General features: G+C 62.0%; 52 protein-coding genes and 3 pseudogenes. 31 read left to right on the top strand and 24 right to left on the bottom strand.

Annotation, left to right across the window (positions count from 1 at the left end; genetic code table 11):
• The 3 genes from ACM43_RS01420 to ACM43_RS01410 all read right to left on the bottom strand — a co-directional run.
• A partial coding sequence (locus tag ACM43_RS01420) for an SNF2-related protein (RefSeq protein ID WP_271537609.1) occupies window positions 1-846 on the bottom strand: 846 nt, incomplete at its 3' end.
• Window positions 847-1,095: 249 nt separating this feature from the next.
• Window positions 1,096-2,853 (bottom strand): DUF262 domain-containing protein, encoded by a 1,758-nt coding sequence (locus ACM43_RS01415; protein WP_244429388.1) that lies wholly within the window; start codon window positions 2,851-2,853, stop codon window positions 1,096-1,098.
• Window positions 2,854-2,865: 12 nt separating this feature from the next.
• The gene (locus tag ACM43_RS01410) at window positions 2,866-3,126 is read right to left on the bottom strand and encodes a hypothetical protein (RefSeq protein ID WP_420896278.1); all 261 of its coding nucleotides are present in this window, start codon (window positions 3,124-3,126) and stop codon (window positions 2,866-2,868) included.
• On the opposite strand from ACM43_RS01410, the gene ACM43_RS38715 reads away from it, so the two are divergent.
• Window positions 3,007-3,411: a phospholipase effector Tle1 domain-containing protein gene (locus ACM43_RS38715; RefSeq protein ID WP_420896279.1), complete on the top strand. Its 405-nt coding sequence runs from the start codon at window positions 3,007-3,009 to the stop codon at window positions 3,409-3,411. The two genes, ACM43_RS01410 and ACM43_RS38715, sit on opposite strands and share 120 nt — an antisense overlap.
• A 352-nt stretch (window positions 3,412-3,763) precedes the next feature.
• On the opposite strand, the gene ACM43_RS01405 is transcribed toward ACM43_RS38715, so the two are convergent.
• The 14 genes from ACM43_RS01405 to ACM43_RS01340 all read right to left on the bottom strand — a co-directional run bounded on the left by ACM43_RS01405 (window position 3,764) and on the right by ACM43_RS01340 (window position 17,145).
• Window positions 3,764-4,927, bottom strand: a complete 1,164-nt coding sequence (locus tag ACM43_RS01405) for an LPD7 domain-containing protein (RefSeq protein WP_036029489.1) — start codon at window positions 4,925-4,927, stop codon at window positions 3,764-3,766.
• Entirely contained in the window at window positions 4,911-6,857 is a 1,947-nt protein-coding gene (locus tag ACM43_RS01400) for a type IV secretory system conjugative DNA transfer family protein (RefSeq protein WP_036029491.1), read from the bottom strand. The genes ACM43_RS01405 and ACM43_RS01400 overlap by 17 nt, the downstream gene beginning before the upstream one ends.
• Window positions 6,823-7,854, bottom strand: a complete 1,032-nt coding sequence (gene virB11, locus ACM43_RS01395; protein ID WP_050996134.1) for a P-type DNA transfer ATPase VirB11 — start codon at window positions 7,852-7,854, stop codon at window positions 6,823-6,825. Before virB11 ends, ACM43_RS01400 begins: the two co-directional genes overlap by 35 nt.
• Window positions 7,851-8,996: a type IV secretion system protein VirB10 gene (virB10, locus tag ACM43_RS01390; RefSeq protein WP_271537597.1), complete on the bottom strand. Its 1,146-nt coding sequence runs from the start codon at window positions 8,994-8,996 to the stop codon at window positions 7,851-7,853. Before virB10 ends, virB11 begins: the two co-directional genes overlap by 4 nt.
• An 11-nt stretch (window positions 8,997-9,007) precedes the next feature.
• A complete protein-coding gene (gene virB9, locus ACM43_RS01385; RefSeq protein WP_036029530.1) occupies window positions 9,008-9,859 on the bottom strand; it encodes a P-type conjugative transfer protein VirB9 in 852 nt (283 codons plus the stop codon).
• Window positions 9,856-10,527 carry a virB8 family protein gene (locus ACM43_RS01380; RefSeq protein ID WP_036029533.1) on the bottom strand — a complete coding sequence of 224 codons (672 nt, stop codon included), beginning with the start codon at window positions 10,525-10,527 and terminating at the stop codon, window positions 9,856-9,858. Before ACM43_RS01380 ends, virB9 begins: the two co-directional genes overlap by 4 nt.
• A gap of 344 nt (window positions 10,528-10,871) precedes the next feature.
• A complete protein-coding gene (locus ACM43_RS01375) occupies window positions 10,872-11,858 on the bottom strand; it encodes a type IV secretion system protein (protein ID WP_036029535.1) in 987 nt (328 codons plus the stop codon).
• Between the two features lie 12 nt (window positions 11,859-11,870).
• Window positions 11,871-12,116, bottom strand: a complete 246-nt coding sequence (locus ACM43_RS01370) for an EexN family lipoprotein (RefSeq protein ID WP_036029538.1) — start codon at window positions 12,114-12,116, stop codon at window positions 11,871-11,873.
• Window positions 12,113-12,835, bottom strand: a complete 723-nt coding sequence (virB5, locus tag ACM43_RS01365) for a P-type DNA transfer protein VirB5 (RefSeq protein WP_036029542.1) — start codon at window positions 12,833-12,835, stop codon at window positions 12,113-12,115. The genes ACM43_RS01370 and virB5 overlap by 4 nt, the downstream gene beginning before the upstream one ends.
• Window positions 12,832-15,198, bottom strand: coding sequence for a VirB4 family type IV secretion/conjugal transfer ATPase (locus ACM43_RS01360; RefSeq protein WP_036029545.1), 2,367 nt, complete (start codon window positions 15,196-15,198; stop codon window positions 12,832-12,834). The genes virB5 and ACM43_RS01360 overlap by 4 nt, the downstream gene beginning before the upstream one ends.
• Window positions 15,188-15,529 carry a type IV secretion system protein VirB3 gene (locus tag ACM43_RS01355; protein ID WP_036029548.1) on the bottom strand — a complete coding sequence of 114 codons (342 nt, stop codon included), beginning with the start codon at window positions 15,527-15,529 and terminating at the stop codon, window positions 15,188-15,190. The genes ACM43_RS01360 and ACM43_RS01355 overlap by 11 nt, the downstream gene beginning before the upstream one ends.
• Window positions 15,529-15,825 (bottom strand): TrbC/VirB2 family protein, encoded by a 297-nt coding sequence (locus ACM43_RS01350; RefSeq protein WP_036029551.1) that lies wholly within the window; start codon window positions 15,823-15,825, stop codon window positions 15,529-15,531. The genes ACM43_RS01355 and ACM43_RS01350 overlap by 1 nt, the downstream gene beginning before the upstream one ends.
• 78 nt (window positions 15,826-15,903) lie before the next feature.
• Window positions 15,904-16,473, bottom strand: coding sequence for a type IV secretion protein (locus ACM43_RS01345; protein ID WP_036029554.1), 570 nt, complete (start codon window positions 16,471-16,473; stop codon window positions 15,904-15,906).
• A gap of 36 nt (window positions 16,474-16,509) precedes the next feature.
• Complete coding sequence (locus tag ACM43_RS01340; RefSeq protein ID WP_036029557.1) at window positions 16,510-17,145, bottom strand: acyl-homoserine-lactone synthase; 636 nt, start codon at window positions 17,143-17,145, stop codon at window positions 16,510-16,512.
• 205 nt (window positions 17,146-17,350) lie between these two features.
• Between ACM43_RS01340 and ACM43_RS01335 the strand changes: the two genes are divergently transcribed.
• Window positions 17,351-18,079 carry a helix-turn-helix transcriptional regulator gene (locus ACM43_RS01335; RefSeq protein ID WP_036029560.1) on the top strand — a complete coding sequence of 243 codons (729 nt, stop codon included), beginning with the start codon at window positions 17,351-17,353 and terminating at the stop codon, window positions 18,077-18,079.
• Window positions 18,080-18,156: 77 nt separating this feature from the next.
• Here the strand turns inward: ACM43_RS01335 and ACM43_RS01330 are convergent, their stop codons facing one another.
• Window positions 18,157-18,414, bottom strand: a complete 258-nt coding sequence (locus ACM43_RS01330; RefSeq protein ID WP_036029563.1) for a WGR domain-containing protein — start codon at window positions 18,412-18,414, stop codon at window positions 18,157-18,159.
• A gap of 691 nt (window positions 18,415-19,105) precedes the next feature.
• On the opposite strand from ACM43_RS01330, the gene ACM43_RS01325 reads away from it, so the two are divergent.
• From ACM43_RS01325 to ACM43_RS01245, 17 genes and pseudogenes are all read left to right on the top strand, one after another.
• Window positions 19,106-19,285, top strand: coding sequence for a hypothetical protein (locus tag ACM43_RS01325; protein ID WP_036029565.1), 180 nt, complete (start codon window positions 19,106-19,108; stop codon window positions 19,283-19,285).
• 110 nt (window positions 19,286-19,395) lie between these two features.
• The gene (locus ACM43_RS01320; protein ID WP_202948150.1) at window positions 19,396-19,977 is read left to right on the top strand and encodes a hypothetical protein; all 582 of its coding nucleotides are present in this window, start codon (window positions 19,396-19,398) and stop codon (window positions 19,975-19,977) included.
• Complete coding sequence (locus ACM43_RS01315; RefSeq protein ID WP_271537577.1) at window positions 19,895-20,620, top strand: tyrosine-type recombinase/integrase; 726 nt, start codon at window positions 19,895-19,897, stop codon at window positions 20,618-20,620. The genes ACM43_RS01320 and ACM43_RS01315 overlap by 83 nt, the downstream gene beginning before the upstream one ends.
• Before the next feature lie 183 nt (window positions 20,621-20,803).
• Window positions 20,804-21,583: a tyrosine-type recombinase/integrase gene (locus ACM43_RS01310; RefSeq protein ID WP_081493029.1), complete on the top strand. Its 780-nt coding sequence runs from the start codon at window positions 20,804-20,806 to the stop codon at window positions 21,581-21,583.
• Window positions 21,576-22,580 (top strand): tyrosine-type recombinase/integrase, encoded by a 1,005-nt coding sequence (locus tag ACM43_RS01305; RefSeq protein ID WP_271537575.1) that lies wholly within the window; start codon window positions 21,576-21,578, stop codon window positions 22,578-22,580. The genes ACM43_RS01310 and ACM43_RS01305 overlap by 8 nt, the downstream gene beginning before the upstream one ends.
• A 350-nt stretch (window positions 22,581-22,930) precedes the next feature.
• On the top strand, window positions 22,931-23,815 hold the full coding sequence (locus tag ACM43_RS01300) for a DUF3991 and toprim domain-containing protein (protein ID WP_036029575.1): 885 nt from the start codon (window positions 22,931-22,933) through the stop codon (window positions 23,813-23,815).
• A gap of 325 nt (window positions 23,816-24,140) precedes the next feature.
• On the top strand, window positions 24,141-24,746 hold the full coding sequence (locus ACM43_RS01295; protein ID WP_036029578.1) for a DUF1419 domain-containing protein: 606 nt from the start codon (window positions 24,141-24,143) through the stop codon (window positions 24,744-24,746).
• Window positions 24,747-24,909: 163 nt separating this feature from the next.
• Window positions 24,910-30,007 (top strand): annotated as a pseudogene (locus ACM43_RS01290) (DEAD/DEAH box helicase family protein).
• 247 nt (window positions 30,008-30,254) lie between these two features.
• Window positions 30,255-31,940: a ParB/RepB/Spo0J family partition protein gene (locus tag ACM43_RS01285; protein ID WP_036029579.1), complete on the top strand. Its 1,686-nt coding sequence runs from the start codon at window positions 30,255-30,257 to the stop codon at window positions 31,938-31,940.
• Window positions 31,941-32,031: 91 nt separating this feature from the next.
• A complete protein-coding gene (locus tag ACM43_RS01280) occupies window positions 32,032-32,508 on the top strand; it encodes a hypothetical protein (protein ID WP_036029582.1) in 477 nt (158 codons plus the stop codon).
• Window positions 32,505-33,395 (top strand): DUF7007 domain-containing protein, encoded by an 891-nt coding sequence (locus tag ACM43_RS01275; RefSeq protein ID WP_036029585.1) that lies wholly within the window; start codon window positions 32,505-32,507, stop codon window positions 33,393-33,395. Before ACM43_RS01280 ends, ACM43_RS01275 begins: the two co-directional genes overlap by 4 nt.
• Complete coding sequence (locus ACM43_RS01270; RefSeq protein WP_036029587.1) at window positions 33,392-33,805, top strand: hypothetical protein; 414 nt, start codon at window positions 33,392-33,394, stop codon at window positions 33,803-33,805. Before ACM43_RS01275 ends, ACM43_RS01270 begins: the two co-directional genes overlap by 4 nt.
• A 396-nt stretch (window positions 33,806-34,201) precedes the next feature.
• Window positions 34,202-34,789, top strand: coding sequence for a hypothetical protein (locus tag ACM43_RS01265; protein ID WP_036029591.1), 588 nt, complete (start codon window positions 34,202-34,204; stop codon window positions 34,787-34,789).
• 294 nt (window positions 34,790-35,083) lie between these two features.
• Window positions 35,084-36,010 carry an ArdC family protein gene (locus tag ACM43_RS01260; RefSeq protein WP_036029594.1) on the top strand — a complete coding sequence of 309 codons (927 nt, stop codon included), beginning with the start codon at window positions 35,084-35,086 and terminating at the stop codon, window positions 36,008-36,010.
• A 660-nt stretch (window positions 36,011-36,670) separates the two neighbouring features.
• Entirely contained in the window at window positions 36,671-36,982 is a 312-nt protein-coding gene (locus tag ACM43_RS01255) for a DUF736 domain-containing protein (RefSeq protein ID WP_036029629.1), read from the top strand.
• 135 nt (window positions 36,983-37,117) lie between these two features.
• A complete protein-coding gene (locus ACM43_RS01250) occupies window positions 37,118-37,426 on the top strand; it encodes a type II toxin-antitoxin system RelB/DinJ family antitoxin (protein WP_036029597.1) in 309 nt (102 codons plus the stop codon).
• Window positions 37,423-37,719 carry a type II toxin-antitoxin system RelE/ParE family toxin gene (locus tag ACM43_RS01245; protein WP_018273807.1) on the top strand — a complete coding sequence of 99 codons (297 nt, stop codon included), beginning with the start codon at window positions 37,423-37,425 and terminating at the stop codon, window positions 37,717-37,719. The genes ACM43_RS01250 and ACM43_RS01245 overlap by 4 nt, the downstream gene beginning before the upstream one ends.
• 297 nt (window positions 37,720-38,016) lie before the next feature.
• Here the strand turns inward: ACM43_RS01245 and ACM43_RS01240 are convergent, their stop codons facing one another.
• The 3 genes from ACM43_RS01240 to ACM43_RS01230 form a co-directional block, all read right to left on the bottom strand.
• Window positions 38,017-39,216 (bottom strand): RHE_PE00001 family protein, encoded by a 1,200-nt coding sequence (locus ACM43_RS01240; RefSeq protein ID WP_193375213.1) that lies wholly within the window; start codon window positions 39,214-39,216, stop codon window positions 38,017-38,019.
• A gap of 250 nt (window positions 39,217-39,466) precedes the next feature.
• On the bottom strand, window positions 39,467-39,889 hold the full coding sequence (locus ACM43_RS01235) for a type II toxin-antitoxin system VapC family toxin (RefSeq protein WP_036029602.1): 423 nt from the start codon (window positions 39,887-39,889) through the stop codon (window positions 39,467-39,469).
• Window positions 39,889-40,134, bottom strand: coding sequence for a type II toxin-antitoxin system VapB family antitoxin (locus tag ACM43_RS01230; RefSeq protein WP_036029606.1), 246 nt, complete (start codon window positions 40,132-40,134; stop codon window positions 39,889-39,891). Before ACM43_RS01230 ends, ACM43_RS01235 begins: the two co-directional genes overlap by 1 nt.
• A gap of 1,769 nt (window positions 40,135-41,903) precedes the next feature.
• Here ACM43_RS01230 and repA point away from each other — a divergent pair.
• The 6 genes and pseudogenes from repA to ACM43_RS38550 all read left to right on the top strand — a co-directional run bounded on the left by repA (window position 41,904) and on the right by ACM43_RS38550 (window position 49,702).
• Window positions 41,904-43,118: a plasmid partitioning protein RepA gene (gene repA, locus ACM43_RS01225; RefSeq protein WP_036029611.1), complete on the top strand. Its 1,215-nt coding sequence runs from the start codon at window positions 41,904-41,906 to the stop codon at window positions 43,116-43,118.
• Complete coding sequence (gene repB / locus ACM43_RS01220; protein ID WP_036029612.1) at window positions 43,115-44,134, top strand: plasmid partitioning protein RepB; 1,020 nt, start codon at window positions 43,115-43,117, stop codon at window positions 44,132-44,134. The genes repA and repB overlap by 4 nt, the downstream gene beginning before the upstream one ends.
• 197 nt (window positions 44,135-44,331) lie before the next feature.
• Window positions 44,332-45,564, top strand: coding sequence for a plasmid replication protein RepC (repC, locus tag ACM43_RS01215; protein WP_036029614.1), 1,233 nt, complete (start codon window positions 44,332-44,334; stop codon window positions 45,562-45,564).
• A 678-nt stretch (window positions 45,565-46,242) separates the two neighbouring features.
• Window positions 46,243-47,225: pseudogene (locus tag ACM43_RS01210) on the top strand (AAA family ATPase).
• A gap of 15 nt (window positions 47,226-47,240) precedes the next feature.
• A complete protein-coding gene (locus ACM43_RS38555; protein ID WP_333919123.1) occupies window positions 47,241-48,293 on the top strand; it encodes a S8 family serine peptidase in 1,053 nt (350 codons plus the stop codon).
• A complete protein-coding gene (locus ACM43_RS38550; protein ID WP_333919121.1) occupies window positions 48,290-49,702 on the top strand; it encodes a S8 family peptidase in 1,413 nt (470 codons plus the stop codon). The genes ACM43_RS38555 and ACM43_RS38550 overlap by 4 nt, the downstream gene beginning before the upstream one ends.
• 190 nt (window positions 49,703-49,892) lie before the next feature.
• Here ACM43_RS38550 and ACM43_RS01200 read toward each other — a convergent pair whose 3' ends face one another.
• Window positions 49,893-50,093 (bottom strand): hypothetical protein, encoded by a 201-nt coding sequence (locus ACM43_RS01200; protein ID WP_074448463.1) that lies wholly within the window; start codon window positions 50,091-50,093, stop codon window positions 49,893-49,895.
• Window positions 50,094-51,137: 1,044 nt separating this feature from the next.
• Between ACM43_RS01200 and ACM43_RS01195 the strand changes: the two genes are divergently transcribed.
• Together ACM43_RS01195 and ACM43_RS01190 are read left to right on the top strand one after the other, a co-directional pair.
• Entirely contained in the window at window positions 51,138-51,449 is a 312-nt protein-coding gene (locus ACM43_RS01195; RefSeq protein ID WP_018273795.1) for a DUF736 domain-containing protein, read from the top strand.
• 61 nt (window positions 51,450-51,510) lie between these two features.
• Entirely contained in the window at window positions 51,511-51,654 is a 144-nt protein-coding gene (locus tag ACM43_RS01190) for a hypothetical protein (RefSeq protein ID WP_167361699.1), read from the top strand.
• An 18-nt stretch (window positions 51,655-51,672) separates the two neighbouring features.
• Here the strand turns inward: ACM43_RS01190 and ACM43_RS01185 are convergent, their stop codons facing one another.
• Both ACM43_RS01185 and ACM43_RS01180 read right to left on the bottom strand, forming a co-directional pair.
• Window positions 51,673-51,978 (bottom strand): HU family DNA-binding protein, encoded by a 306-nt coding sequence (locus ACM43_RS01185; protein WP_036029616.1) that lies wholly within the window; start codon window positions 51,976-51,978, stop codon window positions 51,673-51,675.
• A 105-nt stretch (window positions 51,979-52,083) separates the two neighbouring features.
• Window positions 52,084-52,286 (bottom strand): annotated as a pseudogene (locus tag ACM43_RS01180) (WGR domain-containing protein).
• A 798-nt stretch (window positions 52,287-53,084) separates the two neighbouring features.
• Here ACM43_RS01180 and ACM43_RS01175 point away from each other — a divergent pair.
• The 4 genes from ACM43_RS01175 to ACM43_RS01160 all read left to right on the top strand — a co-directional run bounded on the left by ACM43_RS01175 (window position 53,085) and on the right by ACM43_RS01160 (window position 56,829).
• On the top strand, window positions 53,085-53,846 hold the full coding sequence (locus ACM43_RS01175) for a ParA family protein (RefSeq protein WP_036029618.1): 762 nt from the start codon (window positions 53,085-53,087) through the stop codon (window positions 53,844-53,846).
• Window positions 53,836-54,816: a ParB/RepB/Spo0J family partition protein gene (locus ACM43_RS01170; RefSeq protein WP_036029620.1), complete on the top strand. Its 981-nt coding sequence runs from the start codon at window positions 53,836-53,838 to the stop codon at window positions 54,814-54,816. Before ACM43_RS01175 ends, ACM43_RS01170 begins: the two co-directional genes overlap by 11 nt.
• Window positions 54,817-55,240: 424 nt before the next feature.
• Window positions 55,241-55,759, top strand: a complete 519-nt coding sequence (locus ACM43_RS38710; protein ID WP_036029623.1) for a MobC family plasmid mobilization relaxosome protein — start codon at window positions 55,241-55,243, stop codon at window positions 55,757-55,759.
• Window positions 55,756-56,829, top strand: coding sequence for a relaxase/mobilization nuclease domain-containing protein (locus ACM43_RS01160; protein WP_036029626.1), 1,074 nt, complete (start codon window positions 55,756-55,758; stop codon window positions 56,827-56,829). The genes ACM43_RS38710 and ACM43_RS01160 overlap by 4 nt, the downstream gene beginning before the upstream one ends.
• Window positions 56,830-57,247: the final 418 nt, after the last annotated feature.

Genomic DNA, 57,247 nt, shown 5'->3' with positions numbered 1-57,247 from the left:
GGCATCGCCCCGCCGCACGCGCGACATGTAGCCATAAACAATTTTTCGAAACTCCTCACGCGCGTCGGGTTTCAGGACCCGCGCGCTCTCGCGTTTGTCGTCGATGAAACGGCGGGCGAACATACCTTCATTACCGAAGGGGGTTTCGTGACCGCGCGCAACGGTAAGCAGATCGACCAATGAATAGAGGTCCCAGAGCCGATTTTGGATCGGCGTCGCCGTCAGCATCAGCACATAGCGAAAGCGGCGCTGCTGAAGAGCTCGATGAAAGACTTTTGCGACCTGCGGTGTGGGATCGACACCATAGAGATTGCGAAGCTTGTGGGCTTCGTCCAGCACTAACATGTCAAATCGGTCGTCGGGAATCTTGTCCAAATGCGAGCGAGCCGAATGATATGTCGTGATGACGGCCCCCACGTCGTTAGGTTCAGCGGAAACAAGTTTGCTTCCGGTGACAACCTCACCCGGGATATCGAACTTCGTCCCAAGCTCGTCTTTCCACTGAGGACCGAGCAATTTGGGAGCGACAATCAGGATCTTGGCAACGCGGTTTCTGGCGATAAGCTCGCTCGCCACAAGTCCCGCCGACACCGTTTTGCCGAGACCGACATCGTCCGCGAGCAGGGTAACCGGGAGGCGCCGACAAAAGGTAATGAGGTTTTGGACCTGGTGATGGAAGGGATCGAGGCGTTCCTTCCAGCGAAATTCCGATTTGAAATCGTCTCGGCTTTCAATCACGATCGGGTCGGTCAGACCCCATTCGAGCGCAGCCCGATAGACGGAATAGTCTTCTGGCGACTTCGCGCGCCGCAAAATCTTGGTCTGTAGCCCCTGCGCCGACGCCATGGCCCCCGTCCCCTTTTGCAACCAGAGTGACGCCAGGCTGGGACCACCGCAAGCCCTTCTTTCGCCAAACCTCCCAAAGACTTAAGTCTGCACGCCATACGGCCTCGTCCGTCGGCACAGGCGCGAGCCAGCGGCAAGCGGTGCTCGCGGCTTACAGCGCGCTGTATGACTAAGGAGCACGCTTAGCGCCCTGGGTGGCCGCTCGGATGGCGCCTAGCAATCAAGTTCTGATCCGCTCCTAAACCAGATTCAAGCCGCTTTGCGGTTTTGCAAGCGCCAATGGGTCTCAAGCTTGTCGCAGAGTTGCTTTTGGCGAGCCTCAACGATGGTAGGCGTCCAATCGTTGTGTTCCAGAACTTGCGTTGTGAGCACGAACGGCGACACACCGTCTTTTGAGAAGTAGGCCTTCTTTTTGCGGTCGAAATCCCAGTTGCTGGCAGAGGCGTTCTTCTTTCTGGTCAGGAGAGCCAGATTCCCGAGCGAGTGGACAACTTCAACGCGTTTTTGCGCATCAGGAAACCACTCAGCCCACTTGCTGTCGGCTTTGAGATTCTGTGGCAGCACGTGCTCAACAGTGATCGTGTCGTAATCGTAGCTTGCGCCTCCACCGGACATAAGCGCATCCAAGCGAAGTAGCACGGCAGAGCGGGCGCGAGCGGCCAGAGTGTCGTATAGAGGCCCGCTCAAGACCTTGTACGTGGCTGCTTGTTCAGCCTGCGAAAGCTGTAACGCGGATTTTGCGTTCGCAAGATCGTCGCCATTCTCGACTTCTTTAGTAAGGCGGGAAAACTTTTCTATACGGTCATTGATGCTGCTCTTGCGGATCAACATCGAGTACGCGAGCCGCTCCAGGTCCCGGAAGAAGGTCTCCATCTTCTTCGGCTGACTGCGATGGCGCACCGCGAAAGCCAAAGCAGGCGGTAGCCAATCGTTGAATTCGAGGCGATTAAGCCATTTCAAGTGTTCATTGACGATTTCCGCCCTTTCCGAGCTGACGTAGGCGGAGTCCGTCAATTCCGCGAAAACCTCGCCGATGGGAACGATGACGTCGTCGATCAGTTGCTTTGGCTTGTAAGCCTGAGCAACGTGCTCTTTGAATTCCTTGAGAACCGTCCCCTTTGGCTTCGCTTTGCGATAGATCATGCGGATGAGACTCAAAAGCTCGCTGAACTGATCGCGACCTAACGATTCTTCCAAATCTTCCCACTTCTTGGTGTACGCGTCCCGCTGGCTGTCCTCGATCGCGCCGACAATCTCGGCCTTTAATATGTCGCCCGGCGCAAGCGGCAAGCCACGGCTGTTGAGAATGGAGAAAATGCGATACGCGGAATCAAGGTCAGGGGTCGAGACCACGACAAGAAAGCATCGTGTCACCATAAATTGCGCAAGAGTCAGGCGCTCAGCGACCGTCATCTCTTTCAGCCGCTCGTCGAAGTAAAGAGCATTCCTGCGCAGGTTTTGGCGACTGTCCGAACTTTGTTCTCCTAAAGCGATGAGCTTGGCAAAGCCGCCCTCCCGCTGAACGTAGGTTTGGAAAAATTCGAGGTCCCGGGATCGCAGAGCCAGCCGAAACCGGTCTTGCGTGCCCAGGATCTGACTGCCTTTTTCATAGATGAGCTGCGTGATGTCGCGGCCTTCTTCTGCCGATAGGTTGGCCCGGATTGCTGAAAGTAAGAGCGTGATCGTGGTCAGTCTCTGCTGGCCGTCCACGACCTGGCAATCGGGAATAGTTTCGGGCTTGATCAGAACGATGCTTCCGAGAAAATAGGGAGAATACTCTTCGCCGGGCTCTTTGGCCCTAGCTGCATCCCAAAGGTCGTCCAGGAGGTCGCGCGCCTGCTCAACCGTCCATGCGTAGGGCCGCTGGAAGCCGGGGATTTCAAAAACGTAGTCACCGCCGAAGATTTTCGAAACTGGCTGTTCGTGCGCTGAAAGTGGTGAAGCCATTAACTCTTCTCCCAAATGATGGGAACATGGCACCCAATACCAGGGGTTGTCGAGGCTCATTTCCACAAGTCCTCAGACTTGCACTTCCGTGGTGGCGCCTATCCGAGGGCTATCGCTCTTGAAGAAATCAGTCAGTTGGCATTGCAGTGGGACAGCAAGCCGCGCGAGATCGGCGGCGGATATGCTGTTGATGCCTTTCTCGTACTTTTGGATTTGCTGGAACGTCACCGCCAGGTAGCTGCCAAGCATGCGATCTCGATCGACGAGAACCGCGCCGACTTCAAGCGCGTCGGCTGGTCGCCTACGGCAGAGAAGCAAGGCAACGCGAGGCACGGCAACCTCTATTTCGAACAGGTCTGGTTCCCGGGTGTGCTGAACTGGCTGCTCGCCGGAGCCTCGCTCATCCCGGGCGGCCTGAAACACGACGGCAGTGTCCTACGGCTGTCACCCGATCCCGCCGGCCTCCAACACAATGAGCAGGCGTTTCCTCAAGGCCGGAGTTCGCGAGCTTCCTTGATCCGAAGACTGAGGAGTCGAGATCACCCATGCACAAATCGGCCTATCGGCGCTTCGAGGCAGGATCGGTTCTCCTCTATGACCGCATCGCCGACGACATAGAACAGAAGTGGGAAAATGCTCGCTATGTCGGGCGGCTCTGACCCAGATAGAAGAAAGTAGATCACAATGCCGAGAGTGGACCCGCCGATCGGCCGCCAAAATCACCGTTTGAAAAACCGTTTTAGTTCGGTCTTCTCAAACGGTTTCTCTTGCTAAGGTCTTGATTTGTATGGTGGGCGCACCAGGGCTCGAACCTGGGACCCGCTGATTAAGAGTCAGCTGCTCGAATCCGAAGAAGCGCATTGTTTGTCGGTTTTGAGTAGCGATGCAAGCTCGCGTCGGAAGCTAAGACGGCCACGCGACGAGAACATCACCTGACACTAGGGCAGATCCCACAACGGGAAGCGTAGCATCAGCGCTCTTGATCCTTCGTTCTTACTTGCCTTTCACGACGCGCCTGGTCGTTGTCGGTTCCAGCTTGGGCGCGCTCCTGAACGGAAGCTAGAATATTCGCCCGCGGGAACGAATGCCCCTTCTCAAGATGTTCGGCGATCCGCTCCTTGGCGAAAGCCATGATGCTCCGACGAGCATTCTCATCGCGCGGCAGCGCGCGTTCGACGAGCTTGTTGATGAGGACAATCTGGGATTGGGCCGCGAGCAGGTCGGAATCATGGGCGGCTGCCGTCCGCTCTGGACGGCGTGCCTCCACCGTTACACTCCACGTGTTGCGCCACATCTGGCGCCGTTCAATGCCAGCGGCTCCTGTGGCGGCGTCTATGGAATTTATCGCCCTCATGACTGGTTCAACGCCATCCCTTCGCAGAGAGATGCGGTCGCCAGGCCTGGCGCCACTGTCTGCGACGTCAGTTACAACTCCGACGCCCCACACCTGATGTCGGCGGCCATCGTCCAGTTCGATGGCTACATAGGTTGATGGCTCCGCGTCGGGACGGTTGCGGTAGGGGCCAATACCGACGTCCATCAGACGTCCGGAAACGCCGTTGTCGTAATCGAGCCTATCCGCCTGGGTTGACCTGTCGGAGGTCGAGCGAGCCCCTACATCCTTGGTCTGGGCGCGGGCTCGATCCCATGCGGCTCGTCGGTCAGCGAGCGCCTGGCTATCAAGCTCGTTTGGCTCATAACCCTTCACATCCATCCCGCGCGCGCCAGCCTCGAGCCAGGCCTGGCGTCGGAACTCGACGGAACCACGGACGTGAAGGGCCTCCCACTGGCGATGTTGTGCCACGCTGACCATGTCCCGGATCACCTCAGCGGCAGCTATGCGGGTGACGAGGCGATCGTCAGTGGCCTTGAACGCGAGGTACTCTTTCCGCTCATCGGCATAGAGCCGTGCTTCGCGGCTAGATCCATCCTTTTCGGAATCACTGGTCACCAGGTAATATTTGCGGCGGATGCGATCCGGGAGAGCATTGTCGAGCGGTTCCGTGGAGGAGGACTTGTCAGTGGCTGGCTCGCTCCCGGAGTCGTCGCCCCTCTTGTCTCGGTTGGAAGCGTCCGCGGCGCGACGTTGCCGTTCGAGGCTGAACTCGTTGCTGTCATCACGTGTGTGGTTCATGCTGCTGCTCGTTCCGCTTGCGGCCGGGCCGTCGCGCCGGCGGGATAGCCTGGGCGTCGATATAATTCAGAACCCAGGCCTTCATGTCGTCTTCGGAAAGGCCTTCGAGGTCGACATTCACGTCACCGAAATCGAAACTGGCACCGGCCGGCATCGTGGAGGGATCGGCGACCTCATCGTCGGTCATGGGCCGCGACCGGAAGACTGCGCGCAATTCCGCTATTTCAGAGCGCAGCTCCTTGATTTCGGCATCGAGCAGTGCGTTTGAGCGTCCCTTGGGTAGTTCTGGGGCTGGTGCCGGCAGCAATCGCTCCAGAAAAGACTTGTCCTCGTAATAGATGATCTTGTCGGCGATGATGGGTGGAATGCCCGTGCCGAGAATGAAGGCCTTGGATTTCGGAAGAAGCTTGAGCTCTTGCGGTAGCATCAGAGCGCGACGATGCTCGGAGACGGTCTCGCTGATCGCGCGCATCGCCAGCCCTTTCGGCCCACTGCGACTGCGCGCGTTCACGGTCTCGTAGCCGATGCGCTCCGAGAGCTCATTTGCCACGTCGTGCTCCTTCGGAGCAAACACGACCTCGACAGCGTGATTGGTCATGAAATTGCGGGCTGCATCGATCCCGTAGATCGCGCGTAGCTGCGCCGGGCTCTGGATCACCGTGAGAAGGCGGATGCCGTAGCCGGCGATGAAGGCGACCGATTTCGCCAGCACGTTGACATTGCCCAGCGCTGGAAATTCGTCCAGCAAGAGCAGCACCTTGCGAGCGAGTTTTGGGTTTTGTTCGGGTAGTTCGCGAGTGTTGAGGTCGACCACCTGCTGGAAGAAGAGATTCAGGAGCGGCGCCATGCGGTCGAGATTGTCAGGCGTCACACCAAGATAGATTGACATGGGAGTTTGGCGGAGCTGCCGCAGATCAAAATCATTGGCCGACGTCGCAGCATCGATGCGGGGATTGAGCCAGAGACCGAGCCGCGCCGTTACGGTCTTGCGCACCGAGTTCAAGGTGTTCTCGGACGCGGCGAGGAAATCATTCAGCGCCGTGATACAGTTCCGCGACAGCGGGGAAGGACCCGCCTTGCGATCGCCGATGATCTTGTCGAAGTGGGCTTTGAGGTCCTGAGTCGCCGATAGCTGGCGCAGGATCTCGCCGATCGTCAGTGGCAAGCCCGGCGTTTCCGCGACATAGCCGCCGATCGCCACAAAGGATGAACGAGCCGCCTCGAACCAGAACGGGTCGCCGCGGCTCTCAGCCGGAAACAGCATCACTGCGATGCGCTGCAGATCGTCATAGAGATCGGTGGGATCGCTGCGCACATAGCCCAGCGGATTATAGCGCGCGGTGCGACCGTTCTCGTCGAGCGGATCGAACAGATGGACCTCCTGTCCGTGGCTAAAGCGAAAGCCGGCCGAGCGATCCCAATTCTCCTTCTTCACATCCAGCGCAACAACTGAATCGGGCCAATTAAGCAAATTTGGAATGACATAGCCGACCCCCTTGCCGGCGCGGGTTGGGGCGTAGAGGAGGACATGCTCCGATCCGCCAAAGCAGAGCAATTTGCCGTCCTTTCGGCCGAGCAGCAGGCCTTCCTCCGATCGCAGGCCTGCGGCCCTAATCTCCCGCTCGGAAGCGAAACGGGCCTTGCCGTGAAGGGGAAGCGGGCGCTGCCGGAGAATGGCACCGAGCAGACCAAAGACCACAATCAAGCCGGCTAGAGTTGACAGGGTTAGCCAGCGGTCGAAACGCGGGTCAGCGCCATAACGCGGCCAGCCTGTGGCGATCTCCGACCAGTGAAAGCCGCCATCGTGAAGCCTGAGCCCGAGCAGCAGAACGTTGGAGGCGACTAGCAGGAACACTGCGGCGGCCGCGAAGGCAAGCGCCGTGCCCTGGGCCGCCTTAACGGGCGTGGTCGCGCTTGCGAACGGGGTCATAGTAGATTTCCGAGATGCGGTAGCGGCCATTACGCTTCTGCATCTGGACTACTATGTCGACGAGATGCAGCAGGAGCGAACGAATATCGTCGCGATGAAGGTCACGTCCCTCCGCACTCTCCTTGACCAGCAAGGTCATTTGTTCGAAGGCAAGGCGGGCGCTGTCTGCGTGAACTGTCGTGATCGATCCTGGGTGCCCCGAATTCACATTCCTGAGATAAAAGAAGGCGGTGCCGTCGCGCAGCTCCTGCAGCAGAATGCGGTCAGGCCGCATGCGCAATGACGATTCCAGGAGTTCGCGGGGGCCGATCCTGGCGACACCCTGCCCATCCTTGGCATAGAGCAGCCGGACGCAATTCTGATGCGGGATCATCAGCTCAGCGGTGTCTTCGATGGTGATGAGCCGCTCGTGCTCCGGGATCGCAGCAATCAACGCTTTGGACAGAGTGGTCTTGCCCGAACCGGTCGCGCCCGAGATCAGGATGTTGCGGCGCGTGCGCACCGCAAGCTCGAGAAATTCGCGCCACTGGCCTGCTTCCTTCAGAGCAAGAAGTCGATGTTCGTCGGCATCGAGCTCGTCACTGGCGGAGCGGACGTCATCAAACAGCTCTGCCAGCTCAAGGGTCCCCAGGTTCATGGTCATTGTTGAGGGCTTGCGGATAGTCAGGCTGATCGTATCCGCCGGGACGGCGGGTGGCATGACGATCTGACAGCGCTCGTCGCCGATCAGGCTGGTTGAGACCACCGGGTATTCCGGCCCTATATCCTGTCGGGTGTGGCTGGCGGCTGCGGTTGCAAGATGTGAGAGGTAAGTTTGCGTGAGGGCAGCTAGCTCATGCCGGGTCCAACCGTGAGGCCCCTCCACGAAAACTTCGCCCGGACGGTTGACGACGATTTCGGTGAGGGTGTTGTCCGACAGGTACGGCGCCAGCGGCTCAAGGTAGCGCGCCAGCACCAACCGTCCGCCATCATGATTGACCGATGCGCCTGCGCTCATTTCGTCACCACAGCAGAGCCAACGATGCCTCCGGGGAGGGTGCGGTCGAGGATCTGGGTGCGGTTTTCGATCCGTTTGAGTTGGTAGACCGACGAGAAATCGAGGTCGCGTGCGACAAAGATGTTCACGAGCTCACCCTGGTTCTTGTTCAGCGTCGGCGGGATGTTGATTGACTGCTCGACGGCGATGCCGGCGGCGGTGTTTGTCGCGCCAGCGGTGTTGTTGATCTGGATCGAGCCATCTTGCAATTGCTGGCGTCCAATGGAGGAGGCATCGCCAACGATCGACAGCAACAGCGCCGAACCGAAGCGCTCCCAGAAATGCGTGTCGATGTCGCCGTCGAACCCTGCGCGGCCGAGCGCATCCGTGGCAGGGGAGGCCAGCGCCACGATCACTCCTGTCGGCGTCTTGGCGCGCGCCCATAGCACAAACATCCGTTTGGAGCCGCGCCGGACATTGCCACGATATTCCCCGACGACTTGCGTGCCTTTTTCCATCAGCACCACGTTGCCGGAATCCGACATCACATCTCGCAACACGACACAGGAGACGAAGCCCGCCACATCCGACGTCATCGCGGTCTCCAGCACGCAAGGGATCGATGTGCCCTGGGTGACCAGAAGATTGCGATTGGGAAGCCGGGCCGCGCGCACGCCTTCGATTGGCGTGGGTTTCAACTTGTCCGCAAGCTCGTTGCGTGGCTCGGGCCGCCCAAAATCATAGGGATCGAGAGCACCGCTTGCGGTCTGGCCGTCACGGGGCGGACGCCCCGATGCGACCGGCCGGTTATAGGCAAGCACCGGCGCGCGCCGCGCGCTTTCGAGCATTTGGTCCGCGGCGGGTACGGCGGCCGCCGGTGTGACAGCAATAGGTGCGACCGGAATGGACGCGGTGGTGATGGGTGCGGCAGGTGGCTCCGCGGCGGGCTCGAAGGCGGCCGCCTGGCGGATCATGAGTTTGCGGGCGGACTCGCCGACCGGCTTGTCGCTTTTCCAGGTGCCCCAGATGATCAGAAAGGCGAATGCGGTCAGCGCGAGCGCGCCGAAACCGCGCTTGAGCATCGCTGCTCGACCATTGTCCCCTCCTCCCACCGGGGTAATGCCACGTTCGCCGGCAAGTATCTCGTTCTCATGCTCGGTCATGTTGTGCCCGCCTATCGTGCCCTTGTGGTTGGAGATGACCTCTTCGCCCGCCGCTCGACTGAGGGGCTCGTGGTGTTGGTACCGGGGTTGACCCCGACCGCATCGAAGGCTTCGTTGAAGATGCAGAGCACGATGTCGCCCTTGCGCAGCCGAAACTCGCGAGCTGTTGCGTGGACCACCACCAGCTCGCCGCGGACATCCTTAGGGACGAGACTTTCAGAGCCGTCCGAGTTGATCAGATAGATCGCCGGGGTCTCGCGATTGCCTGCGAAGCGGAACGTGGTCTCCTTGCCATCGTCGAAGACGGCTTCGGGTTCGAGGTCGATCGAGCCCTGGGCCGAAAAACGCCAGTTACGCGCACCATAGGCATGATGCAGGTCAAAGGTCTGATCGATCAGGGCGCCTTCCCGCTCGGCGCCCCGAGCGGCCGCCTCAACGCGCCGGCGCTCGATTTCGTCGCCGGGATAGGCAAAACGGACGACGAAGTAGCTGTCCGCGAGCGTGGTCTCGGCGATCGACAGCTCAAATTGATAGGAGCGCTTGCGCCCGTCGGGGCGGGTGGTGACGACCTGCAGATTGGTTGGTGGATGTTTTTCGCGGGGCTTGAGGAAGAGAATCGAACCTGCAGGCGCAACCTCCCATGCGATGGCGTCGCCGATGGCGACATGCGCTATCTCCTCGTCATCGGCAAACACGACCTGGGTCGAGGCGCGGATGACGCCGTTGAGGCGGACCACATTGGCTGGGTCATAGGTCACAGTGCGCACGCGTGCATCGTGTTGGCCAGGTACCGGCTGCTGCAGCGCCAGCACGGGCCCGACACATCCGAGAGCCGAAATGATCAGAAGCGCGAGACGTTTCATGGCACGACCTCCGGATCGGCGCGATATTCCGAAACCAAGAAGCCGAGCGGATTGATCAGACGGTCGGCGGACGACATCGGCGCGTTGGCGTAAGTGAACGTCAGGGTCGAGACCCAGTGAGTGATGTGGGTTTCCTCGCCCTTGCGGGTCTCTTTCATGAAGCGCACGGACGCGACATTGTCGGCCAGGAGAGAGATCGCTTTGATCCGGACCGTGGCAACCCCGAAGCGGCCCTGAACGACTTGCGGGCTTTCAGGATTGGAGCCGCGGTACCAGGCTGCGAAGCGAGCTTGCTCGCCCTGCCCCGAAAGCAGCGAAATCGTCCGAAAATTGGTTTCCGCCTCCGGATAGCTGTAGCCTTCCCGCGCGCGGACGTAGCGTCCAAGGAAATACTTGGTGACGGCTTCGTCGTAGCGTGCCGGAGTGGAATTGAGGGCCGAGACGGTGTCGACAATGCCTGTGGCATTGTCGACCCGGATGACGAACGGCTCGACCGTTTTCAACGGCGCCAGCGCGGCGACCGCACCGACTGAGGCCACCGCCATTGCGCAGGCGCCGGCGGCAACCACCCAGGCTGTGCGCCGCGAGCGATGGGCCGACAGAAGCAGATCCTGTTCCCATCGCCGCGCATTCTCGAAATAGCTCTTCAGATCATCCTGCCCAACCATCTCACGCCTCCTTGCCACAGGCGCGATACGAGGCTGCAATGTTGTCCCAGCGTCCGAATGCGGCGAGATGGGTCGATGTTGCGGACGGCTTGCCCTCACCCTTCCGGACAAGGGGTGCGGATGGCTCAGCCGGTGGCACGGGTGTTGCTGACGGCGCGCCGGACTCCCAATCCCAGAGCGAGCGATTGAGCGGCCGCCGAGCCAGGCCATCACACGACGGTGGCCCCTTTGACCAGTTCGCGCAGCCGCCAAGCTGCCATGCAATGATGCAGATGATGAATAGTCGACGCCACATCGTTCTGATGCCCCTGTCTTTATCGTCGCCTGATGCCGGCGATCTTGGCTTACCTCGTCGAGGTCCCCTGGGATTGAGCGCGCCGCATGCTGCCGCCTTGACGACTGGCTCTGAGTGCGGCGAGGCCGCGGCCAGCTGACCACCGAGCGCCGGCGTAGGCACCCCCGGCGGCGGCCGTGGCATTGGCGATCATTGGGTTTGTGACCAGTCGGCTTGCAAGCGATGCGCCGCCGCCGGCGAGACCACCTGCGATGATCGGCAGCTGAAGCGCGATGTACCCGGACAGGCCCAACACGGCACTGATGGCGACCGCGGCGACCATCATCTCACCCGCCGTCCCTGCATTAGCCGCGAATCTGTCGATGAAGCCGCTGAGAGTGGTCAGCATCAACCCGACCAGAGCGACCACCAGGACCAGAAGGATCACGAAGTTTGCGAGCTGCCGAAGCCAGGCTTCGGTAAACGGGCGCGTTGCCTCAAATAGTCCCATTGCAATGAAGATCGGGCCGAGCGCGATGACGACGCCAAGACCCACTTTGGCGTAGAGGAGGATGGCAAACTGCAGAAACGATCCCACCGCCACGAAGACCAGCAGAATGGCCGCAATGAGAGCGGGTGCGACGTTGGTCAACCCAGCCTGCTCATAGATCTTGTTTGCGATGCCAATTCCTTTAGACAGGAGCTGGTCGAACGGTGCGCCCGAACTGGTGTTCAGTCCTGACCCCGCTAACGCATTGCCGATTTCTTTCGGTAACGAATCGAAGAACAGACTCGTGACGTATTGCTGAAACGCGCTGGAATTCGTCGCCAGCAACACCACGACCACGATCCGCATCGCCCGCCAGGCGAATTCCATAATCGGCTCAGAGATCGCGCCGCGCATTACCGCAAAGCCGTACAAAATGACGTATAGCATCACGGCCGTCCGGAGAGGCCCGTCAACGTAGGAAGCGAGATTCGACACGGAGGTCGACACAAACGCTGTAATTGGCTGTTCGAATTCCTTCAGGAAGCTGTCAAAGACGTTTATGGCCACGCGGAAGATTCCTTACTTCAGGGCGTCTTTCATCTCTTGGATGGTGATCTTGTTGCGGGCCTCATTGGCATTCATGCAATTCGGCGTCGTCCCAAGTGCTCCAGGATCATCGCGGCACGCCTTGAGCGCCATCGCAAGCTCCTCCCGATGATCTAGGAACCAGCCGACGGTTTTCGATTCTTGGCCCTTTTGGACCTCGTTGCAGCCCGTAAGAGCCGCAGCGACGGTGAGGAGAAGAGTCGCAAGTCGAGTCGTCATTGCAGGGCCGCCTTCATTTCGTCGATCAGCTGTCTCTGTTTCTCCCGCTCCCGCTGACCATCCATGTCCATGCGGGCCTGCTGGATCATCGCCAACCCCTGCATTCGGAGCACGTCGTTCTGGAGCAGCGCCTGTTCGGCCTGCAGCCGGGCCGAGAGATCGAGCACTTCCTTGGCGTCGCTCGCCGAGCTAATGCGGGCCCTGAGCTCCTCGAGGGCATCGATCCGCTGCGAGGCAGTGTCGTACACCGCCTGGCCCAGGGAGTGTTTCGCCCCGGTCTGCCGTGCGATCCGGTCGAGCTCGCTCTGGTAGTACGAGTTGCCGCTGTTGCCGGAATACGCGCGATTCTGCGAGAGATAATGATTGATCGCGTCGGCGAAGTTGCCGCCGCCCTGCCCCGCAACAAGACGTTCGATGTCCGAGAACTGTTGGGGCAGGACTTTCCGGAACTGTGGCGTGTTCAGGAGCGCGCCGATGTCGTTGGCGTTTGTCCGCTTATTGAAACTGTCATAGAGCTGCTTGGCTTGGCTCAGTTGATCCTGTGCGACCTTGAGCTGAGATGTCAGGGTGTCGACCTGCTTCTTCAGCTCCGTCAGCTGCTCAAACTGGCGCGCATATACGCTTGGGTCGAACACGATCTCCGCCCCGGCCGGCGAAGCCGTCAGCAGGGTGACGACAGACAGGCAGGCGAGAGCCGCCGCCATGCGTTGAACCATCATTGGGCCCTCCTCCGCTCCGCGTAAAATACCGGCAGCCATTGTGCAGGATCGTCGCCGACCTGCTTGCGAATGCGGTCCAGTAGCTCGACCGTTTCCGTACGCCCCGACAAGACGGCAAGCGCGTCGTCGAAACCGGCGAGGTCAAGTTCGGCTACTACCGAGTTGTGCCCCTGTTTGACCAGAAAGCGCCGGCTTTCGGGCGCGAGCTCCTCCCTGATCAGGCGAAATTCCGTGTCGGTCAGATGGAAGCCATCGACGTAGTCCGAGCGCGTGCCCCGCGCATTCGGCAGGAAGATCTGGGTCGGGCACTGTTCAACAATGGTGTGTGCGATTGGCGATGCCAGCGCGTCGCGTGGCGACTGGGTGCCAAACACCATGACACCGTTCTGCTTGCGGATGGTTTTCAGCTTGTTGCTGGCGAGATCACGAAAGGCCTCGTCGCCAAGTGCCTTCCAGAATTCGTCGATGTCGATGATCAGGCGACGCCCGTCGATCAGCCGCTCCACGCGATGGAACAGATACATCATCAGCGGCGTGCGCACCGTGGGATGATCCAGGAGATCGGTCATGTCGAAACCGATGAACCGGGCATCTAAGCCGATAGCGTCTTGATCGCCATCGAGCACCCAGCCAAAAGGAGCGCCCCGGCACCATCGCTCGAGCCGCGCGCCAATGCCCTCACGATCCTGTTGGCCAAGAAAGGCCCGCAATGTCCCGAACGATCGCTCTGATTGCCGCAGCTGACCGAGCGCGCGCAGTCCAGAATCAATTCGTTCCTCTTCGATCACAGTGAGCGGGCGGTCGTCCGGCGTGACGAGTTTACGGACAAGTTCTCCGAGGAATGAGAGATTTGCTGGCGTCAGCTCCAGCGCCTTGAGCGGCGCGCACCCGGTCGGGGCGCCATTGTGGAGCGTTAGATAGGTCCCGCCAACTGCGCGGACGAAAATCTCGGCGCCACGGTCCTTGTCGAAGAAGACGTAGGACGCGCCTAACCGCTCGGCCTGCGACAGCAGAAAGTTCTGCACGACGGTTTTGCCGGATCCTGAGGGGCCGCAGATGAATGTGTTGCCGAGGTCGCCGTGATGAAAAGAAAAGTAGAACGGCGAGCCGGACGCGGTCTTGAGCATCGCAACCGCCGGTCCCCAATGGTTGCCAGCGGGCCGTCCGGTCGGATAGGTATGGAACGGTGAGAACGCCGCGAAATTCCGCGAGTTGATCGCGCCAGTGCGTGCCCGATATTTGAACAGTCCGGGCAGCTGGGCCCAATAGGCCGCCTCAAGTCCAAGATCTTCTCGGGCGACCACCGCACCCGCATCGGCCAGTGCGCGTCGTGCCACGCTCATGTGATCCTGCAGCTGTGACGGCGTATCTGCGTAGACCAGGAGCGAGAGGTGATGGTCTCCAAGCACGAACCGGTTGGACTCGAGATCGTCGAGCGCGTCGGAAAGCTCGTCGATCTGCGAGGCGGCCGGATCCTGTGCCGAAACTAGCTGGTTCTGCTTGCGCGTCAGGACCGCCTTGGCGTCCGCCTTGGCCAAAAACGCGAACGATTGCGTGACGATAAGCTCAAACGGCGCCGAAAGCAGCGCGTTCAAGAGACCCGGCCGGGTGGACGCCGGATATTCCTTAAGGCCGAACATGCCGGCGAACCGCGATCCGCCGGCGCCGCGGATTTCGAGGGCTTCGCGGCCGAAAATGACACGATTTGAATAGAGTGCCGGGCCGATCGGCCCTTGCGGTAATGGCATCGCCATCCATTCCCTGGAGGCGAGCGCGTGGAGCAACTCCATCGGTTCTGAGAACGTGATCCCGTCGCGCTCAAACAATCCAGCCGCACGGGCGCCGTAACGGTCGAGTGCCGCGACGATGTCTCGCGTGGCATCGTCAAGCCGCTTCAGGGTGCCGCTGTCCACCTCGGCGGAGTTCCGTGAGCTTCGGCCAAGTCGCCGAAAGAATTCGGCCGCCGTATCCGTTGCCGCCCGTCCGGGATGACAAACCAGGGTAAGGTAGAGATCGTTGCGAAACAGCGCTTCCTTGCAAAGTCGTTGGCGATATTCTGCGTCAAGTGCCGCTGCAAAGGTCGACCGGAAGGTACCGTCCGGATAGACCGACGTCCGGCGGCGCACCAGGTGGCTCCAGAGCGCCAGCTGCGGATCCGCAATATTGCGCAGCGTGAGATTCAGCTTGCTGTGAAGATCGTTCAGATCCGATGTCTCGGCAGTCTCGAACGAGGTGCCGTCGATCCGGATCACCGTCAGCAGGGCTCGTGTTGTAAGACTGATTACTGTGTCGGTCACATGCCGGCTGAACGGCAAGTAGACGTCGGGCTCGATCTCCCGGCTCTTAAGCGCCCTATTGCGCATAACCGAGCCCCCTTGTTCGATGGCTCCGGACGAGTTTGAGCGGCGTGCACGACGAGCCGCCCCAGAATGCGGCGTTGCGCGCGCGGCCTCGGGTTTCGATCCAGGCAAGCAGGATCCGGAACATGTTGGGGTCGTGCCGGCAGATGATGCGGCAAAGCCCATGGATCGGAATTGCGACCAGGCCGTAGACGATGCTCCCGGCCACCAGGAACAGGATGCAGGAGAACATCACGTTGAGCGCCATGGCTTCCATGGTGACACCGGCGACCATGGCGGGACGTGTACAGGCGAGGAACAAGGTATCCTCCGTGAGACGCGCTGCCTCGATCATCAATGGCCGCCGGTCAAGGTCGAGACCACTTCGGAAGCACCGAACGTGATGGCGACGCCCAGCACGACATAAGCGGCCTTGCGCAGATCGAGATACCCGAACATCCATGCGATGCCGACGATAATGACCGCCAGCGTTGCCAGCAGACGAGCAACGTTGCCGGTCAGCATGTTGACGATGTTCTGCAGCACGCCTTCGATGTTCGCGGTCTGCGCCAGCGCCGGCTCGACCAACGCGATGCTGAGGACGGCTCCCATGCAAAGGAGAGCAGCGGAGTGTTTAAGAGGAGAAGTCATGGCATGGCTCCGATTGGCACCGCAGCCGGACCCGAGCCCGGACCACGGTATTGAGTTGAGGGGGAAAACGACGTTTTCTCATCGTTCGTAGACGAAGGCTGACGTGCCTCGTCCCGAGTGATAGACGTCCCAGCGCGGGTGCTCACTGGCAGAGGTTGCGGGTGGATTGATTGTCGTATCGCCGCTGGGGCGGTTACGGCCGGTGGTCGCCGTCGGCTGGATGCCAGCCTCGGAGGCTCGGCTGGGAGATTTGGACGCAAAGCTCCCAACAACCTCGGCAGTCGCCTGGTCGTGATTTGCGCTTTTGATGCTCGCCGCTTGCAGGCGCAGGTCGAATAATCTGCCAAGGCCAGCAATGTGCTGGCACGGATCGAAGGTGGTGGCAGCCGTCAGCCCTGCCTTCTTTGTATCCTCGGCATCAAGTTGGGCGAGACCGGTTCGGACCTGCTGGCCGCTAGCGATGGCTTCGGTTGCGAGCTGGATGGCTTCGTCACGATCGGTCGCCTGAATCGGAATCGGTTTGCGCCCATAAATGGTGATGAGCAGCGGCTCGAATGAGCTCGCCTGCCGCACGATGGCGGTCAGCGGCCGGGCCATTGCGGTCGGGGCGCATCGTTCGACCAGAGCTGCGAACGCAGCGGGATCCATGGTAAGAGCCTTGTCAGGAGCTGATGACGTTCGGTGTTAGGCAGCGATCGCCACGTTTGATGGCGCCTCAATTACACGGCCCGAGAACTGCCCAGCCGCTCGGATCGCGCCGAGAGCCTCACAGGAGATCGGCAACAAGCCGGCTACGGCATTGGTCGAGCCGATTTGGCGGGGCAAGCCGAGGCGATCGAGATGCCATCCGGCCCGACGCAGGATACGTTCCATGCGCAGATCAGTGACGGTTGCGATGGCCTGAAGATTGTGCTGCTGCCCCCATTCAAGCATGGCGGCAAGCAGCAGGAACGTCGCTTTGCGCAGCCCATTCTCTGCTGTTGCCGCCGCACTCTTGGTGTCAACGCAAAAGCGCGAGCTCTCCCAAATCGTGGTCGCTTTCGGAGCCGGGTTGCCATCAAGCAACACTGGGAACGTATCGGCGAGCATGTTGCGCCCGGTGGTGGGGAGCAGGCGAACACACCCAACAACGTCACCCTGTTCCAGCGCCAGGAGATAAGTCGGATTGAAGGTGTCGTACTGATCGATCTCCAATCCGTTGGAAACAGAGACGTCCCAGTCGAGCCGGTCCTTGAATACTCGCCCTCGTAGGCGATGCATTCCTGGCGCTAGTTCGGAGTCCTGCAGGAGGGCCGCACGGCTACGCACAATGACCTTCATTCTTAACCTCAAACTTACGAATCACAGCTTCGAGATCAAGAAAGCAGCCACGGTCATGCCGTTGCGCTGTCAGTTCTGACAGGGAGAGTTTGGAATCGTTCTTGCCGCAAAGCTGCCGCAACGTCGCAATAAATGCCTGCACGTGGAACGCGAATCGTTAGAAGTTTCGCGTTGTGGGGACTTAAGAAACGACTGAAGTGGCGCAATGAAAGATGTCAAAAGAGCATGCGATGAATTTGTCGATTGTCTTCACACTGCTCAAACAGAAGATGATTTTCGACGTGTTGCGGAACGAGCCGCGCACGCTTTGGGGTTCCGATGGTTTGCTTATTTTGGCCAGCGCTCAAATGGCCGCAATCTGATCTCATCCTATCCAAAGAGCTGGATCAGCCACTATTTTCGGGAGGGCTATCACAACATCGATCCCGTTCTTCAGGAGCCGCGAAATACGAGCCGAGTATTGCTGTGGGATGGCCGCGAGGCGCGAAGCGCAAGATCACCGAAAGAGCGCCGTCTGTTTGACGATGCATTAAGTTTCAAAATCAGGACCGGCCTGACCGTTCGCATTCCCTCGAGTCAAAACCAGTTCGCGGCGTTTACGCTGGCGGTCGACGAGCGCAGCCTTGGACTCGATCGTTTCATGGAGACCTCACAGGACATTTTGAAAACGGTGGGTCTCACCTACCATGCGCATGTGAGTGCCAAGATTGGACGCGCCTCGGCAGAAAGGGAAATCATCAACCCGCTGACGCAGCGCGAACGGCAGTGTCTCGCCTGGATCTCCGATGGCAAGACGATGCAGGATATTGCCCAGCTCCTTGGCGTTAGCTCGCGGGGTGTGAAGTTTCATCTGGACAACGCCAGGCGCAATCTTGCTGCATTGACCCTCCCGCACGCTGTGGCGCTCGCGTTTCGTCAGGGATTGCTCCCGTAATGCAAAACAGCTGTCCGGCTTGTAAGAAGTTCCAAGAGTGACGGTTCAAGCTGGATGGCCACGTCAGGCGGTTGCATTCAAGGCGCGGGATTTTTGGGCACATAACCACGGCTTTTTTTGCGGGCGAGCCAAGCCTCGAGCGCTTCGACGGCCTGGACCCTTCCAGCAAACAGATCCATCCGCCGGCGGCCGCGTTGGCCGAGACGCCCCCATTCGCGCACCAACGCCGTATCACCGAACAGAGTCGGTTCGATCGTGAGGACATAGAACCTGGCCATATTGCAGGCCGGATCGCACCGTTGGAGCACGAGGTATCGCACCGTGAGTTCGGACATGCGTAAGAATCGCAACTGTCGGAACCACCGTCCAATTAAGTTATCGAATCGATCATGCGGCTCGATTCAGAAGTTTAATACCGGTGATGACAGCCATTGAGGTGTTCAGCGATCGGACTCGGAAAATATATCGGCTGTTGTGCGCCTCTGGCTGCGAAGAAAGCGGGCGTCGCCCTGCGGGCCGGGCTGTTGGCTACGCTGAAGCCCCCGCGTAGCGGGTCTTCCCCCTTACGGGCTGCCATCCCTGACGCGAAGCGGCCGGAGTCCCCGAACAAGCCAACTGCCGAGCCTATCGGAACCCGCGTATAAGCGTCGGACCTGAAACGCAAGCGACGCCTTTGGCCGCGAGGACATCGAACGGCAGCGGAAAATTTGCGGAGCAACCGCCAGGCGGCCAAATCGAGTTCGCTGCGGACAAAACGACGGCGGCTGTTCTCGCAGTCAATCAGAGACTGCATCCGCAGGCTGAACCATGTGCATTTCGGCTCACTTGCTTCCGGTGAAGTTCCAATCCCGCTCTCGAATGGGCTTTCCTTGGTTCTGGTGCGGCCTTCCACGATCAACCCACAAGGGGTTCGCTACGCAAGCGTGCGACCTCTCCGGCTTCGCCTTCGAGGTGACCGCAGCCGCCCCCGAACACGTCGGCGCCTGTCGAGCGGGGATGGTCCCCGCCGCAAAACGGGAGCCTTCAATGTCGCACAATCTCGCCCTCGCTCAGAACCACGCCTTCGATCTGGCCCGCACGCTGATGGTGCCTGTCATTCTTTTCCAGACTGAGAGCGAGTTCGGCGTGATGGTCTCCAGCGAATATGACGGCGACCAGGACGCCATCGTCCATGATTATGATCCCTGGCAGATTATGGACAGCTAAGGACTGTCGGCTGCGCCAAATCCTTGATGTGCCGAGCCTGTCGCCCGGCACATTCCGGTTGAACTGCACATAATCCGGAGCCCTGCTACTCCCAACAACGGAGATCGAGCATGCCCGTACCTGTACGCCTTCAACTCAGGACTGAAGATCCGGACAATGTTCTTTGGCCCATCATGGGCCTCTACACCGACTACCTTGTCCGCGGTCGCTACGGCGCAAAGCGTCGCCGTCGATATACCGCCTCAGCTCTTCACTTTGGCGACTGGTTGCGCAATGAGGGCGCAGGACCAGGCGACATCGACGAGACTCGGATCGGCAGCTTCCTCATCAACCACCTGACTACCTGTTCGTGTGGACATCCGGTCCCGCGCGGTCTCATCCTCAACAGGGCGGCGCTTAACAACCTGCTCCGCGTGCTGCGCGCGCACAACATTGTCGCGGCACCAGCGCCCGATGCGATCGAAGTGGAACTCGCCCGGTTCGACGCTAAGATGAACGAGATTTGGGGACTGACGCAGGGCACGCGTGATCACCGTCGCCGCATCGTCCGACGTTTGCTCCGGGAACAGTTTGGCGCAGGACCGATCGAGTTAGGTGCGCTCACGCCCAATGCCGTTCGCGCCTTCGTACTCGGTGGCGCCGGATGGAGCACCAGCACGATCCGTGTCATGGGTGGGGCAGTCCGCTGCTAGCGCACTGCTCGGCGACGACGTTGCTCATCTCCACAAAGCGGTGCCGCGCCCCGCATTCTGGCGGGATGCCGAGCTCCCGGAGGCCCTGTCGGGAGCCGATGTCGAGCAGCTGTTCTCGGCCTTTGACCGGCCTTGTCCGTCACGCCGACGAGGCTACGCCATCGTGCGATGCCTGGCCGATCTTGGCCTGCGTTCAAGCGAGGTTATCCGGCTGACCCTTGATGACATCGGCTGGGACGAAGGCGTCATAAGGGTGCCCGCCGGTAAGGCTCGGCGATCCGACATACTTCCGCTCTCGCCTCCGACCGGCGAAGCGATCGTCGATTATATCCTCAACGAGCGACCCGCGACTCCTCGACGCGAGGTGTTCGTCCGCCATGTCGCGCCCCTCGGTGAACCGGTTGGTAGACGTGTCGTGCAGAAGACACTCCACGCCGCCTACGCTCGGCTCGGTTGGGACCGGAGTCGCGTTCACATTCTCCGGCACACGCTTGCAAGCCGGTTGGTCAACAACGGCGTGCCAATGAAGCAGATCGCTGACGTTCTACGTCACCGCAGCATCGTCACCTCCGCGGGCTACGCGCGGGTCGATGTCGCACGGCTGTCGGCTGTCGCGCTGCCCTGGCCGGGAGCGATCGCATGAGCGTCCCTGTGACAATGCTCGCGCGCGCCGAGGCCTACCTCGCCGAGCGCCGCCGACTCGGATTCGTGCTTGACCGGTCGGGTAGCCTCACGCGGGCCTTCGCCCGCTTCGTCGACGCAAGCGGCCACGAAGGTCCGCTTACCTCCGCTATTGTGCTGCGCTGGGCGAAGGAGCAGGCGATGCATGCCGATCCCTTCACTTGGGCGCAGCGACTCAACGTACTCCGACCATTCGCGCGTCACCTGGCTGACGCCGAATCAGGAACCGCGTTCCCCGAAAGGCGCGCCCTTCGGGCGTTCGAAGCGCCGGGTGTCGCCACACATCTTCACGCCGGCCGAAGTGGACAGGATCATTGCAGCCGCGCGTGCCCTTCCGCCTGTGTTCGGTGCCGGTCCAGCCTCGCTTCCAACAGTACTTGGCCTGCTCGCCGCTACGGGCCTCCGCATCTCCGAGGCGTTGAGTCTCCAGTGTGGCAGCCTCGATGAGGCTGCAACCCGGGTCACGGTGAAGCACTCCAAGTTCGAGAGGACACGCATGGTACCGTTGCACCCGACCGCGACAGCGGCTTTGCGAGATTACCTACGCACGCGAGCGAGGCTCGGCCCGATCGACCATTCCGCGCCGTTATTCCTCGACGAGCGCAGTGGCGAGGCTCTGGGCTACCGTGCCGTGCGCCGCGCATGGCTCCGACTGACGGCAGACGTCGGCATCGTGCCGCGCGGGGGCCACCGGTTCGTCCGTATCCACGATCTGCGGCACACCTTTATCTGTCGACGGCTGATGCTCTGGCAGACCGAAGGTGCAGACATCGACAACGCAATGCTGGCGCTCTCGACTTACGTCGGCCACGTCAATCTCGGCGACACCTACTGGTACTTGCAGGCTGTGCCCGAGCTCATGGCGCTTGCCGGAGGCCGCTTCGAGGCACTCGCACCGCAGTTCAGGGAGGTGTGTCATGACTAACATGATCCCCTCGTTCCCGATGCTCCTCCAGCGCTTCTTCGTCGACTATCTTCGCCAGCAGCGAGCGGTCAGTCCCAGCACACTCGCGGCTTACCGTGACACGTTCAAGCTGCTGCTGGCCTTCTCGCTGAAGGCGATAGGCAAAGCTCCGACCGACCTCGCTCTCACCGACCTGAACGCGACGCTAATCCTCTCCTTCCTAGATCACCTCGAGGGCGAGCGAAAGAACAGCGTGCGGAGCCGTAACGCGCGCCTGTCGGCGATCCGTTCCTTCCTGAAGTTCGCTGCCCACGAGGATCTGACCTCGCTTGCGGTCATCGAGCGCAGCCTTGCTGTCCCGCAGAAGCGTCACGACAAGGCCGTACTCGGCTTCCTGTCCCGGTCCGAAATGGATGCGATCATCGCGGCACCGGACTGCGCGACATGGGCCGGGCGGCGCGATCAGGCAATGTTCATGCTCCTCTACAACACCGGCGCCAGAGTATCCGAAGCGATTGGCCTGCGGGTCGGTGACGTGGTGCTGGACGTCTCGCCAGTGGCACACCTCCATGGGAAGGGAAGAAAGCGACGAAGCGTTCCACTCTGGAAGGCGACCGCCACGACGCTCCGACAGTGGCTTCGCCACCTGCCGGACACCGGCCCGCAGGGGTATCTGTTCCCGAGCAGCGCGGGCAAACAACTGTCACGCTCGAGCGTAACCCAGCGGCTCGCACAGGCGGTTGCGCAGGCGACGTCCAAGCTTCCTGCTCTTGCGGAACGGGCGATCTCGCCCCACACGATCCGCCATACGACAGCGATGCATCTGCTGCAGTCGGGCGTGGATATCACAGTTATTGCACTGTGGCTCGGCCACGAGCATCCGAGTACGATGCATATCTACATGGAGGCGGACCTCAAGATGAACGAGGAGGCATTGAGCCGGCTCCAGCCGATCGCCGCTACACCAGCGCGGTATCGCCCACCGGACCAACTCATGGCCTTCCTCCAGTCGCTGTGATTATGCGCAGCCCGATCCCGCGTCGGGCTGCGTTCTCACAGGCGCCTCATTCGGAACTGCTCATAATCTGCCAGGGATCAATAATCATGGTTATGCTCAGATCTGCATAACCATGAATACGACCCCTGGTGTCCGGCTCATTGAGCCGGGTGACCGGCTGCCGCTGGCGCCATGCCGCGTGCAAGGGAAGCTTCGCCGCGAGCAGTCATCTGACAAATTCGACAGCTTGTCCGCGCGCCCTTGCGCCCGGCAGGCTTCGCGGCCGGTCTGGGATGTGCCGCAAGGCCAGGAACAAGTGAGACCAACAGAAGAAGGGGCCGGACGTCGTCTGCGCAACGCCGGTGCAAGCAATGAACAAGAGAGCAATCGAAGATCTCCGCGGGAAGGTTGGCTGCGGAGCCCTGCTGGAGAAAGACGGCTGGAAGGTCGACCTCAAGGAAAGTACCAGGCGTGCGATCAAGTATCGCCGCGACACCAACATCATCATCGTCATCCACCAGGGCCGCGGCTGGTTCGATCCCTTGTCGCCGGCGAAAGGGGACGTATTTTCGCTCGCCGAACATCTCGGTGCCGATGGCTTCGTCGAGGCATATGACCGTGTTGCGGATGTGGTTGGCTTCGTCCCCTGCGCACCTGCGTGGCAGCGCCCGGCAAGTCCTAAGGCCCTCGCGTCAATTGTAAAGCGGTGGGGACATCGCTTCAGGCCGCGCCCCGGCTCGCCAGCCTGGCGCTATCTCACCGGCGAGCGCAGGCTGCCGGCAGACATCGTGAAGCAGGCGGTCACTAGCGATCGGTTGCGAGAGGGCCCCCAAGGCAGCATGTGGGCGGCGCATACTGATTCTGCTGGCACGCTCACAGGCTGGGAGGAACGTGGACCGGCATGGCGGGGCTTCGCCACGGATGGCGGCAAGGAGCTTTTTCGCTTCGGGTCGGAGGAGGCCGAGCGGATTTGTATCACCGAGGCGGCCATCGACGCCATGAGCCTCGCCGCGATCGAGGTCGCGCGTGCTGACACCCATTATGTCAGCACAGGCGGCGGCTGGTCGCCCGCGACGGATGGAGCCATCCGCCGCCTTGCCAAGCGCGCCAACGTTTTCCTCGTGGCAGCAACCGACAACAATCGGCAAGGCGACATCTACGCCGACCGTGTTCGTGCCATCGCCGCGGATGCAAGTGCGCCGTATGCCCGATTGCGGCCGTGCGCCGGCGACTGGAATGAGGATTTAAGGGCCTGACGGCTACCTGTTGATGTGGTTGGCAAGGGCGATGTGCAGGCTGCGTGCTGACGCTGCGCCAAGGACTCTTTGTGTCTTTGATCCCACGGCGTTGAGCGAAGGGAAAAGGCGATCGAACAATGAGGGAGGAAAAAGAAACGGGAATGAAGCGCTGCCGCATGCCCGGTCGTCGCGTCAAGGGTGAAGCTTCGCCCGCGTTCCGCGGCCCTTGACCCGCCGGACCGGGGAGGCGGCCGGCGAGGAGGTGTGATGAAGGACTGAAGTGACGAAGAGATCAGGCGGATCGCTCGCGCTGTTAGTCCGGCCAGGCCAAGAGGAGCCGCCCATGCACACTTTCCCCAGCATCCGCAAAGTCTTCGAAGGCGTTGCGACGCGCCACGAGGTGCACCGCTTATTCAACCGCCATCGCGGTGACCCCGCGATGGCCGAAGGTGAAGGCCAGCATCTCTTCGCCGGTGAGTGGTTTGAGATTAATGAGCGAGAGCACGACTACATGCTCGAGATCCTGCCACCGCTGTTCATGCGCGCCGAGATGTTCGCAATGCGCGAATTCATGACGGGCAGCGTCACCAGCGTCTTCTTCTCGCTTGCCATCGACGGAAGGCGGCGCTGGTTCCATGGCTATTGCGATCTTTCCGATCGGCTGTCGCCGGAGCGCATGAAGGCGGCGATCATCGAGCGCGAGTCACGGCCCGTGCGCGCGCTGACGCGCGACGAACGGCTCGAGCACATCTGGTCGAGCACGCATGACGATTATCGTGGCTATGCCGGCGAGCGCTGGCCGCAGGCCATGCGCCGCCGCCGCACCATACTCGTCTATGCCGGCCCGAGCGGCACAGTCCTGAAGCTGCTCGACGACCTCACCGAGGCAGAGATCGCGGCCAAGCTGCCGGTGCAGTTCCGCCATCGGCCGGAAACGGTCGCGGCCTAGCCCGACCTCCCCTCCCCGCCCCGCGGCAGCCCGGCCTCACGCCGGGCTTCGCATTTCAGCACCAGGCCCGGGCGGGCCCCTCATCAACTCCCGCAACGCCGTGCCGTCGGTCGCAGCCCGCGCCGGCGGACGGCGGCGCGCGCCCATTTGGAGGACATTTCCGATGGCGCATGACGATCCTTTCACCCTCGACCTCTTCGGCAATACCGCCCTTTCATCCAGCCTCGGCCTAGGCGTCACGGCCTTCGCCGCCGATTTCGGCGGCGCCGACAATCATGAGGATGATCCGCCGCAGTCGACCCCGGCCCCGACTGGACCGGTGATCGAATGGGCGCGGCGCTCCGAGGACGGTCCCCGCAAGCGCGGCGACAATTTCTATCTTTCCGGCGCGCGCGGCCTCGCAATGGGCTGGAAGCAGCGCGCCCGCGACACCATCGCCGCAGTTCGTTTCGCCGCACAGATCGAGGCCGAGGAGCGCCCCGCGACGGTCGAGGAGCAGCGGCAACTGATCCGCTTTACCGGTTTCGGCGCCTCAGAGCTCGCCAATGGCGTTTTCCGCCGACCGGGCGAAACCGAATTCGCAAAGGGCTGGGACGAGATCGGCGCCGACCTGCAGGATGCGGTCGATGAGGCTGACTACGCTTCGCTGGCACGCTGCACCCAGTACGCCCATTTTACGCCGGAGTTCATCGTCAAGGCGATGTGGGCGGGTTTGCTGCGCCTCGGCTGGCGCGGCGGCCGCGTGCTTGAGCCCGGCATCGGTACCGGCATGTTTCCGGCGCTGACGCCGCCGGGTCTGGACGAAGTCTGCCACGTCACCGGTGTCGAGCTCGACCCCGTCACAGCGCGCATCGCGCGGCTGTTGCAGCCCCGGGCGCGGATCGTCACCGGCGATTTCGCGCGCACCGAGCTGCTGGCGCGGTTCGACCTCGTGATCGGCAATCCGCCCTTCTCCGATCGCACCGTCCGCTCGGACCGCGCGCTACGCTCGCTCGGTCTGCGACTCCACGATTATTTCATCGTCAAGGCAATCAAGCTGCTGAAGCCGGGCGGGCTTGCCGCCTTCGTCACGTCCCACGGCGGACAAGGCGGATGGCTCGGCGCGCGCGCTGATCGCGAATCACGCCGATCTCCTCAGTGCCATCCGTCTGCCGGAGGGTAGCTTCCGCGCCGATGCCGGCACCGACGTCGTGGTCGACATCCTGTTCTTCCGGCGGCGCAAGCAGGGCGAGCCCGAAGCGGACCTCTCGTGGCTCGAGCTCGACGAGGTGCGCCCGGCGACCGAGGACGAGGGCGCAATTCGCGTCAACCGCTGGTTCGCGTGCCATCGCCACCTTGTGCTCGGCGCGCACGCGCTGACCTTCGGCCCGTTTGGCGAGACCTACACCTGTGTGCCTGTTGACGGCGAGGACCTCGCGGCCGCGCTGGACGACGCGGTCACCCTCCTTCCGGTCGCGATCTACAACGGCGAACCGCAGGCGGTCGACCCTGATGACGAGTGCGAGGCCGTGCCGGCGAAGTCGGAGAGTTTGGCGAGCCTCACGTCGCGCGAGGGCAGCTATCTCCTCGATAGCCGGCATGGCTTGATGCAGATCCTTGACGGCCAGCCAGTCGCTGTCTCGGTGCGCAACGGCCGCAGCGCCGACGGTATTCCGGACAAGCACGCTAGGATCATCCAGAGGCTGATCCCGATCCGCGACGCGGTCCGCGAGGTGCTGAAGTGCCAGGAGCTCGACCGGCCTTGGAAGGATGCGCAGGTCCGCTTACGCATCGCGTGGTCGAAGTTCGTGCGCGCCTTCGGGCCTATCAACACGACCGTCGTGTCGACGGCCGAGGACGACGAGACCGGTGAGGTCCGCGAAACGCACCGCAGGCCGAACCTCCAGCCATTCCTGGACGATCCGGACTGCTGGCTGGTGGCCTCGATCGAAGACTACGACCTCGAGTCGGATACGGCGAAGCCGGGTCCAATCTTCACCGAGCGGGTGATTGCTCCGCCGGCGCCGCCCGTCATCACCAGCGCCGCCGACGCCCTGGCCGTCGTTCTCAACGAGCGCGGCCATGTCGACCCCGACCACATCGCGGAGCTCGTGCACCGCGACGTGGGCGACGTCATCGCCGAGCTCGGCAGCGCCATCTTCCGCGATCCCAACGGCGGGTGGTGGCAGACCGCCGACGCCTATCTGTCGGGTGCGGTGCGCGACAAGCTGAAGGCTGCGGAAGCGGCGGCTGCGCTCGATCCCGCCTATGCGCGCAACGTGACCGCCCTGCTGGAGGTGCAGCCTGCCGACCTCCGGCCCTCGGACATCACCGCACGCCTTGGCGCGCCGTGGAGTCCCGCCGCCGACATCGTCGCCTTCGTCAAGGAAACGATGGGCGCGGAGATCAGGATTCACCACATGCCGGAACTGGCGGTGTGGACAGTGGAGGCCCGGCAGCTGGGCTGGATGGCCGCTGGCACGTCGGAATGGGGCACGGAGCGGCGGCACGCTGGGCAGCTTCTCTCTGATGCGCTCAACTCCTCCGTCCCGCAGATCTTCGACACCATCAAAGACGGCGACAGTGAACGTCGGGTCCTCAACGTCGTCGACACCGAGGCGGCGAAGGAGAAGCTCTCGAGGATCAAGACCGCCTTTCAGAACTGGATCTGGTCCGATCCGGATCGGACCGACCGGCTGGCGCGGGTCTACAATGACCGCTTCAACAACATCGTGCCGCGCGCCTTCGACGGATCGCATCTGAAGCTGCCGGGCGCCTCGGGCGCCTTCGTTCTCTACGATCATCAGAAACGCGGCATCTGGCGCATCATCGCCTCGGGAGCGACCTATCTCGCCCACGCCGTCGGCGCCGGCAAGACGATGACGATGGCGGCCGCGATCATGGAACAGCGGCGTCTCGGGCTGATCGCCAAGGCCATGCTTGTCGTTCCGGGGCACTGCCTGGCGCAGGCGGCGCGCGAGTTCCTGGCGCTCTATCCCGGTGCCCGCATCCTCGTCGCCGATGAGACCAATTTCACCAAGGACAAGCGGCACCGCTTCCTGTCGCGCGCCGCGACCGCGACGTGGGACGCGATCATCATCACGCATTCGGCCTTCCGCTTCATCGGCGTGCCATCGGCCTTCGAGCAGCAGATGATCCAGGACGAGCTCGAGCTCTATGAGACGCTGCTCACCAAGGTCGCAAGCGACGACCGCGTCTCGCGCAAACGCCTCGAGCGCCTCAAGGAGGGATTGAGGGAACGGCTCGAAGCGCTGGCCACCCGCAAGGACGATCTCCTGACCATCTCCGAGATCGGCGTCGACCAGATCATCGTCGACGAGGCGCAGGAGTTTCGCAAGCTATCCTTCGCTACCAACATGTCGACGCTGAAGGGCGTCGATCCGAACGGCTCGCAGCGCGCCTGGGACCTCTATGTGAAGACTCGCTTCATCGAGACCAAGAACCCGGGCCGGGCGCTGGTGCTCGCCTCCGGCACGCCGATCACCAACACGCTCGGCGAAATGTTCTCGGTGCAGCGCTACCTCGGCTATGCAGCGCTCCTGGATCGGGGCCTGCACGAGTTCGACGCCTGGGCCTCGACTTTCGGCGACGTCTCGACGGAGCTCGAACTCCAGCCGTCCGGCAGGTACAAGCCGGTCACTCGCTTCGCCACGTTCGTGAACGTCCCTGAATTGATTGCCATGTTCCGGTCCTTCGCCGACGTGGTGATGCCGGAAGACCTGCGGCAATACGTGAAGGTCCCGGCGATCTCGACGGGCAAGCGCCAGATCTTGACGGCAAAGCCGACGCCGGCGTTCAAGCGCTACCAGGCTCTGCTCGACGCGCGGATCAAGGCGATCGAGACGCGCGACCGGCCGCCGGAGCCAGGTGACGATATCTTGCTCTCCGTCATCACCGACGGACGGCATGCGGCGATTGACCTGCGTCTGGTCGACCCGGACTGCGATAACGAGCCGAACAACAAGCTGAATCTTCTGGTCGGAAACGCCTTCCGCATCTGGAAGGAGACGTCAGACAACAATTACGTGCGCGCCGACGGCAAGCCGTACGAGCTGCCGGGCGCCGCGCAGATGATCTTCTCTGATCTCGGAACAATCAGCGTCCAGAAGACGCGCGGCTTCTCGGCTTATCGCTGGATCAGAGACGAGCTCATCCGCATGGGCGTTCCCGCGTCCGAGATCGCCTTCATGCAGGACTTCAAGAAGTCCGAGGCCAAGCAGCGTCTGTTCGGTGACGTACGTGCCGGCAAGGTCCGCTTCCTGATCGGCTCCTCAGATACAATGGGGACGGGCGTCAACGCGCAGCTTCGCCTGAAGGCCCTCCATCACCTCGACGTGCCGTGGCTGCCCTCGCAGATCGCGCAGCGCGAGGGGCGGATCGAGCGCCAGGGCAACCAGCACGACGTCATCGACATCTTCGCCTATGCCACCGAGGGCTCGCTGGACGCGAGCATGTGGCAGAACAACGAGCGCAAGGCTCGCTTCATCGCCGCGGCGCTCTCCGGCGACACGTCGATCCGTCGGCTCGAAGACCTCGGCGAAGGCCAGGCCAACCAGTTCGCGATGGCCAAAGCGATCGCGAGCGGCGATCACCGGTTGATGCTAAAGGCTGGGCTCGAAGCCGACATCGCCCGGCTCGAGCGTTTGCGCGCGGCCCATATCGACGACCAGCACGCCGTCCGTCGGCAGATTCGGGACGCGGAATGCGACATCGAGTTCTGCACGCGGCGGATCGCAGAGGTCGGCAGGGATATCGAACGCCTTGTTCCGACCGCCGGCGACGCCTTCGCCGCGACCGTTGCCGGCAAGCGCTATGTCGAGCGCAAGGATGCCGGCCGCGCGCTGATGAAGGAAATCCTCACTCTGGTGCAACTCCAGCAGGAGGGCGAGACCATCATCACCACGATCGGCGGGTTCGACCTCAAATACTCCGGCGAACGTTACGGCCACGACGGCTATCGCTACGGCACCATGCTGATCCGCACCGGGGAAGAGCATGAGATCGAGTTGCCCGTCACGGTGACGCCGCTCGGCGCGATCTCCCGCCTTGAGCACGCGCTCGACGATTTCGAGGGCCAGCGGGAGCGCTATCGCCGGCGTCTCGTCGGCGCAGGTCGGCGGCTCACCTCGTACCGGTCGCGCGAGGACGGCGAATTCGCATTCGCAGCCGATCTCGCCGAGAAGCGGCGGCAGTTGGCGGAGGTCGAGAAAGCCCTTGCGACGGATGTGGAGGGCACGGGCGGGAGCGCAATCGCAGCGTAATGAGGGAGGAAGGGAAGACCGGCTCGCAGAGCGGTCAGGCCGGCAACGCTGACGCTCAACCGCCGCCTGCGCGATCCCAGCCCGCCGTCCTTCGCTGGGCTGTTAGCCCTGTTCGTCCGGCTTGGCAGGGATGCTCGGCCGCAGTTGTGCTGGCCCAACCGCTCCGCGGGACCTGGGGGTGTCTTCGGGAAGAAGACGAGGAAGGGCCCGCAAGGCGCGGTCCGAGAAACCCAAACAGGAGAATCCCATGCAACTCATCAAGATTGATCCGCGTGCGCTGAACGAAAATCCCGACCGCATGCGCCAGACGAAGTCGACGCCGCAGGCCGACGCCCTGCTGCTTGCGACGATCAAGGCCGTCGGCATCGTCCAGCCGCCCGTCATCACCCCCGAGACCGGTGGCGGCAACGGCTATGTCATCAATGCCGGTCATCGCCGCGTGAAGCAGGCGATCGCCGCCGGCCTCGAGGAGATCGACGTCCTCGTCGACGAGGCGGCGAACGACAACGGTGCCATGCGCTCGATGGTCGAGAACATCGCGCGCGAAGCGCTCAATCCCGTCGACCAGTGGCGTGCGATCGAACGCCTCGTCGCGCTCGGCTGGACCGAAGAGGCAATCGGCGTCGCATTGACCCTGCCCGTCCGGCAGATCAGCAAGCTCCGCCTGCTCGCCAACGTGCTGCCGATCATGCTGGATCAGATGGCCAAGGGCGACATGCCAGACGAACGTCAGCTTCGTACCATCGCCTCGGCGTCGCTCGACGAGCAGAAGGAGGTCTGGAAGAAACACAAGCCCTCCAAGGCGGATCCGCAGGTGTCGTGGGGGAGCGTGGCACAGGCCCTGACCAAGGCTCGCATGTACGCACGTCACGCCAGCTTCGGTGACGACCTCGCCCAGGCCTACGGCATCCAGTGGGTCGAGGACCTGTTTGCGCCGGCGGACGAGGACAGCCGCTACACCACAGATGTCGAGGCGTTCCTCGGCGCGCAGCAGGAGTGGATGGCGAACAACCTGCCGAAGAAGGGCATCATCGCCGAGACGACGAACTGGGGCGAGGTCAAGCTGCCGCCGAAGGCGGAGCGCGTCTATGGCAAGCCGTCGAAGTCGGATTGTACGGCGATGTATCTCGACCGTGACGGCCGGGTGCAGAGCCTGCATTACCGCATGCCCGCGGCGAAGAAGTCGAAGAACAAGGATACGGCCACCGGCACTGACGCTGTCGACGAGAGCACAGCGGTCTCGAAGTCGCGTCCCGACGTGACGCGCAGGGGCGTCGAAATCATCGGCGACTTCCGAACGGATGCCCTCCATGAGGCGCTGGCGCGCGCGCCCGTCGAGGATGACGCGCTGATGGCGCTGTTGATCCTCGCCTTCGCCGGCCAGAACGTCTCGGTCGATTCCGGTAGCGGCGGCACCTATTACGGCAACCGCCGGATCGCGCGCCATGCCGCGACGCTGTTCGATCAGGAAGGCAAGCTCGTCCTCGACATGGACACACTGCGCGCTGCGGCGCGCTCGATCCTCGTTGAGGTTCTCTCGTGCCGAGAAAACCGCACCGACAGCGGCATCGTTGCGCGCGTCGCCGGCGAGGTGGTCGGAGCGGACAACTTCCTGCCGAACATGGGCACCGACGACTTCCTCTCATGCCTGTCGCGCGCTGCGCTCGAAGGCTCGTGCAAGGACGCGTCGATTCTCCCGCGCCAGAAGGTGAAGGACACCCGCGCCGCTTTGGTCGAGCACTTCAAGGAAGGTCGCTTCGTTCATCCGGCAGCGCTGTTCGCTCCGGATAAGGTCAACCTGTTGGCGTGGCTGGCGAAGAACGCCGTCACTGCCGCCGATGAGGCCGACGACCAGGTCGAGGATCCGGACGCTGGCGACGCGGACAGCGGCGAAGCCTCAGATGACGGGGCGTTCCGTGAGGCGGCTGAATAGTCCGCCCGCTATCGCCAATCCGAATGACAGCCCGCCGCCGGCCTAGTCGGCGGCGGCTTCGTTTCCAACACCCATGAACAGGAGGACGTCCATGTCCGCGCAGTTGATCTACGACCTCGTCCCGCTCGGCGCGATCATCCGGTTTTCCGACGGCACGCCGCGGCCGCCGGAGCGGCACCGCAAGAAGCTCGTGGCCTGGGAACACCGCAACAGCGGTGGCCGGCTGATCCGCAAGCAGGCAGAACGCCGCGTCGGCAACACCGTCATCGGCGCCACCATTACGCTGCACGCGGGCGATTATGGCGGCGGCGGTGTTGTGGTGCTTCGCGTCCACCGGACCTTCTCGGTCGACAGCGACCTGAGGTTCGTCGTGACCGAACGCCCGAGGGTCGGTGCGATCCGCGTGCTCAGCCGACCCGGCGAGGACGCCGAACTCGTCTATTTCGCTGGCAGCCGCACTGAGGCCGAAACCTGGCTGCAGAGCCACGGCTATCCGGATGCGGTTCTCGACGAGGTGACCGCCGATGCGCCGGCAGCCGACGTCGTGGAGGGGAGGACGGCCGCATGACGACACCCTCACCCCTCACCGCCGTGACGGACTCGAATTCTGGATTTCCGGAGGTTGAGTTCGGCCGCAGCAGCGACGGCTATCTCGTCGCTCGTGTTGGCGACACGGCCTTCGCCATGTTGCCGGGACGCGACGCCCGCCATTATCTCGCGACCGGCTGGCGCATCAAGCGGCGGATCCCCGAATGGAAGCGCTCTGACTTCTACGGCCATTCCGGCGGGCTTGCCGACGAGGCGGCCTTTCGGACGAAGGTCTTGGAGAACGCCGAGCATCAGCGCGAGAAGCGTGCGCTCGGACGTCGCGACACCGGCTCCAATGCTAATACGCCATGGGGTCCGTCGCAGGGCGCAACCGTTTATGCGGAAGGCGTCGTCCGCCATTCGACGGCGGGCCACGGCGGCTTCCACCTCTCGGCCGAGCGCAACCGTAAGGTCAACCCTATACTGCGTGCGCCGAGCGGCTGGTACGAGGAAGACGAGGCCTGGGCGATCGTGGCGCTGACCTTCCCGCATCTGTTCACCGGCTACGAGCAGCGCTGCGCCGAACGCACCATCAAGGATAGCTGGCCCGATGCGTGGGAGGCGATTTTCAGGATCGTGCTGCAGCCCGGCGAATCCCGTGAGAAGGATCGGAGCGGCTTCGAGAAGGAGCACGCCGGCAACTGGATTGTCGTGTCGGCGATCACGTCGGCTCAACAGCCGGGCTTTGTTGAAGTCGTCGCCACGCCGGGCGGCAGACGCGGCGCGGGCACTGAGGAGCGACGCTTCCTCGTCCCGTCCGACGAGTATCGGATTGGCTGCTTCGGCTTCGTCGTCGATGAGACCCGCCACCCCGTCTATTCCGGGCCATCGAGCTTCATCGGCTGGCAGGGAAGGACGTCGCCATGAAGGCTTCCCCCGAACGTCTAGCCCAGCTTTCGCGCATGGAGGAGGCGCGTCGCCAGACGCAGCGCCAGCTCGACATGATCGACCGGCAGATCATCCGCCGCATCACGACGCTGATCCCGCAGCTTGGCCGCAAGCGGTCCGGATACCGTCGCGGCAAGCCGCCTGACCCGAGCGCTTTCCTCGAACGCTATCGCTCAAACCTTGCGGCGATCACCGCAGAGCGCCAGCCGGAGATCGATGCACTCTCGCGCAAGCTCGCCCGGCAGGATGCTGCGATCGAGATGCTGCGGGCTCGATGCGCGCCGGAGTCTCGCCCCGCTCGTGACGACTCGGAGCGCGCACATCGCATGAAAGAATGTCGCAGTCCGGCCGAACGTCGTCCGGGCAAGCGGCATGGCGCTGTGGCCTAGAGGGGCCAAAGCCGACCTTGTGGCTCGCTCAGGCGAACATCTCGAGCATGGCGCGAAGCTGGCGGTCTGCTGGGTCGAACCTTTCCGCATTCGCCAACCCGGCCCGCACCCTGTCGGCTCTCCCCTCGGGTTTGCTGCGGTCTGCGCCGCCGGCGGTCCGCTTCAAGGCCAAGTCGCAAGTGACCAGGAACCGCCGATCTCGGCAAGGCCCCGCCGCGTTCGGCGCAGGGCTCCAGCAATCTGGGCCCTGCTTGTCCGCAGCCGGACCTCGCTCGCCTGGCGGTCCCCGGACCTTGAAGCGGCCCTCATCCCGGCGGCGCTGGCCGACCGCACCCGAAGGGAGGTCCGGCAGGGGCTGGATCGAACCTGACGGCGAAACCAGATAAGGAATTCAACATGACCAAACCTGCTCGTTCCTCTCGCGCCAGCGCCCGCGTCATCCCGCTTCGCAAGGGCACCACGCTCGAAATGGTCCGGCTCGCCTGCCCCGACTCGGCACAGGCACAGCGCATCTCCGAAAGTTTCGGCCTTGCGATCCTGGACAGCGACGGCATCCGCGATCTGCATGAGCGGCTCATCATCGAAACCGCCGACGCGCTCAAGGACGGCCTGAGTGAACGCGCGATGCAGATTCACCTTCAACGGATCGTCGGCGCTTATGTCGGCTCCGCGCATGGCGCTGGCCAATTCTACACCCGCGCTGTCACCGAAGCGCGAGATGCGACCGCCAAGCTCGCCAATGACGGCCGCGATGAGGATCTCGATGGTCCGGTAGGCTTCGATAGCCAGGCACAGCGCAAGCGTGAATTCGCCGCCGACATGGGCGTGCAGTCTCATGCGCTTCGCATGGCCGCCGAGGGCGCCGTCGCCGCCTACGAAAAAGTGGTCGGCGAGACCTGGAAGCCTTTCGAGCGTCCCGTCGATAACACCACCGATACCGTCGGGCGGAAGGCGGCCAAGGCGCAAATGTCGGCGTTCGACTAACCGTCAGCGCGGGGCCTCGGCCCCGCGCCTCTTCCACTGCAGCCACCTCGCGGGCCGGTCTGCCAGACCGGCCCATCTTCGTGTCGCCGCTGCAACAAGGGCGCCTGCCCGCGCTGCGCGCGATCATCGGCTCCTCCCGGTCCGTGGTCCTACGCCGGACCCTATGCCCGCGCAACGGCTTTGCCGTCCTTCGCGCTGCTTCGGCCCTGCGGGTGCGCGGACCTTGGACCCGGCGGTGGCGGACCCCGTGAGGGAGCCGCGATGGGCGCGGCCTCCCGAACGGAGGTCATTATAATGAACAGGAACGGAGAAAAGGTGCGAGGCGACCTGTACGCCCGCATCACGGACCGCATTGTCGCAGAGCTCGAACGCGGTGTGCGCCCTTGGGTTCAACCTTGGGCCGCCGCGAATATGGCAGGCCACATCACGCGACCGCTGCGGCACAACGGCCAGCCCTATACGGGCATCAATGTCGTGCTGCTTTGGTCAGAAGCCGTCGCGCGCGGCTTCCGCTGTCCGATCTGGATGACGTTCAAGCAGGCCAGCGAACTCGGCGCGCATGTCCGCAAGGGCGAGACCGGCAGCACTGTGGTGTATGCGAGCCGCTTCACCAAGACCGAGACCGACGCCCACGGCGACGAAGTCGAAAAAGATATCCCCTTCCTCAAAGCCTATACGGTCTTTTGTGTCGATCAAATCGATGGCTTGCCCGAGCATTATTACAATCGGCCGGCCGCTATCGCATCAACGATCGAGCGCAACGCGCACGCCGACTCTTTCTTTGCCAACACCGGCGCGATCGTTCGGCACGGCGGCTCGATGGCGTTTTACTCGCCCCCGTCCGATCACATCCAGGTGCCAATGATCGAAAGCTTTCGCGACACGGCCTCGTATGTCGCCGTCAGAGCCCACGAAACCGTGCACTGGACCGCTCCCGCTCACCGCGTTAATCGCGATCTCAGCCGTTACAGCAAGGATCGGAGCGAACGCGCGCGCGAAGAGTTGATTGCCGAACTCGGGAGCTGTTTCCTCTGCGCGGATCTCGGGATCTCTCCCGAACTCGAACCGCGACCTGATCATGCAAGCTACCTCGCATCGTGGTTGGACGTTTTATCGAGTGAGAAGCGCTTTATCTTCTCGGCTGCCGCGCATGCGCAACGCGCCGTTGCCTATCTGCACGACCAGCAGCCGAAGGCCGCAGAGGTCGAGGAGGCAGCATGATGAGCCATAACGTGATTGGCGTCGGCGCTTGCCGGCCCCCTAGCTATCCGGTGGTTCAGCGCAGAGATCCGGCCTTGTTGGCCCGCTCGAGGGCCAGTGTCCGTTCATTCCTCGTTCTGCGCCACCTGATTGTGGCCTTGCGTGCCGTCGTTCAGGAGGACGACGTTCTGACTTTGCACAGGTCGTCGCGGTGCCGAGCAAATCTCGCTCGCGGCCTGCGGATTCACTTTCGGACCGCGAGGCTCGCTGACGGCAGAGCAGCGCGCTTGCCGGTTTCGGGCTTCGACCCGCAAGCCTGAGGAACTGAAAGATATGTGCGGTGAACGGTGATCGGGTTGTTTCGTCGGTCAAGGTTTCGATGGTGCCAGTGTGTCGTTTTCCTCGGCCGTTTCTTCTGGCACCCACCCCGTCCTCGATTGGCATGTCTGACCGAAGGGCGTCGTCGCTTGAGCGCCGCCTCGCTCTTAACCCCGCAACAGCCGGTTACGACTTTCCTCCCCTGGCCGCTGCGCGCCCATTCCTCGCGCAAGCCAAGAAAGTCGTGCCCTGGCTGCCCTCTACTGCGTGCCGGCCCCTTCGGGGTGCGGGTCGATCGCCTCCGGTCTGTCGCCAGCCATCGAGGCCGCGATGGGCGGCCCGGGAAACCGAAAGGACACGACAATGGCTACCATCGGCACCTTCACTTCGGCCGGCAACGGCTTCACCGGCACGGTTCGCACCCTCGCTCTCAATGCCAAAGCCAAGCTGGTTCGGGTCGAGAACCCCTCCGACAAGGGACCGCACTTCCGCATCTTCGCCGGCAATGTGGAGCTGGGAGCGGCTTGGCAGAAGACCGCCAGGGACACCGAGCGCGATTACCTCTCGGTCAAGCTGGACGATCCGAGCTTTCCGGCTCCGATCTATGCCACCCTGATCGAGGTGGAGGGCCAGGACGGCCTACAGCTCATCTGGTCCCGCCCGAATCGGGATTGAGGGGCCACGGCAACGGCCCCGCCGAAAGGCGGGGCCATTTGCCCGCTGTCACAGCCTCGGCTCACGGAGCCGTGATAGGCTCTGGTGCATGTCATTCAAATGTATTACATCTAGCTACGAATAAAGGAGGTCGCTATGGCTTCGAATGCCTTGGTCCAAACCCGCATCGATGCGGACGTGAAGGAAAAGGCCACCGCGGTTCTGGAAAATATGGGTCTCACGGTATCCGACGCCGTGCGGATCCTGCTGACGCGCACGGCCAATGAAGGGATGCTTCCGCTGGAGCTCGTGAGCAACAGCCAAGCTTACGATAGCTGGTTTCGTGAGAAGGTGCGCCAGGCGTTGGCCGACACGCGGCCTGATATCGATGATTCCGAGGTCGAAGCGCATTTCGCACAACGCCGTGCCGCTGCGCTTCGAAGAGCGCCGGAGCAGGAGCGGTGAAACTCGTCTGGTCGCGCTTCGCGTTGTCCGATCGCGACAGCATTTTCAGCTACATCGAGGCCGAGAATCCTCGTGCCGCGGTTCATGTCGACGAACAGATTGCCAATGCCGCGCGGCGCCTGCTCGACTTTCCGGATAGCGGCCGGCCGGGGCGTGTCGCTGGGACGCGCGAGTTGGTCATTCCGCGTACATCTTATGTCGCGGCGTACCTGGTCGACGGCGATACCGTTCGCATCTTGCGCGTGCTCCATGGCGCGCAGATGTGGCCCGACGAACTTACCAACGACGATTGAGGCGGCTCCGTACAGTACCGTGCGACCAGCTGGACGGGCAAGTTTCGATTTATTGCTTATATCGTAGGTTGGCTACGATAAGTACGATCAAACTAAATCTTCAAGACTTCGTCTCGCGTGCGTGCCGGACGAATGCCTTGGTCAGCGTCTCAAGCGTGACCGGAGTTTTCGTCACACCCTCGGGCGCTGGAAACGGCCGCTGCGCTGGATTTCAACCGCGCGGCATTTTTGTTGGTGTCTTTTTCATCTGGACGAGACGGCCTTTCTGCCGAGCGTTCACAGCACGGACTTTCGCCTCTAGAGGACGCCCCACGCCCGGTAGCGTCCCCGCCCGGTCGCCTCGCGCAGGCCGAGCTCGGCGACCAGGTTTTGGGCAGCACGGGGAGTGATCCCGAGTTCCGCCGCGATCATGCCCGCCGAGACGATCGGCCTCGTCAGCACGTAGTCGAGGAGAGCCGGCAGTTTTGAAGTGGTGCGACGGCCGGCGAGTTTTCGGGCGAGCAGGTTTCTGGTCATCAGCCAGCGGTCGTGATCCTTGCGGCCAGACTCGGCGGCGGCCGTCATGGCCTCGAGTTGCACGACCAAACGTGCTGCGGCGTCGCGTGGCCGCCGGCGCTCACGCGGAATGCTTTTCAGCCCAGCATGCAGGCACGGTAGATGCGATCGCGTTTTGCCGCGGTCCCTCAACAATGCCGCGGTGAGCAGGCAGCCGAGCCAAGGCGTGTGCTCGAGCGGTTCGATCTCACCCCAGGCGTCGGCGGCAATCGCCCCCGCCAGGGTCGGCGGCAAGCCGCGAGTCTGGTCGACCACATCGCGCCAGTGATCGAGGCGTTCCTCCTCATCCCAGTCGGGATCGTAGATGAGAGAATCCCGCTCCGGCCGAATCCGAGTCTCGTCGGCAAGCCTGCGCTCCGCGCTGGCGTTCGCTGCGTCGACCGCGTCGAAAGCGGCGGCCAGATGGGGATCGGCCTCGAGGACACCGAGGGGCAATTCGAGACCCACCTCCTCCCGCTCGGGGGCCTCGTCGATCTCAAAACCTCCCTCACCTTCCTTCCGGCTGCTCGTCTCCTGCTCTCGCTCGCCCCGCCCGCGGAGGCTGGAGAGCCCCGGAGCCGACAGCGCCCATTCGGGCTTCGCCTCGGCGATGCGCCGACGGGCGCGCAGCACGGCGTGGGCGCGAGTCAGCTCATGGGTGGGAGCGCGAACGTCCATGCCGGCGTCGTGGAGCACGAGGTCATCGAGGTGGACAAGTTCGCCGTCCAGCCACAAACTGGCGCAGGCATCGGTGAAGTGTGTCCGGCTGATTGCGCCGTCGCGGATTGGGCTTTTGGCCAGCCGCTCGTCGAAGCGGGCCACGGCATCCTCGGCGGCGGCGAGCGGCCCGATGAGCTGGTCCCAGGGTAGCGGATTGGGTATTTTGTAGGTGGGCAGCAAGGTCCTGATAACCTTAATGAGAACCAGCGAAACGGAAGCTAACACGACTTTCGCTTCCGTCATAGCGATGTGGGTTCCGGACCGTCCAGAATTGAATTTCGGGTCGCAAATCAACGAATTCTGGCGATCTCAAGCAACGTTAGTCGCCGGTCGGCGCCAAACAGCCGAGAAGATGCGCCGCCGGTCAGCTCCCTGCCCTCTTCCGGACGCCGTCCGCGCTCAGATGTCCTCGTCGGCCAGGTCGACTGTCATCACGGCTAGCGGGCTGGCTTCCCAGCGCAGGTTCGGTGGCCTCGCCGCGAATCAATGTTCATTACTTCTGCCACGCTCGGGCTCGCTTGCAGGCCGCCTCGATATCGGTCTGCGGAAAATCGGCGCCCTTGAACATCAACGGTTCGCCAAGATATCGGGCGCAGGCGTAGGCGAAACAGTCCCCGAAATTGAGCCGCGCCGGGTGTCGGCCCTTGCCGAAGCGGTCGAAGGCGTCGAGCGCGATGCGGGCTGTTTCGGGCGCCACGTTCACCATTTTGATTTCGATCAGCGCGAGATAACTCTCGACCGCTTCGGCCGCCGCGGCGATCGGCAGATCGAGCACGCGGGCGATGGCAATCGCCGCCTCCCACACGGCCAGCGGCGAAGTCAGCCGGGTTGTGCTTTGCTGCACGCGCGCCAGCAGCTCGCGCGCCTCGTCTTCGTCGGTCAGCATCGCGGTGAGCGCCGAAGCGTCAATGAACATCAGGAATCCTCGTACAGGCTGTCGCGGAACGCCTTGTCAGCAGGCTTGCCGTTCTGCGGATTGCCCTTTGCCTTCAAATCGCGACAAAACTGGACGCCCAGGTCGACTAATGACGGCTTGCCCTGCTCGCGCTCGAGTTCATGGGTGAGTGCCGTGTGCACGGCCTCGGTCAGTCCGATTTTCTTCAGCGCCGCGACCCTGCGGGCCAGCGCGTCGGTCTCCGGATTCTTGATATGGAAGGCCATGGGGCGCTCCTCTAGCGCGCATCGTGTATCCTTATATAGCATTCCGGCTACACCGCGTGAAGGCCGGGTATTTTCGCGAAATCTGATAGAGAAGACGCACGGAGGCCGTAGATTTCTATGGTTATCATTCTATGAATGCCACCCTCCGGCCTTCCGGGCGCTGTTTCCTCATCAAGACCACACGCCATGGCCTCAACCGGACTCCGGCCGAGGACAACCTCGTCCCAGCTCCTGAATTCATCAGGGCGCGGATCGACGAGGACTGGCAGGACGCGCTTCGGTGGCCGGAGGACACAAATTGTTGTCAGCTGACAACATCCATTTCCTTGGTAGGCCCAGACTCTTGTTGTCAGCTGACAACACTCCTCCAGGGTCTGCTACCCGAGACCGCAGCGCGAGGCGACTTTCCGCTCCCGATAGGCCTCATTCGGCGTTATGCAAACCCCGCGAGATTGGATTGTAGATCCGCCTTGCTGTCTGCCGATGGAGTGTCGTTCCGGCGCCGGATGCTGTGGATCAACTTCCTGAAAGTCCGGATCGAGGCGTGAGATCAGCCTACTCTTCGGCTGGTTCTTCCCGATGATCCGCGGTCATGGCGCGACCCCGATGCTGGCCGTGATCACCCAAGGTCCGGCGGCGCCTTCGCCTACCCGACCGCGACGCCGCCATCCCATTGCGCGGGTCTGGGCCAAGGGGATGTTGTCAGCTGACAACAATCTGTGCGGCGTTTCCGATGGGACTACGTTTCCCTGCGATCGAAACGTCTCGTCCAGGAAGAGAGATCCGTTGCGGCGCGCTCGCCTCGAACTCGAAGGCTCGCGATGGTATCTGGGGCATCTGGGCGCCAGGCGCTAAAATTGGATTCGGCCCGGCGCGAGGTCGATCCGCCGCACGGGCGGTGCCGGTTAAGTGGTGACCCGACTGCGCATTGGCTTCCTTCGCCGAAACAGATCTCTTGTGCGGCGGATGACGCGGGGCCACCGCCGCGCGGGGTGCTGGTCGGCCTTGCGGCTGGTAGTCCAGGAACAGCAAGCGCGAATGGCCGGAATGCATTCGGTCGATTACTCGACCCTTGTTCGTTTTGCTGATTGGCGGAGACGACCTGCTACCGCGTGGGGCTTGCTTAGTTGCCCTGGCGAGCGGCGGCCGAGCGAAGTGCCGCAGTGGCGCGTCAATCCACACTGCGACCGCCCAGCGCGCTGCTGAACCTAGCGAACCAACATCACAAACACCTCGCCGCTGGCCACCGGCTCCGGCGCTTCAACGAGAGGGTAGGGTGCTTTTCGCGGGACCGTCGGTCCCTGGAGCCCACCGTACGTCACGAGACATGCGATCTTCCGGGCAACGACTTGCTGGGAAGCGAGGAATAGGTCCGCTCGCGCCGGATAGATCAACGACCGTCAAGCACCGGTGCACGCCGACTAGACCCCGGAAGCGAGGGTTTACGGCCGCCTGGAAAGAGGCCCCGGCGCATCGCACGATAGGAACACTTGATCCACCGGCTAGCATCGTACCCGAATGACGCTTGAGAGATCCAACCAGCCTAGCCGAATCGCGCTATAGTAGAGGCTCGCTCGGCTTGCTGGGGCCATTGTTGTCAGCTGACAACAACAGCGCTGCGCCCAAAAAGCCGCTGCTCGCCGTTAGGCGCACCACTGAGCGTTAAGAACTCGTTAACCCTTTATTTCTTGCTCAAATCATAGAATCGTGGCCATCTCTCAAGACGGCGATTAGGCGTCTGACGCGCAGAAACCGTCTTGAGAAGGCAAATGGCGATCTTAGCGGAAGATTCGGTTACGATGAGCGAGACTGCGTCTGCGCGGATCTCTCGGCATGCCGGCATTCTTTCCGGCCAGCTTCGCTCGCTCGCGACGACACTGTTCCCGCCTTCAGCTAGCAAATCGCTCCGTTCGTTTACCTCAGGTGAGGTTGCGCGAATTGCGGGCGTGTCCGATGGGTACCTTCGGCAGCTCTCTCTCGACGGACTTGGACCGACCCCAGCGACAGGCCTTGGTGGACGCCGATCTTATACCTTGGCCCAGATTCATGAGTTGCGCGGGTATCTTGCCACCGCGCGACCGCGCGAGGCATTGGAATTTCTCCCGCGCCGGCGCCCACGTGACAAGCTCCAAATCATCACCGTCGCGAACTTCAAAGGCGGTTCCGCGAAGACAACGACGGCGTTGTATCTCTCGCAATACCTCGCTCTTGCCGGCTTTCGGGTCCTCGCGATTGATCTCGATCCGCAGGCTTCGTTGTCAGCAATGTTCGGGTACCAACCCGAGTTCGACATCGCCGCGAACGAAACCCTGTACGGTGCCATTCGATATGACGAACACCGGCGGCCAATGCGCGAGGTCGTTCGGCCGACCTATTTTGACGGGATAGGTCTCGTGCCAGGCAATCTCGAGCTCATGGAGTTCGAGCACACCACGCCGCGAGCAATGGTCGAGCGGCGTGAACGCGGGCACGATCTATTCTTTCGCCGTGTCGCCAGCGCCATCGACCAGGTCGCCGACGACTACGACGTCGTCGTCATCGACTGCCCGCCCCAACTTGGTTACTTGACCATGGGCGCGCTAAATGCGGCGACCGCGATGCTCGTGACTATCCATCCTCAGATGGTCGACGTCGCATCGATGAGCCAATTCCTCCTCATGACGTCGGACCTCATGTCCGTCATCGAGGAAGCGGGTGGGCGCCTCGATCACGATTTCATCCGGTATGTCATTACGCGTCACGATCCCAATGACGTGCCCGAAGCTCAAATCGTGGCTCTCCTCCGGACGCTTTTTGGATCGGATGTGCTCCAGGCCACGGTGTGGAAGTCGACCGCGATCGCCAATGCCGGCCTGACCAAGCAATCACTGTATGAGCTGGAGCGCGGCGCAGTAGGGCGAGGCGCCTACGACCGGGCGTTGGAATCGGTCGACGCGGTCAATGCCGAAATCGCGCAACTTCTTAAGAAGGTGTGGGGTCGATGAGCAAACGTACAGACACCATCAAGAGCCTTTTTACGACCCCGCAATCAAGCGTGTTGTCAGCTGACAACATGCCCGCTGCATTGCCGCGGGTTTCGGCGGGCTCCGTGCGCTCGTTGAAAGACTCTTTCTCTGAAGTCGAGAAAGAGAACGAGGAGCTGCGCGACAAGATGGCGTCCGGGGCCATGATCCTTGAAATTGACCCCTCGCTTATCGATCCGTCACCGCTAGTGGACAGGTTTCGCGACCAGGATGATAGCTCGTTCGAAGCCCTCAAACAGTCGATCGCACAGCGTGGCCAAGAGGTGCCCATTCTCGTTCGGGAGCATCCTGAAGCGAAAGGGCGCTACCAAAGCGCCTATGGTCATCGCCGCGTCCGCGCCACACGCGAACTAGGTATTTCCGTCAAAGCGATCCTGCGAGCGCTGTCAGATGAAGCGCTTGTCGTGGCGCAAGGACTCGAGAACGCACAACGCGAAGATCTGAGTTTCATTGAGCGGGCCACCTTCGCGATGCATATCGAAGATGCCGGGCATAGCCGAGCAATCGCGCAAGACGCCTTGTCGATTGATAGGGCGGAGACCTCGAGACTCCTCGCTGTCGCTCGATCCGTTCCAGCCGACGTCGTTCAAGCAATCGGGAAGGCGCCGAAAGTCGGCCGCCCCCGCTGGCAGACGTTCGCTGAATTGATCAAGGACGCCGCGGCACTCAAACGTGTCAGAGCGGCGATCGCTGAACCGAAATTTGCAGAGCGAGAGACCGATGCCCGGTTTCTCGCCGCATTCACTGCGGCAAGCCGTTCATCTTCCGCGGGGACGTCGAAGCCATCGGAAGAGAAGCCGGTCTTTTCCGTATCCGGCCATAAGATTGCGCAGGTGCGTCAGGCCGAGCGCGAATTGAAGCTTACTCTCGACAAGAATGTCTCGGCGACATTCGCGGCATTTCTTGTCGACCAACTCCCGGCGCTGTTCGACACCTTTTCCAAGACGAGCAGCGGTCAGGAAACTACCGAGGCCTGACGGCCTCGTCCCGTAAACACGAACCAGGAGCAGACAAGGCAAAAGAAAAAGGCCCCCGAAACGGAGTTCCGGAAGCCCTTCTCTTCAAGTTTGGCGACTGACAGAGAATCACTTTCGCGAATCGCAGTCAAGAGCCTCTACGCGATTTTATCGTCGTTTCGGCGAGCAGGTTTTCTTTGCCCAGCTGAGGCAAAGACATGAAGTCACACTCTCCAACGACGCCTTTTGGGCGGCGATCGTTGACGCTTGCCCATGTGGCAAGCCAGATGGTCGCAACCGAACGTCCTCCCGAAAAGATCGTCCACAAATGGAAGATCTTCCACGCCATCTGCACGGCACGGCCGCGCCTTGGCGTGTCGGAGCGTTCGCTCTCGGTGTTAAATGCGCTCCTGACCTTCCATCCTGAGACCGCGCTTACTGGCGAGGATGATCTGATCGTCTTCCCGTCCAACCATCAGCTCAGTCGGCGGGCGCACGGCATGCCGGCATCGACGCTGCGGCGTCACCTCGCAGTGCTGGTCGACGCGGGACTGATCGTTCGGCGCGACAGCCCTAATGGCAAACGGTACGCGCGCAAGGACAATGCCGGTGAAATCGAGCTCGCCTTCGGCTTCGATCTATCACCGCTCGTCGTACGCTCGGAAGAGTTCGAGAGCCTGGCGGCCGATATCGAAGCGGAAGCCCGTGCACTCAAGCTGGTGCGTGAGCGAATTACGCTGTGCCGGCGCGACATCGCGAAGATGATTGCAACCGGCATCGAGGAAGGCGTCCCGACGCGAAGGACAGGGCAGGGGCCTGCTGATTGGCAGGAGGTGCACGCCGCCTTCCGCGCAATGGTCGCCCAGATTCCGCGCACCGCGACGCGTCAGGAGCTCGAGCCGATCGCCGACGAGCTGTCGCAGCTTGCTGACGACGTGCTCAATCTTCTGGAAGAACACATCAAATCCAAGAATACGAGCGCCAATGAGTCCCATTCTGAGCGCCACATACAGAATTCAAATACCGATGCCTTTACTGATCTTGAACCTTGCCTCCGAGAAGGCAGGGCGGCGGGAGCTGAGTCAAAGCCTCAACCATCACGAGTCGCCGAGGGGGCGTATCCGTTGGGAATGGTCCTGAGTGCATGCCCAGACATCGTCGATTATGCGAAAGGTGGAATTTCGAACTGGCGCGATTTCTTCGCCACGGCGGCCGTCGTGCGGTCGTCGTTGGGGATCAGCCCAAGCGCCTGGGAGGAGGCGCAAACCGTTCTGGGTGAAATGCAGGCGGCGGTCGTCGTCGCGTGTATCCTGCAGCGCGGCGCCGCGATTAGGTCAGCCGGCGGCTACTTGCGCGGGCTGACGCGGAAAGCGGAGGTTGGGGAGTTTTCCCTTGGCCCGATCCTGATGTCGCAGATCAACTCCCGGCTTCATGAAAAACGAACGGCGTGACGGATGGGTAAGCGTCTCTGTGCGCCACTGACGTCGAATTCGATGGGCCCTTGGCTGCAAATTCATCGAGCGCGGCGCAGAGATTGGCGACCCGGAGATTCGTCCGTGCGGCGATTGTGCATTGGGCCTCGTGCAGGAACAGATCTGATCGAGTGGTCGTTTCACCGAGCACGACTGTCCTGCGAACCGACCGATTGGGCCCGCGAGGGCCAGCGGCAAAGGCGCAGCAGCCGCGCCGTCGACCGCGCCCTTACCTGCGCTCTTGTGGAGCATGCCCAGCCGGAATCCGTCGCTCGACAGGCGCGTGTCGAAATTCAGGTTCCGAATGGAAGCGCCGATTTCACGGCCTCGGCCTTCGATCTTCTCGATCTGCGCGCGCGATGACTCTAAGGCGGGCCCGGCCGCAAGCTCGTTCTTGACCTCCAAGGACGGAAAGCCCATCATTTTCCTTGTTTGTTCTCAAGAGGGGCGGCGGCGGCAAAAGGGTAGCGCGATGATGCGCGCGTCTGAGGCTTGCACCGGAGACCGTTAACGGGTGTCAGCTACGATACAGCAGCGGGCAGGCTGCCAGCCGAACGTTGTGGATCGAGCCAAACACGGAAAATTTTGTTCGATACAGCTTGGTGCGACGACATTACTGTTCAAGGGGCCGACCGCGGGTCGCGCCGAAGGGAGATTATGACCACTGCTCGCCATATCGTCGCACTGCTGCGAAGCCATATCGCCGGAGATGAAGAACGCTTCCTCTCCGTGGCGACGCAGCTTGCTGCGCATGAGGCGCGTCAGGGGCATGGGAAGCTCGCCCAAGAACTTCGCGAGCTGATCGACGCCGCGAAAGGCAAGGGCGCTACCGTCGCGCGTCGGGGTGCTGGCCCGGTTCCGCTCGCGCAGCCGAAGGGCGAGTTGAGCAGCCTGCTTGCAGCTCGCTATTCGGATATTCGCCTCACCAGCATGGTGCTTGGGCCTGACCTGCATGAGCGGCTAGCGCGTGTCATAACCGAGCAACGCCAGCAGGAGCGGCTGCGGGCGCGGGCGCTTGCGCCGCGTCGAAAGCTCCTCCTCGTCGGCCCTCCTGGTTCCGGGAAGACCATGACGGCCTCCGCTCTTGCAGGCGAGCTGAAGCTACCGCTATTCACTGTGCTGTATGATGGACTTATCGGCAAACTGATGGGCGAGACCGCGACGCGACTACGGCTTGTGTTCGATGCGATCGCGGTCCAGCGCGGCGTGTACTTCTTCGACGAGTTCGATGCGATCGGCTCACAACGGTCTGGTCCGAACGACGTGGGTGAGATCCGCCGCGTTCTGAACTCATTTCTGCAATTCCTGGAGAACGATGACGGCCCGAGCCTCATCGTCGCGGCCACTAATCATCCGGAGCTGCTCGACAAGGCCGTATTCAGACGGTTCGATGATGTCATTACCTATGGCCTGCCGAGTCCCGAAATCGCCCGTGGCATCCTCGAATCTCATCTGACCGGCTTCGAGCTGAATGATTTGGACTGGACGCAGATTCTGGAAGCGACCTGGGGTTGAGCCAAGCTGAAGTGTCGCGTGCCGCCGACGAGGCGGCGAAGGTCGCGGTGCTCTCTGATGCGGATGGAATCAGGACGTCGACACTGCTCTCGACATTGGCGGAGCGTAGAGCCGCCACAAGTTGAGGTAGTCGCCGCGAGATGGCCCGAGCACCACGCAATCGGCCGCACTTCCATGTCGAGGGCGGCGGACAGGCAGAACCCTACACATCCCCGCGCCTGGTCATCACTGGATTGCCGCCCGCGCGCGTTAGAGCGGCCCACGCTCAGAAGCTGGAGAGGGCGATCGGGAGTGCCGTTGCCGACGCCCGTCGCAAGCTGGCGGCGCGCGATGAAGCTGTCGCCGAAGGCGAGAAGGGTTTCTATCTCGAATTCGAGATTCCCCTAGCGGAGCGTGCTGCCGTCGAGGGGCTTGAGAACCGGCCTGCTGCGATCGAGCTGGTAGCTGTCCGTCCGGTTGCGAACGGCGACGAGATGGTCTCCGCGACAGTTTTTGTGCCGGAGCGCTCCGCCGATTTTTTTTCACGCAAGATCACGGCGTACCGCGACGAGAACACGAAGACGGGCAAGCCTAAGAACGAAGCGCTCGTCGCCCGGATAGAGGATATCCGGCTGGCCATCGTCCGGTCGCTCTTCACCGACGACGTTGCGGTCTTTCCTCAAGCCGGGCGACAAGCTTGGTGGGAGGTTTGGGTTCGCGATGGTCGGCTTGAGACGTTTCGGCATGTGGCGCAGCGGCTGAACATTGCGCTGAAGTCTCACGCGATCAATTTCCCGGAACGCGACGTCGTATTGGCACTCGCGACCAAAGAAATGATGGGGCGGTTGGTCGAAAACTCGGACGCCGTTGCGGAGCTTCGCTTGGCGAAGGACACGCCCACGCTCTTCCTTGAGATGCGGCCGGTCGAGCAAGCGGATTGGGCCGGCGATCTTGTCGATCGTATCAATGGCCCGGACGCGCTTGCGCCAGCGGTTTGCATTCTCGACAGCGGTGCAACCCGAGCCCACCCGTTGATCGAGCCCGGCTTGGACGCCGCGGATCAGCACGCGTATGATGATGCGTGGGGCGTGGGTGACAGCGCCTTTTGGAACGGCCACGGTACGTCGATGTCCGGCGTCGCACTCTATGGCGACTTGGAGGCGGCGCTCACGGTGGCGATGAGATCGATCTGCGTCACCGCCTCGAAACAGTGAAGATCCTGCCGCCAGCCGGTCAAAATGATCCTGAGCTTTACGGCGCAATCACTGAAGCCGGGATCGGAAAGGCCGAGGCGCGCGCACCGCGGCGCCGCCGCGTCTTTTGCCTAGCCGTCACCAGCGAGGTAGGACTAGGCCGTGGGCGGCGGTCGTCGTGGTCGGCGGCGATTGATCAGCTCTGCTACGGTGGCGGCGATCGCAGGCGGCTGATGGTGCTCGCTGCGGGAAATTTGCGCGGCGACATAGATGTTGGTGGCTATCTCGATCGGAACGATCTGGAGGAAGTCGAGAGCCCCGCTCAGGCTTGGAATCCGCTCGTTGTGGGTGCCTACACCGACAAGATTGCGATCACACACCCAGACTATGTGGGCTGGGAGCCTGTCGCCCCTGCAGGTGATTTGTCGCCCGCCAGCCGCACATCTGGTATCTGGGAGAGACAGTGGCCGATCCGCCCGGACGTCGTATTCGAAGGAGGCAACTTCGCGCACGATGGGGCGAACCCAGCCTCGGCGATCGACGACCTTCAACTGATCACGACGCACTATCGACCGATCATGCGGATGTTCGAGACGTTCGGTGACACGAGTGCTGCCGCAGCACTCGGGTCCAATCTTGCTGTCGGTGTACTGGCCGCGCGGCCGGAGCTTTGGCCAGAGACCGTGCGCGGGCTCCTGGTGCATTCCGCTGAGTGGACGCCGGCTATGCGGGCACGCTTCGACGATGCCGCTACTCAGGTCCAGAAAATGGCGATGCTGCGGCGTTACGGCTGGGGCGTGCCTGATCTGGGCCGGGCTCTGTGGAGCGCTACGGACGACGCGACCATGATGGTGGAGGACGCGCTGTTGCCATTTCGGCGCGATGGCTCTGTCATCAAGACGCGCAACATGAATCTGCATCAGTTGCCATGGCCTCGCGATGAGTTGCTGGCCCTCGGCGATCAGGATGTCGAGCTCCGCGTCACACTGTCCTATTTTGTCGAACCCAATCCCGGCGAGCGAGGTTGGACACGAAAGCATCGTTACGCCTCGCACTCATTGCGATTTGCTGTCAAACGCTCGCTCGAAAACCTCCAGCAGTTCCGGCAGCGCATAAACAGGGCGGCGGAGGCCGAGGAGGCTGGGCAGATCGGGGTCGCTGCCGGTGGGGATGATTGGGTCCTTGGACCTATCCGCGATCGCGGCTCGATCCATTCAGACATCTGGCGCGGGAGCGCGGCGGCGCTTGCGGAGCGCGACGCCATCGGCGTCTTCCCCGTGAGTGGGTGGTGGAAGGAGAAGCCGGCGCTGCAACGGTGGGATCGATCGGCGCGATATTCGCTTTTGGTCTCGGTTCGCGCCCCTGGCGCCAACATCGATATCTATACGCCGATCGCTAACCAACTCGCGATCCCCATTCCCGCTGCATAGCGATGACGGCAATCTGACGATGGCTACAGATCTCCGCGCCAAGATCGCCGGCCTTTTCCATTCGACCACGGATCCGGACCCCGTCGAGGGCCACAATAGCCGCGAAACGCGGGCGGGCGAGGTGGCCTCTGGACCGATCAGGACAGTCAAAAACACGGAAAGCGCCGGCCAGGTCACCGAGATGGATTGGCTAAGCTTCGCCGGAGCCGGAAAACAGGACCGTCGGCGGCGTCGCACGCGGGGGCGGGATGGACCGACTGCCTCCGGATCCTGGTTTGCTCTTCAAGTCGTATCGTTGGGCGAGGTCGAGCAGCCGCCGCCTGGTGAATGGGTCCGCATTCTCGGCCAAATCACGCGCCCGCTGCGCGAAGCCTCTGTAGAAATCTTCCACGACCCCACCCCCGCAACTTCACTGAAAGGCTCAGTTTCACTCTTGACGGGCTGCTGCGTCAAGCGAGCGGGACACAACCGGACAGATTGCGGCGCTTACCGCTTGTGCCCGGGGCATGAAACTAAGCTGCGCTCGGCAGGGAAACATTCGATGGCTGCGCTAAATTCGAGCCGCAAGCTGTGCCCGTCGTGCGGAAAGGCGATGACGGCCATTTCCGACGATGCCGCCGACGGGCGACAGCGCTATGTTTGCCTGGCCTGCGAGGACGATCCGCTGCACGACCCCGCCGGCCGGAAGTGGTGGATAGCCCGCTGCGGCCACCGGCTAAATAGTGTCCGATCGACATCGAGCCCGGCAGCGTGTTGCTGCTGCGGCCGGAGTGCTCACAAAGCTATTGCGGCGTCCCAACCCGCACTTCCAGCTTCGTTCCATCGCGCGTGCCGACGAAATCATCGCGAAGAGGGGCGTCCACCATGTTCATCGGTGCTGAACATCTGTTTGACACCTCGGAGGGTGGTGGGTCGCATGGATGCGAAAGGAAGGCGAGGTTGCGTCCACATGGCAAGCACGTCGGCAGCCTCGTAATCGATCTTGCGATGGCGACTTCGACAGGTGCACCGACGTTGCCGACAGCTAAGATCTCCATTGCAGGTGATGACGCGGCTCCTAGGTGGCCTGCTTAAGGTGAACTGCGTTTTGCTGCTACGCCGGTTGCCTTGATATCCGAGTGGCTGAACCCGATTGGGGCCGCCTGTCTTCATTCCATGTGCTTTCGCAACGGGCGCACCCATCTGCGTCCTCGATAGAGGCTGGTCTGACCGAAGGCCGATCCCGCTTCGCGGGCTCTCGATCTTGTCCCCGCAACGTCCGTCCTCGACTTTCTTCCCCTGGCGCTGCGCACCATTCCTCGCGGTCCAAGAAAGTCGCTGCCGGCCGCCCTCCATTTCATTTCGGCCCTCTGGGTGCAGGTCGATCGCCTCCGGTCTCACGCCCGCCATCGAGGTCGCGATAGGCGCGGCCCGAGAAAACCAAGGGAATGAGACAATGGCTACCATCGGCACCTTCACCTCCACGGGCAATGGCTTCTCCGGCGCAATCAAGACGCTCAACCTCAACGTCAAGGCCAAGCTGATTCGCGTCGAAAATCCTTCCGACAAGGGACCGCACTTCCGTATCTACTCGGGCAACGTCGAGTTGGGTGCGGCCTGGCAGAAGACCGCCAAGGACACCGAGCGCGACTACCTCTCCGTCAAGCTGGACGATCCGAGCTTCCCCGCTCCGATCTACGCCACTCTGACCGAGGTCGAGGGTGCGGAAGGCCTCCAGCTGATCTGGTCCCGGCCGAACCGGGACTGAGGCTCAGCCAGCGGGCTCCGCCGCAAGGCGGGGCCTGCTTCCTTCGACAGGAGTTGCGATCATGACCATCGACACCATTGAAGAATTGCGGGCCGGGCTGCGCGAATGCGTATTCACGCCGGCGGAGCGCAAGGCGCTCGAACGCGAGCTCGCCGAATTCATCCGCCAACGCAACGAAGCGCTCGCAGCCGAGGAGGGGGCATAAGCCCCCTCGTCTTGCGACTTACGATGCAACGTCGCTCGGGGGCGCTCCTCCGTTCAGAACATCCTTGATGGCTTTGGCAGGCGTAAAGGTCAGCTTCTTGGAAGCTGCGATCGCAATCGTTGCGCCAGTCGACGGATTGCGGCCCTCGCGGGCGGGGCTATCCTTGACCTTGAACTTGCCGAAGCCGGGAAGGCTGGTCTCGGCTCCGCTTACGGCCGCATCAGCGATCGCCTTGAACACGCTATCAACGATGGTTTTCGCCTGAGCCTTTGTCAGGTCGTTCTCTGCTGCAATCTTTTCGGCGATCTCATTGGCAGTCGTCATGGGATGAGCTCCATCTTGTTTCGATTTTGCTCGTCTGACATCAAAGCAGTGGAACAGATAGAGCCGATATCACAGGCGGAGCTGCAGTCCCCGAAAATTCCCAGACTATGGCAGCTTTTCGTCCAGTGCAGCGTAACCGCGCCTCCGCTTGGCACGCTCCAACCGTCGGAACGCTTCGATCGCCTCTGCAGTGCCATTGAAGGTCTGCATCATGATCTGGCCATTCGTGCCGATCCGGCCAAATTGCGGATTAGCGACATTTCTCCGAACAAGGTCGGCTGCGTGGAGAGCGCATAGAACCACCGCATATTGCACGCGGCATCGATGCGGCGCAGATGAAGCGGCTCTGGTTTGGGTTTCAGCACGGACGGATTCTTCTTCCTTCGCAAGCGCCGTCCAATGAGTTTTATGAATCGACCGGGCAGATCGATTCATTTTATCGATAGGTCAGTTGCTCCAGAAATACCGGGACCCGTTGCCCGATTAAATCTTCTCCAACCGAGACTTCGCTTTCGGGACGCGCGCGTCGCAACGCCAAGCTTGCAATTGCTCCGGCCTTTATCACAACAGCCGGCCGCAAGAGATCGGCCCTTGATTCAAAGCTTCCTACGGCCAGTTTTTTGGCAGTGTCGGAATTTTTTTTCGCTACAGCGGGCGGCCTCAAGAGGAACGACACGAATCTTTCTCGCGATGCGTAGAACGTATTTCCTTCGATGCAGATAGCCCTAGCATAGAAGAAATCGTTCCAGCTTCTCCACTCTTGCAGCGGTATCCGCTTGGGCGAGCCCCTCCGGGGACGGCTCTACTCGCGCCGCCGCGGCGACGCTCCCGGAGCCCACAACGGTCTCCGCGCATTCGCGTGACGATCCTCTCGCGACGGCGTCTCAGTGCCACAGTAACGAGCACGATTCAATCTCGCTTCTCAGGGTTTTCTCCTCCCGATGCCCGGAGTGACCTGACTCTTCTGGCAGGGGATTCGCTGGATGAATTTGGGGATCGTTTTGGTGATCGGATTCGCAATCGCTGTTGGTTCAAACCAACATTCCCCACGACGTGATGGACGATAAGATGCCTCCCGTGCCGTCACACCCATTTCGGACCCTATTATGAAGACCATTGTCATCAACAATCAAAAGGGCGGGGTCGGCAAGACGACTCTTGCTGTGCATTTGGCTTGGTTCATGGCGGAAACGAATCTCCGCGTTCTCGTGATCGACGTTGATGCGCAGAGCAATGCGTCGGACACCTTGAGGCAGTACGCCAGTTCAACGTTAGCCGCGGATTTGTTCAAGCCGGGGATACGGGTCGTACCCCGAGCCGATGAAGGCCTGACTCTCGCGCCGGCCGATAGCTCACTGACTGATCTCGATCGCAGCAATGCAGCCGCCATCACGACTCTGCAAGAGAACCTCGCTATCGCGTCGGATCAGTTCGATGCCTGCGTCATCGATACGCCGCCGTCACTTGGACTTCGCAGTGTCGGCTGTTTGGTTGCGGCATCGCATGTGCTAGCCCCCATCTATCTGGAGGACTATTCGACTAAGGGCGTCAAAGGTCTGATGCAGACCGTGATCGGCGTGCAGAGGCGTTATGGCCGCCAGGAAACGAAGTTCCTCGGGTTGCTGCCCTCGAACTTCAACACGAAATCGCCCCGTCAAAGGACGCATCTTGAGCAACTCTTGCGCGAGGCTGGCAAATATGTGTTCCCAGGGCAGATCGTTGCAAGGGACGGCTACGCTGAAGCCGTCGCGGAGCGCGTGCCGGTCTGGAAGCTGAAGCGCCGATCTGCGCAGGAGGCTGGTCGGGAAATCCGCGATGTTCTCGCCAAGATCGTCGCCCAGATGAACGAGTCGGCACGTGGCGCTTGATCTCAGCTTCAAGCAGCTCATCGCCGCCGCGGAAGATGATGCGGCCACAATCGGGCAACCGACCTGCATCTCTATCGACCGTATTGACGAAGATCCGGACCAGCCCCGTCGCAGCTTCGACGAACAGAAGCTCGAGGAGCTTGCGGAATCGGTCCTTCAGCACGGCGTTCTGCAACCAATCGTGCTGCGGCAAGCGACCGAGGAAGGCCGGTACGTGATTGTCATGGGTGCGAGGCGGTATCGTGCGGCTAAGCGCGCCGGGCTCCGTGACCTGCCGGCTTTCATTCATGCGGCTGGTTCTGCGGATCGTTATGTTCAGATGATCGAGAATATCCAGCGCGATGATCTCAATGCCCCCGAAATCGCGGCGTTCATCGCGGACCGCTTGGAGCAGGGTGATAACCAAGCTGACATCTCGCGCAAGCTCGGTAAGCCCAGGGATTGGGTGTCTCGCTACGCGTCGGTCCAGAACATGCCGGAGTTCCTTCGCTCGAAGCTTGCCGGCTCATCAATCCGTGCTGTGTATGAACTCTACCAAGCCTGGCGTGAGCAGCCGACCGCCGTCGAGACCTTATGCGCAGCACAGGAAAGCTTCACCGACGCATACGCCCGCCAACTGGCCCGCGAAGTTCGCGCGAAAGTCCGCGGTTCTCCTGCTGATGACGAAGGGACTTCTGGAGCTGAACCACCACGAGGCCAGGTCGCTCCGCAAGTGGCATCGCAACCTATAGAGAGAGGCCGCAAGGCGGATGCCGCCGGAAAGCGCCCGAACTCTTCGGTCAATCGGCGCGAGCGAATGGGGCCATCGCTGACGATCAGAGTGCGTCACCAAGATCGCACGGGTTGTCTTCTGATCGATCGGCTCGCGTCTCGAGGCCCACGCCACGCCGTGCTGCTGATCGATGGCGCAGAAGTAGCGGAAGAGGTTCCAGCATCGACCATCACGATCGAGGAGATCGTGTCGGCATGAAGCTGCTCTTAAACAGCCTCCCCGGAGACAGTGCTACAGTTGGTGCGACGGCGGAGCGGATTTCCCATCCGAAGGATGGCGCGTTAGCGCAGCAGCCGGAGGCCGAACGCGCCCCCCACAGCGCTGTAGAGAGGCCGGAGGCTGCTGGAAAGCCGCGGTCCACATATTCGGTGCCAGTGTTGCGAATCTGCCCGCGCGGTGTTCGTGGAGTACAAGCATCAGGGGTGACGGCTACGTCATTTCCGGAAGAGCTCTCCTCATCAACCGCGGGCTGGGTTGGATCTCACCTGGAGCAAGTGCCGAGCCTTGACTGCCGAGCCCGGTGGTTTGAACCAACATGGAGGGGGTGGAAGGATTCGCGTTTTCTAGTGCAGGATAGGCTTCGCGCCAGCGATGTATTACATCGCGATTGGGATTGGAGTGCATGGCTCTGATCTCGCTTCGCGTCTCCGACCAGGTCGCGGCGGAGTTCTCAGTTCTTGCAGCGACCCAGGGCGGCAAATCCGCGCTGCTTCGACGTCTCATTGCTGATGCACTAGCTGCGCCGGCCCCGCGCATCTTGGCGTTGCCGGTTGGAGGCCCGGAAAAGGTGACGGTGCGATTTCGCGAGAGCGAGATGCGGCAGCTCGCGGAAGTTTCGCATCAGCGCGGCATGACGCGAACGGGCTGGATCGTCGCCCTGGTTCGCTCGCGATTAGGGTCGCCCGTGCAGCATTCCCCGAACGAGCATGACGAACTTCGCGCGGTCGTTCGCGAACTCAACCGGATCGGTGGCAACATCAACCAGATCGCGCGGGCCGCAAACACCAGTGTGCTGCAGGGCAGGGCGGTTGAGACCGATCTACCCGCAATTCGAGAAGCCAAAATGGTCATTGAAACAGAGCTCGCGCGACTACGTAATGCGCTGCACGGCAACGCGGATTATTGGGATGGACGGCGATGAGCCGGCGCCCGCCGCGGCCGACCGACCTGGCCTCCGAACTTCCGCCGATCTCGTATGTCTGGGAGACGCCCAATCGGCGCCCGCGGCGTGCCGAGTGGGACATCCCCGATCCGGCCGCTCCCGGTTGGCTTACGCCGGCGATGCGCGCAAAGCTCGAACGCATCGTGCGGCGGGCACCAGAGGTGATGGTCAAGATTACCGGTCGCACCAAGGGCGTGGCGCATCTTAAGTCGCACCTTGCTTACATCACGCGAAACGGCGAGCTCGATGCGGAAACAGAGCAGGGCGCGACCTTGGCGGGTCGTTCCGGATTGAAAGATCTGCAGCAACGCTGGGAGGATGATGCCGGTCTCGACGACAAGCGCCGCCGCGACGGTTCGCTTTCCGTCAATATTATTCTGTCGATGCCGGCTGGTACCGATGCTATCGCGGTCAAGGATTCAGCGCGGGCATTCGCCATCGAGACGTTTGGCTACAACCACGACTATGTCTTCGTCCAACACCTCGACGACAAACATCCCCACGTGCACTTGACGGTCCGGTCGCTGGGCCATGACGGCAAGCGTCTCAACCCCCGCAAGGCGGATCTTCAGGCGTGGCGGGAGCGGTTTGCTGGCGAACTCCGGCTTCGCGGAATTGCGGCAGAAGCGACGCCGCGGCGAACCCGCGGACGGGTTCGAAAGGCCGATCGCGGGGCGGTGCGAGCTATGCGAAAGCGAAAGATCACACCCGACGTCGATCGGCTCGCTCGTCAGCAGGTGCTTTCGGAGGTGAGGGGCGGCAGGACTGCGAAACATCCCTGGGACGAACAGATCAAGTCACGTCAGGACGCGATCCGGCGGCAATATCTCGACTATGCCACCGAGCTGCAGCGCTCTGGAGTGGCAGCAGATCAAGCGTTAGCGCGACAGATACGGCAATTCGTCGAGGACATGCCTGCCGTCGAAACTCGGCGGCATGCGCTGAAGAACGAGCTTTCGAAGCTTGCCAATACTCGGCGTCGCGACGCAGAGCAGGGCGTCGGTAAAGAGGGGCGCGAGAAGACAAGAGGCCAAGAGCCTACCAGATAGGTTGGACCAAATATCCGAGCTAGATATGGTCTGTGCAAGCCACCGGGAGCCGCCAAGGCCACCAAGGACGCTATCAGGCTCATAACCTGAAGGTCATAGGTTCAAATCGTATCCCCGCAACCAACTAAACCTCTGACGATACGAGGTTTTTAGAAGGCCGCCCCAAGGGCGGCTTTCTGTTTTCGACCGTGTCGCCACCGTGTCGCCACGCGCCGCCGGGATGCCCAAGCTTGCGATTCACGCGGCGGTCAGACGTGCGCGCCCAGCCACACCGCCGCCAGTGCCGGTGAATTTCCGTTAGTAGCGTACAGAGAACAGTGCAGTTGGGTCGTGGACACGCTGGCGTTCGCGACTGGTGGAACTGAAGGCAAACAAAAGTAAGCTAAGCTGATCAGCTTGGGCATTGTGATGGAGAAGT

Source organism: Bradyrhizobium sp. CCBAU 45321 (assembly GCF_028128975.1).
Taxonomy (GTDB): Bacteria; Pseudomonadota; Alphaproteobacteria; order Rhizobiales; family Xanthobacteraceae; genus Bradyrhizobium; species Bradyrhizobium yuanmingense.
Note: the sequence above shows the minus strand (reverse complement) of the source record. Positions and strands in the feature narration are given on the sequence as shown.

Coding starts and splice junctions, on each gene's coding strand:
- ACM43_RS01415 (WP_244429388.1), bottom strand. CDS start 2,853: ATGAGCCTCGACAACCCCTGGTATTGGGTGCCATGTTCCCATCATTTG.
- ACM43_RS01405 (WP_036029489.1), bottom strand. CDS start 4,927: ATGAACCACACACGTGATGACAGCAACGAGTTCAGCCTCGAACGGCAA.
- ACM43_RS01400 (WP_036029491.1), bottom strand. CDS start 6,857: ATGACCCCGTTCGCAAGCGCGACCACGCCCGTTAAGGCGGCCCAGGGC.
- virB11 (WP_050996134.1), bottom strand. CDS start 7,854: ATGAGCGCAGGCGCATCGGTCAATCATGATGGCGGACGGTTGGTGCTG.
- virB10 (WP_271537597.1), bottom strand. CDS start 8,996: ATGACCGAGCATGAGAACGAGATACTTGCCGGCGAACGTGGCATTACC.
- virB9 (WP_036029530.1), bottom strand. CDS start 9,859: ATGAAACGTCTCGCGCTTCTGATCATTTCGGCTCTCGGATGTGTCGGG.
- ACM43_RS01380 (WP_036029533.1), bottom strand. CDS start 10,527: ATGGTTGGGCAGGATGATCTGAAGAGCTATTTCGAGAATGCGCGGCGA.
- ACM43_RS01370 (WP_036029538.1), bottom strand. CDS start 12,116: ATGACGACTCGACTTGCGACTCTTCTCCTCACCGTCGCTGCGGCTCTT.
- virB5 (WP_036029542.1), bottom strand. CDS start 12,835: ATGATGGTTCAACGCATGGCGGCGGCTCTCGCCTGCCTGTCTGTCGTC.
- ACM43_RS01360 (WP_036029545.1), bottom strand. CDS start 15,198: ATGCGCAATAGGGCGCTTAAGAGCCGGGAGATCGAGCCCGACGTCTAC.
- ACM43_RS01355 (WP_036029548.1), bottom strand. CDS start 15,529: ATGATCGAGGCAGCGCGTCTCACGGAGGATACCTTGTTCCTCGCCTGT.
- ACM43_RS01350 (WP_036029551.1), bottom strand. CDS start 15,825: ATGACTTCTCCTCTTAAACACTCCGCTGCTCTCCTTTGCATGGGAGCC.
- ACM43_RS01345 (WP_036029554.1), bottom strand. CDS start 16,473: ATGGATCCCGCTGCGTTCGCAGCTCTGGTCGAACGATGCGCCCCGACC.
- ACM43_RS01340 (WP_036029557.1), bottom strand. CDS start 17,145: ATGAAGGTCATTGTGCGTAGCCGTGCGGCCCTCCTGCAGGACTCCGAA.
- ACM43_RS01335 (WP_036029560.1), top strand. CDS start 17,351: ATGAAAGATGTCAAAAGAGCATGCGATGAATTTGTCGATTGTCTTCAC.
- ACM43_RS01330 (WP_036029563.1), bottom strand. CDS start 18,414: ATGTCCGAACTCACGGTGCGATACCTCGTGCTCCAACGGTGCGATCCG.
- ACM43_RS01325 (WP_036029565.1), top strand. CDS start 19,106: ATGTCGCACAATCTCGCCCTCGCTCAGAACCACGCCTTCGATCTGGCC.
- ACM43_RS01320 (WP_202948150.1), top strand. CDS start 19,396: ATGCCCGTACCTGTACGCCTTCAACTCAGGACTGAAGATCCGGACAAT.
- ACM43_RS01315 (WP_271537577.1), top strand. CDS start 19,895: ATGCCGTTCGCGCCTTCGTACTCGGTGGCGCCGGATGGAGCACCAGCA.
- ACM43_RS01310 (WP_081493029.1), top strand. CDS start 20,804: ATGCCGATCCCTTCACTTGGGCGCAGCGACTCAACGTACTCCGACCAT.
- ACM43_RS01305 (WP_271537575.1), top strand. CDS start 21,576: ATGACTAACATGATCCCCTCGTTCCCGATGCTCCTCCAGCGCTTCTTC.
- ACM43_RS01300 (WP_036029575.1), top strand. CDS start 22,931: ATGAACAAGAGAGCAATCGAAGATCTCCGCGGGAAGGTTGGCTGCGGA.
- ACM43_RS01295 (WP_036029578.1), top strand. CDS start 24,141: ATGCACACTTTCCCCAGCATCCGCAAAGTCTTCGAAGGCGTTGCGACG.
- ACM43_RS01285 (WP_036029579.1), top strand. CDS start 30,255: ATGCAACTCATCAAGATTGATCCGCGTGCGCTGAACGAAAATCCCGAC.
- ACM43_RS01280 (WP_036029582.1), top strand. CDS start 32,032: ATGTCCGCGCAGTTGATCTACGACCTCGTCCCGCTCGGCGCGATCATC.
- ACM43_RS01275 (WP_036029585.1), top strand. CDS start 32,505: ATGACGACACCCTCACCCCTCACCGCCGTGACGGACTCGAATTCTGGA.
- ACM43_RS01270 (WP_036029587.1), top strand. CDS start 33,392: ATGAAGGCTTCCCCCGAACGTCTAGCCCAGCTTTCGCGCATGGAGGAG.
- ACM43_RS01265 (WP_036029591.1), top strand. CDS start 34,202: ATGACCAAACCTGCTCGTTCCTCTCGCGCCAGCGCCCGCGTCATCCCG.
- ACM43_RS01260 (WP_036029594.1), top strand. CDS start 35,084: ATGAACAGGAACGGAGAAAAGGTGCGAGGCGACCTGTACGCCCGCATC.
- ACM43_RS01255 (WP_036029629.1), top strand. CDS start 36,671: ATGGCTACCATCGGCACCTTCACTTCGGCCGGCAACGGCTTCACCGGC.
- ACM43_RS01250 (WP_036029597.1), top strand. CDS start 37,118: ATGGCTTCGAATGCCTTGGTCCAAACCCGCATCGATGCGGACGTGAAG.
- ACM43_RS01240 (WP_193375213.1), bottom strand. CDS start 39,216: ATGACGGAAGCGAAAGTCGTGTTAGCTTCCGTTTCGCTGGTTCTCATT.
- ACM43_RS01235 (WP_036029602.1), bottom strand. CDS start 39,889: ATGTTCATTGACGCTTCGGCGCTCACCGCGATGCTGACCGACGAAGAC.
- ACM43_RS01230 (WP_036029606.1), bottom strand. CDS start 40,134: ATGGCCTTCCATATCAAGAATCCGGAGACCGACGCGCTGGCCCGCAGG.
- repA (WP_036029611.1), top strand. CDS start 41,904: ATGGCGATCTTAGCGGAAGATTCGGTTACGATGAGCGAGACTGCGTCT.
- repB (WP_036029612.1), top strand. CDS start 43,115: ATGAGCAAACGTACAGACACCATCAAGAGCCTTTTTACGACCCCGCAA.
- repC (WP_036029614.1), top strand. CDS start 44,332: ATGAAGTCACACTCTCCAACGACGCCTTTTGGGCGGCGATCGTTGACG.
- ACM43_RS38555 (WP_333919123.1), top strand. CDS start 47,241: ATGGCCCGAGCACCACGCAATCGGCCGCACTTCCATGTCGAGGGCGGC.
- ACM43_RS01195 (WP_018273795.1), top strand. CDS start 51,138: ATGGCTACCATCGGCACCTTCACCTCCACGGGCAATGGCTTCTCCGGC.
- ACM43_RS01190 (WP_167361699.1), top strand. CDS start 51,511: ATGACCATCGACACCATTGAAGAATTGCGGGCCGGGCTGCGCGAATGC.
- ACM43_RS01185 (WP_036029616.1), bottom strand. CDS start 51,978: ATGACGACTGCCAATGAGATCGCCGAAAAGATTGCAGCAGAGAACGAC.
- ACM43_RS01175 (WP_036029618.1), top strand. CDS start 53,085: ATGAAGACCATTGTCATCAACAATCAAAAGGGCGGGGTCGGCAAGACG.
- ACM43_RS38710 (WP_036029623.1), top strand. CDS start 55,241: ATGGCTCTGATCTCGCTTCGCGTCTCCGACCAGGTCGCGGCGGAGTTC.
- ACM43_RS01160 (WP_036029626.1), top strand. CDS start 55,756: ATGAGCCGGCGCCCGCCGCGGCCGACCGACCTGGCCTCCGAACTTCCG.